The 57,671-nt window shown below is 45.4% G+C and carries 49 protein-coding genes and 2 pseudogenes (2 of these 51 cut by a window edge); 17 read left to right on the top strand and 34 right to left on the bottom strand.

The features are described from left to right. From odhB to ABDW33_RS03020, 3 genes and pseudogenes are all read right to left on the bottom strand, one after another. Positions 1-621, bottom strand: the 5' portion of a protein-coding gene (odhB, locus tag ABDW33_RS03030) for a 2-oxoglutarate dehydrogenase complex dihydrolipoyllysine-residue succinyltransferase (protein ID WP_343688713.1). 597 nt of this gene lie to the left of the window's left edge; the window shows 621 of its 1,218 coding nt (coding positions 1-621); its start codon is at positions 619-621; its stop codon lies beyond the left edge, outside the window. 141 nt (positions 622-762) lie between these two features. Next, positions 763-975 (bottom strand): annotated as a pseudogene (locus ABDW33_RS03025) (biotin/lipoyl-containing protein); the annotation flags it as partial. A gap of 60 nt (positions 976-1,035) precedes the next feature. Then, complete coding sequence (locus tag ABDW33_RS03020) at positions 1,036-3,771, bottom strand: 2-oxoglutarate dehydrogenase E1 component (RefSeq protein ID WP_343688587.1); 2,736 nt, start codon at positions 3,769-3,771, stop codon at positions 1,036-1,038. Positions 3,772-4,059: 288 nt separating this feature from the next. On the opposite strand from ABDW33_RS03020, the gene rpsT reads away from it, so the two are divergent. Continuing rightward, positions 4,060-4,314, top strand: coding sequence for a 30S ribosomal protein S20 (gene rpsT / locus ABDW33_RS03015; RefSeq protein ID WP_343688586.1), 255 nt, complete (start codon positions 4,060-4,062; stop codon positions 4,312-4,314). Between the two features lie 89 nt (positions 4,315-4,403). Beyond that, on the top strand, positions 4,404-6,134 hold the full coding sequence (locus ABDW33_RS03010; RefSeq protein ID WP_343688585.1) for a M14 family zinc carboxypeptidase: 1,731 nt from the start codon (positions 4,404-4,406) through the stop codon (positions 6,132-6,134). Here ABDW33_RS03010 and ABDW33_RS03005 read toward each other — a convergent pair. The 11 genes and pseudogenes from ABDW33_RS03005 to ABDW33_RS02955 form a co-directional block, all read right to left on the bottom strand. Further along, positions 6,095-7,135: a beta-ketoacyl synthase chain length factor gene (locus ABDW33_RS03005; RefSeq protein ID WP_343688584.1), complete on the bottom strand. Its 1,041-nt coding sequence runs from the start codon at positions 7,133-7,135 to the stop codon at positions 6,095-6,097. The two genes, ABDW33_RS03010 and ABDW33_RS03005, sit on opposite strands and share 40 nt — an antisense overlap. Continuing rightward, positions 7,125-8,339 (bottom strand): beta-ketoacyl-[acyl-carrier-protein] synthase family protein, encoded by a 1,215-nt coding sequence (locus tag ABDW33_RS03000; RefSeq protein ID WP_343688583.1) that lies wholly within the window; start codon positions 8,337-8,339, stop codon positions 7,125-7,127. The genes ABDW33_RS03005 and ABDW33_RS03000 overlap by 11 nt, the downstream gene beginning before the upstream one ends. An 8-nt stretch (positions 8,340-8,347) precedes the next feature. Beyond that, positions 8,348-8,608, bottom strand: a pseudogene (locus tag ABDW33_RS02995) (phosphopantetheine-binding protein); the annotation flags it as partial. Positions 8,609-8,713: 105 nt separating this feature from the next. Continuing rightward, positions 8,714-10,000 carry an ABC transporter permease gene (locus tag ABDW33_RS02990; RefSeq protein WP_343688582.1) on the bottom strand — a complete coding sequence of 429 codons (1,287 nt, stop codon included), beginning with the start codon at positions 9,998-10,000 and terminating at the stop codon, positions 8,714-8,716. 9 nt (positions 10,001-10,009) lie between these two features. Continuing rightward, positions 10,010-10,756, bottom strand: a complete 747-nt coding sequence (locus tag ABDW33_RS02985) for an ABC transporter ATP-binding protein (RefSeq protein WP_343688581.1) — start codon at positions 10,754-10,756, stop codon at positions 10,010-10,012. 8 nt (positions 10,757-10,764) lie between these two features. Further along, positions 10,765-11,769: a BtrH N-terminal domain-containing protein gene (locus tag ABDW33_RS02980; protein ID WP_343688580.1), complete on the bottom strand. Its 1,005-nt coding sequence runs from the start codon at positions 11,767-11,769 to the stop codon at positions 10,765-10,767. Positions 11,770-11,784: 15 nt separating this feature from the next. Next, a complete protein-coding gene (locus ABDW33_RS02975; RefSeq protein ID WP_343688579.1) occupies positions 11,785-12,186 on the bottom strand; it encodes a hypothetical protein in 402 nt (133 codons plus the stop codon). An 82-nt stretch (positions 12,187-12,268) separates the two neighbouring features. After that, positions 12,269-13,405 (bottom strand): beta-ketoacyl-ACP synthase III, encoded by a 1,137-nt coding sequence (locus ABDW33_RS02970; protein WP_343688578.1) that lies wholly within the window; start codon positions 13,403-13,405, stop codon positions 12,269-12,271. 280 nt (positions 13,406-13,685) lie between these two features. Next, entirely contained in the window at positions 13,686-14,606 is a 921-nt protein-coding gene (locus ABDW33_RS02965; protein WP_343688577.1) for a hypothetical protein, read from the bottom strand. Positions 14,607-14,834: 228 nt separating this feature from the next. Beyond that, positions 14,835-15,515 carry a class I SAM-dependent methyltransferase gene (locus ABDW33_RS02960; protein ID WP_343688576.1) on the bottom strand — a complete coding sequence of 227 codons (681 nt, stop codon included), beginning with the start codon at positions 15,513-15,515 and terminating at the stop codon, positions 14,835-14,837. Further along, a complete protein-coding gene (locus ABDW33_RS02955) occupies positions 15,515-16,234 on the bottom strand; it encodes a head GIN domain-containing protein (protein ID WP_343688575.1) in 720 nt (239 codons plus the stop codon). The genes ABDW33_RS02960 and ABDW33_RS02955 overlap by 1 nt, the downstream gene beginning before the upstream one ends. A gap of 106 nt (positions 16,235-16,340) precedes the next feature. On the opposite strand from ABDW33_RS02955, the gene guaA reads away from it, so the two are divergent. From guaA to ABDW33_RS02900, 11 genes are all read left to right on the top strand, one after another. Then, positions 16,341-17,879 (top strand): glutamine-hydrolyzing GMP synthase, encoded by a 1,539-nt coding sequence (gene guaA / locus ABDW33_RS02950; protein WP_343688574.1) that lies wholly within the window; start codon positions 16,341-16,343, stop codon positions 17,877-17,879. A 135-nt stretch (positions 17,880-18,014) separates the two neighbouring features. Next, positions 18,015-19,307 carry an ABC transporter substrate-binding protein gene (locus ABDW33_RS02945; RefSeq protein WP_343688573.1) on the top strand — a complete coding sequence of 431 codons (1,293 nt, stop codon included), beginning with the start codon at positions 18,015-18,017 and terminating at the stop codon, positions 19,305-19,307. 66 nt (positions 19,308-19,373) lie between these two features. Then, a complete protein-coding gene (locus ABDW33_RS02940; RefSeq protein WP_343688572.1) occupies positions 19,374-20,381 on the top strand; it encodes a ligase-associated DNA damage response exonuclease in 1,008 nt (335 codons plus the stop codon). Further along, positions 20,378-21,970, top strand: coding sequence for an ATP-dependent DNA ligase (locus ABDW33_RS02935; protein ID WP_343688571.1), 1,593 nt, complete (start codon positions 20,378-20,380; stop codon positions 21,968-21,970). Before ABDW33_RS02940 ends, ABDW33_RS02935 begins: the two co-directional genes overlap by 4 nt. Before the next feature lie 63 nt (positions 21,971-22,033). After that, on the top strand, positions 22,034-22,537 hold the full coding sequence (locus ABDW33_RS02930; protein ID WP_083726211.1) for an Lrp/AsnC family transcriptional regulator: 504 nt from the start codon (positions 22,034-22,036) through the stop codon (positions 22,535-22,537). Between the two features lie 8 nt (positions 22,538-22,545). Beyond that, positions 22,546-23,412: an AraC family transcriptional regulator gene (locus ABDW33_RS02925; protein ID WP_343688570.1), complete on the top strand. Its 867-nt coding sequence runs from the start codon at positions 22,546-22,548 to the stop codon at positions 23,410-23,412. Positions 23,413-23,473: 61 nt separating this feature from the next. Beyond that, the gene (locus tag ABDW33_RS02920; RefSeq protein WP_343688569.1) at positions 23,474-23,851 is read left to right on the top strand and encodes an ester cyclase; all 378 of its coding nucleotides are present in this window, start codon (positions 23,474-23,476) and stop codon (positions 23,849-23,851) included. A gap of 28 nt (positions 23,852-23,879) precedes the next feature. Then, positions 23,880-24,911, top strand: coding sequence for an LD-carboxypeptidase (locus tag ABDW33_RS02915; RefSeq protein ID WP_343688568.1), 1,032 nt, complete (start codon positions 23,880-23,882; stop codon positions 24,909-24,911). Positions 24,912-24,933: 22 nt separating this feature from the next. Further along, positions 24,934-27,396 (top strand): ligase-associated DNA damage response DEXH box helicase, encoded by a 2,463-nt coding sequence (locus tag ABDW33_RS02910; protein WP_343688567.1) that lies wholly within the window; start codon positions 24,934-24,936, stop codon positions 27,394-27,396. Positions 27,397-27,420: 24 nt separating this feature from the next. After that, positions 27,421-28,068 carry a ligase-associated DNA damage response endonuclease PdeM gene (gene pdeM / locus ABDW33_RS02905; protein WP_343688566.1) on the top strand — a complete coding sequence of 216 codons (648 nt, stop codon included), beginning with the start codon at positions 27,421-27,423 and terminating at the stop codon, positions 28,066-28,068. 4 nt (positions 28,069-28,072) lie between these two features. Beyond that, entirely contained in the window at positions 28,073-28,969 is an 897-nt protein-coding gene (locus ABDW33_RS02900) for a histone deacetylase (RefSeq protein ID WP_343688565.1), read from the top strand. Positions 28,970-29,070: 101 nt separating this feature from the next. On the opposite strand, the gene ABDW33_RS02895 is transcribed toward ABDW33_RS02900, so the two are convergent. Together ABDW33_RS02895 and ABDW33_RS02890 are read right to left on the bottom strand one after the other, a co-directional pair. Continuing rightward, positions 29,071-29,367, bottom strand: coding sequence for a cupin domain-containing protein (locus tag ABDW33_RS02895; RefSeq protein WP_343688564.1), 297 nt, complete (start codon positions 29,365-29,367; stop codon positions 29,071-29,073). Positions 29,368-29,736: 369 nt separating this feature from the next. Continuing rightward, positions 29,737-30,489, bottom strand: a complete 753-nt coding sequence (locus ABDW33_RS02890; protein WP_343688563.1) for a LexA family transcriptional regulator — start codon at positions 30,487-30,489, stop codon at positions 29,737-29,739. A gap of 113 nt (positions 30,490-30,602) precedes the next feature. On the opposite strand from ABDW33_RS02890, the gene ABDW33_RS02885 reads away from it, so the two are divergent. Next, positions 30,603-31,067 carry a hypothetical protein gene (locus tag ABDW33_RS02885; RefSeq protein ID WP_343688562.1) on the top strand — a complete coding sequence of 155 codons (465 nt, stop codon included), beginning with the start codon at positions 30,603-30,605 and terminating at the stop codon, positions 31,065-31,067. Positions 31,068-31,146: 79 nt separating this feature from the next. Here ABDW33_RS02885 and ABDW33_RS02880 read toward each other — a convergent pair whose 3' ends face one another. From ABDW33_RS02880 to trpS, 12 genes are all read right to left on the bottom strand, one after another. Further along, positions 31,147-31,821, bottom strand: coding sequence for an SdpI family protein (locus ABDW33_RS02880; RefSeq protein WP_343688561.1), 675 nt, complete (start codon positions 31,819-31,821; stop codon positions 31,147-31,149). Between the two features lie 317 nt (positions 31,822-32,138). Continuing rightward, a complete protein-coding gene (locus ABDW33_RS02875) occupies positions 32,139-33,461 on the bottom strand; it encodes an aspartate kinase (protein WP_343688560.1) in 1,323 nt (440 codons plus the stop codon). 69 nt (positions 33,462-33,530) lie between these two features. Then, complete coding sequence (locus tag ABDW33_RS02870) at positions 33,531-34,604, bottom strand: Ldh family oxidoreductase (protein WP_343688559.1); 1,074 nt, start codon at positions 34,602-34,604, stop codon at positions 33,531-33,533. A 48-nt stretch (positions 34,605-34,652) separates the two neighbouring features. Next, positions 34,653-34,967 (bottom strand): DUF3467 domain-containing protein, encoded by a 315-nt coding sequence (locus tag ABDW33_RS02865; protein WP_146965499.1) that lies wholly within the window; start codon positions 34,965-34,967, stop codon positions 34,653-34,655. Positions 34,968-35,076: 109 nt separating this feature from the next. Beyond that, entirely contained in the window at positions 35,077-36,420 is a 1,344-nt protein-coding gene (locus ABDW33_RS02860; protein ID WP_343688558.1) for a SusD/RagB family nutrient-binding outer membrane lipoprotein, read from the bottom strand. A gap of 19 nt (positions 36,421-36,439) precedes the next feature. After that, positions 36,440-39,670: a SusC/RagA family TonB-linked outer membrane protein gene (locus ABDW33_RS02855; RefSeq protein WP_343688557.1), complete on the bottom strand. Its 3,231-nt coding sequence runs from the start codon at positions 39,668-39,670 to the stop codon at positions 36,440-36,442. 356 nt (positions 39,671-40,026) lie between these two features. Continuing rightward, entirely contained in the window at positions 40,027-41,463 is a 1,437-nt protein-coding gene (locus tag ABDW33_RS02850; RefSeq protein ID WP_343688556.1) for a SusD/RagB family nutrient-binding outer membrane lipoprotein, read from the bottom strand. Between the two features lie 40 nt (positions 41,464-41,503). Further along, positions 41,504-44,701 carry a SusC/RagA family TonB-linked outer membrane protein gene (locus ABDW33_RS02845; protein WP_343688555.1) on the bottom strand — a complete coding sequence of 1,066 codons (3,198 nt, stop codon included), beginning with the start codon at positions 44,699-44,701 and terminating at the stop codon, positions 41,504-41,506. Between the two features lie 1,031 nt (positions 44,702-45,732). After that, positions 45,733-47,280, bottom strand: coding sequence for a helix-hairpin-helix domain-containing protein (locus ABDW33_RS02840; RefSeq protein WP_343688554.1), 1,548 nt, complete (start codon positions 47,278-47,280; stop codon positions 45,733-45,735). A gap of 8 nt (positions 47,281-47,288) precedes the next feature. Next, positions 47,289-48,050 carry a hypothetical protein gene (locus tag ABDW33_RS02835; RefSeq protein ID WP_343688553.1) on the bottom strand — a complete coding sequence of 254 codons (762 nt, stop codon included), beginning with the start codon at positions 48,048-48,050 and terminating at the stop codon, positions 47,289-47,291. Between the two features lie 102 nt (positions 48,051-48,152). After that, on the bottom strand, positions 48,153-48,788 hold the full coding sequence (locus ABDW33_RS02830) for a deoxynucleoside kinase (protein ID WP_343688552.1): 636 nt from the start codon (positions 48,786-48,788) through the stop codon (positions 48,153-48,155). Between the two features lie 126 nt (positions 48,789-48,914). Then, positions 48,915-49,913: a tryptophan--tRNA ligase gene (gene trpS / locus ABDW33_RS02825; protein ID WP_343688551.1), complete on the bottom strand. Its 999-nt coding sequence runs from the start codon at positions 49,911-49,913 to the stop codon at positions 48,915-48,917. A gap of 229 nt (positions 49,914-50,142) precedes the next feature. On the opposite strand from trpS, the gene gatC reads away from it, so the two are divergent. Beyond that, positions 50,143-50,433 carry an Asp-tRNA(Asn)/Glu-tRNA(Gln) amidotransferase subunit GatC gene (gene gatC / locus ABDW33_RS02820; protein WP_343688550.1) on the top strand — a complete coding sequence of 97 codons (291 nt, stop codon included), beginning with the start codon at positions 50,143-50,145 and terminating at the stop codon, positions 50,431-50,433. Positions 50,434-50,572: 139 nt separating this feature from the next. After that, a complete protein-coding gene (locus ABDW33_RS02815) occupies positions 50,573-51,286 on the top strand; it encodes an ABC transporter ATP-binding protein (protein WP_343688549.1) in 714 nt (237 codons plus the stop codon). Between the two features lie 50 nt (positions 51,287-51,336). On the opposite strand, the gene ABDW33_RS02810 is transcribed toward ABDW33_RS02815, so the two are convergent. Together ABDW33_RS02810 and ABDW33_RS02805 are read right to left on the bottom strand one after the other, a co-directional pair. Further along, the gene (locus ABDW33_RS02810) at positions 51,337-51,900 is read right to left on the bottom strand and encodes a cob(I)yrinic acid a,c-diamide adenosyltransferase (RefSeq protein WP_343688548.1); all 564 of its coding nucleotides are present in this window, start codon (positions 51,898-51,900) and stop codon (positions 51,337-51,339) included. Positions 51,901-51,910: 10 nt separating this feature from the next. Next, on the bottom strand, positions 51,911-52,561 hold the full coding sequence (locus ABDW33_RS02805) for an ABC transporter ATP-binding protein (RefSeq protein ID WP_343688547.1): 651 nt from the start codon (positions 52,559-52,561) through the stop codon (positions 51,911-51,913). 100 nt (positions 52,562-52,661) lie between these two features. Here ABDW33_RS02805 and ABDW33_RS02800 point away from each other — a divergent pair, with 100 nt between their 5' ends. After that, positions 52,662-52,883: a DUF2795 domain-containing protein gene (locus ABDW33_RS02800; protein ID WP_012794455.1), complete on the top strand. Its 222-nt coding sequence runs from the start codon at positions 52,662-52,664 to the stop codon at positions 52,881-52,883. 240 nt (positions 52,884-53,123) lie between these two features. Here the strand turns inward: ABDW33_RS02800 and ABDW33_RS02795 are convergent, their stop codons facing one another. From ABDW33_RS02795 to ABDW33_RS02780, 4 genes are all read right to left on the bottom strand, one after another. Then, complete coding sequence (locus tag ABDW33_RS02795; RefSeq protein WP_343688546.1) at positions 53,124-53,936, bottom strand: SDR family oxidoreductase; 813 nt, start codon at positions 53,934-53,936, stop codon at positions 53,124-53,126. Between the two features lie 80 nt (positions 53,937-54,016). Further along, positions 54,017-55,666 carry a DNA repair protein RecN gene (recN, locus tag ABDW33_RS02790; RefSeq protein ID WP_343688545.1) on the bottom strand — a complete coding sequence of 550 codons (1,650 nt, stop codon included), beginning with the start codon at positions 55,664-55,666 and terminating at the stop codon, positions 54,017-54,019. 61 nt (positions 55,667-55,727) lie between these two features. After that, the gene (locus ABDW33_RS02785) at positions 55,728-57,215 is read right to left on the bottom strand and encodes a hypothetical protein (RefSeq protein WP_343688544.1); all 1,488 of its coding nucleotides are present in this window, start codon (positions 57,213-57,215) and stop codon (positions 55,728-55,730) included. A gap of 124 nt (positions 57,216-57,339) precedes the next feature. Continuing rightward, positions 57,340-57,671 carry the final stretch of a C4-type zinc ribbon domain-containing protein gene (locus ABDW33_RS02780; protein WP_343688543.1) on the bottom strand. It continues 424 nt past the right edge of the window, so 332 of the gene's 756 nt are visible here — the last part of the coding sequence; the start codon falls outside the window, past its right edge; it ends in the stop codon at positions 57,340-57,342.

The following is a 57,671-nucleotide window of genomic DNA, read 5'->3' as shown; positions in this document are numbered from 1 at the left end:
CAGCTCCATGATGTTAGTCATGTCCACTTCGTTGAAGGTGGTGAGCATAGCGGTTGTATTCTTCGCTTCTACCAGACGGCGGGAAACTGTCTTACGCAGGTTGCTCATTTTCTCACGACGTTCGCCGCGGGTGAAGAGTTCCTGATCCAGTGCTACGCCTGGGTTTTGCAATGCAGCCAGTACATCGCCTTTCTTGATCTTGCCATGAGCGCCGGTACCTTTGATGGTAGACGGGTCGACATGTGAATCAGCGATAACAGCGGCAGCCACAGGGGTTGCTTTTACATCGTTTGGAATAGCGGTGACAGGCGCATTCTGTGCCTGTGGTGCAGCCTGGGTTTCAGCTTTAGGCGCGGCGGGTGCAGCAGCGGGTTGTGCTTTACCGGCGGGGCGGCCTACGCTTGTATCAATTTTAGCGATCGGATCGCCTATTTTCAGTACATCGCCTTCTTTGCCCAGGGTGATCAGTGCACCTGCTTCTTCTGCATTCAGTTCGAAAGTAGCTTTCTCTGATTCCAGTTCGCAGATCACTTCATCACGTTCTACGTATTCACCTTCTTTCTTTATCCATTTGATCAAAGTCACCTCACTGATAGATTCTCCCACAGTTGGCACCTTCATCTCAATCGTTCCTTTATTGACAGCCGGAGCAGCAGGTGCAGCTTCCGCTACAGGTGCCGCAGGGGCTTCAGGAGCTGGCGCTGCCGCAGCAGCTGGTGCAGTAGCCGCAGGGGCAGCTGCATCTGTATCAATTGTACAGGCCACATCTCCAATTTTCAATGTAGCACCTTCAGGAGCAGCTATCTTCAGGATACCTGCCTTCTCTGCGTTTAATTCAAAGGTGGCTTTTTCTGATTCCATTTCACAGATCACCTCATCCTGTTGCACATAATCACCGTCTTTCTTCAACCACTTTGCAATTGTTACCTCGCTAATAGATTCTCCTACCGTAGGAACTTTGATTTCGATAGCCATATTTCTAATTTCTGTGTGCGATTTGTATTAAGTGAATTGCTTCACTTGTTCTAAACTTCCCTATATGTTAAATGCTGTTTCAATTATCTCGAGCTGTTCGCGGGCATGCACTTTTGCATAACCTGTAGCAGTAGCAGCACTTGGATTACGGCTGATCACGCCATAATTCAGTTGCTTCATATTCATCTGCAGGTAAGAAGCGGCTCCCATGTTCAACGGCTCTTCCTGTACCCAGAACCAGGTAGCAGCTTTGTACTTCTGGTTCAGCGCTTCCAGTTGCACTGCAGGCAGCGGGTACAATTGCTCCAGACGTACGATTGCTACATCCTTACGGTTATCTTTGGCTTGCTTTTCGGCCAGCTCAAAGTAGATCTTACCGGTACACAGCAATACTTTCTTCACTTTTGATGCATCGTCTACATATTCATCGTCCAGTACTTCTTTAAATCCGCCTTCTGTAAATGCAGAGATCGGAGAGTAAGAACCTGCGTGCCTTAAGTTTGCTTTTGGTGAGAAGTTCACCAGTGGCTTACGGAACTCCCAAGTCAGCTGGCGGCGCAGGGCGTGGAAGAAGTTGGCAGCAGTAGTAATATTGGTAACGATGATGTTGTATTCAGCACATGATTGCAGGAAACGCTCAGGACGTGCATTGGAGTGGTCTGGTCCACCGCCTTCATAACCGTGTGGCAGTAACATGACCATACCATTCTGATTTGTCCATTTTTGCTCTGCACTGGTGATATACTGGTCGATCACGGTCTGTGCACCGTTGGCAAAGTCACCATATTGTGCTTCCCAGATCACCAGGGAATTTGGATTGGCCATTGCATAGCCATATTCAAAACCCAGTACAGCAAATTCACTCAGCAGGGAGTTATAGATACGGAATGCGCCTTGTTTTTCCTGTAATTCGCTCAGGCGGCTGTAGGTAGCGTTGGTATTTTCGTCGAACAGGATAGCGTGGCGGTGAGAGAAAGTACCTCTCTTCACGTCTTCGCCGCTCATGCGAACGTCTTTACCTTCACTCAGCAGCGAGGCGTAGGCCAGCAGTTCGCCGGTTGCCCAGTCTACCTTGCCTTCGTTTTCATACAGTTTGATCTTATCCTGCAGCAGTTTTTCCACTTTACGCAAAGGCACGAAGTCTTTTGGCCATGTCATAAGGCGGCCAATGAGCCTTCTTACTTCTTCTTCTTTTACTGCTGTTACCGGTGAATGATCGAAATCTTCCGGTCTGGATTTGCGGAGTGCCTGCCACCATTCTTCAGGTTTCTGGTAAGTGTAAGGCAGTGGATTCTGTCTTACCTCGTCCAGACGTTCCTGCAATTGTGCCCAGAAGCCTTTCTCCATTTCCTTTGCCAGGTCCTGTACTTCCGTTTCTCCGTTTTGCAGGAGGAACTGGGTGTACACTTCACGTGGGTTAGGGTGTTTATCGATCAGTGCATACAGGCTAGGCTGGGTGAACTTAGGCTCATCGCCTTCGTTATGGCCATGTCTGCGGTAGCACAACAAGTCAATGAATATATCGGAATTGAACTCCTGACGGTAGCGGGCAGCTATTTCTGCTACTTTTACTACGGCTTCTGCATCGTCGCCATTTACATGGAAAACGGGTGCCTGTACGGTGGAAGCGATAGAGGTACAATAGTCAGAAGAGCGGGCATCGTCGAAGTCGGTGGTGAAACCGATCTGGTTATTGATCACCAGGTGCATGGTACCACCGGTATAATATCCTTTCAGGTTGCTCATCTGGATGAGCTCATAAATTACGCCCTGACCAGCTACCGCAGCATCACCGTGGATGAGGATAGGCAGGATCTTGTCATAATCACTGTTATAAATTACATCGGCCTTACTGCGGGCGAAACCTGTTACCAGCGGGTCTACCACTTCCAGGTGGGAAGGGTTAGGCAGCAACTGCAGGTTTACTTTTTCACCACCGGTAGTATCAACGATGGAGTGGAAGCCCAGGTGGTACTTCACGTCACCGCTACCCATGGTCAGGTCAGGTACGGCATGACCTTCAAATTCATTGAAGATCTGCTCATATGTTTTGCCTAAGATATTTGCCAGTACGTTCAGACGTCCTCTGTGAGCCATACCAATCACTGCTTCCTGAACGCCTTCGCCGGCAGCGGTGTTAATGATAGCATCAAGTGCAGGAATGGTGTTTTCACCACCTTCGAGACCAAAACGCTTCTGACCTATATATTTTGTTTGGAGGAATTTTTCGAAGATAACGCCCTGGTTCAGCTTGTGGAGAATGCGTTTGCGCTGATCCAGTGTGAGGGTTCTCTGCAGGGTGGTTTCCATTTCGCGCTGCAGCCACTCTACTTTTTTTGCATCATTAACGTAAGCGTATTCCAGGCCTACTGCGGCAGTATAGACCTGTTTCAGCCGGCTGACAATATTTTCAAGGCTGGTTTTTCCTAATCCAAGTTCCTGCCCGATAAAGAATTCAGTCTTGAGGTCGGCTTCGGTGAGTCCGAAGAAAGAGATGTCTAAGTTGGCCTGCCGATCTTTACGTTCCCGGATTGGATTAGTTTTCGAGATAAGGTGACCTTTTTTGCGATACGCCTGTATCAGCCTGTAAACGTTCAGCTCTTTTGTTAACTGATCACTGCTAACCGATGCTCCCGCACCTGGCGCCTTACCATTTACATTGTTTACCGCGAAGTCAAACCCCTCAAAAAACTTGCCCCATTCCGGGTCAACAGCACCAGGGTCTTTTCGGTAATCCTGGTATAAAGATTCAATGTAGGCAGGATGTGAGTTGGTAACAAATGAGAAGTCCTTCATTTACAACGAGTTTTGCTAAAGCTTCGATTCAAATTGCTATTCTGTTGAATGCACCCATATATAATATATGGGTTTGCAAATATCGTTCTTCTTTTGTGGAAAAAAAATGGAAAAATGATATACGTAAGAAAGATTAACTATGCAGCGCCGGGGCCTACGGTGGAGAAGAGTTTTCAGGGACTTCAGACGGGCAGACGTGAATTAAAAATATTCACTTTCCTTTGAGTTATATTTTGTTTGTAAAAAAGTAATCCCTACCTTTGCAGTCCGAAACTTGAAATTAGAAAAATGGCAAACCATAAAGCAACGAAAAAAGACGTTCGTCAGAGCAAAGCAAGAAATGAGCGTAACCGTTACTACGGTAAAACTACCCGTAACGCGATCCGTGATCTGAAGAAATTGACTGAAAAGGCTGCTGCTGGCGAGAAACTGTCTGACGTGATCTCTATGATCGACAAGTTGGCTAAACGCAATGTTATTCACAAAAATAAAGCAGCCAACCTGAAGAGCAAACTTTCTAAGAAAGTGAATACACTGGCTTAAGCTCTTTCAGATAAAATATTTGTAAACAGCTCTTCCTGCAAACAGGAAGGGCTGTTTGTTTTGCATTCAAGTCAACCAAAGTCGTCCTTATGAGAATAATCCTTGCCCTGCTGGCTACTGTCTGGGCCTCCCCTCTCCTTGCCCAGGATCTTACTACCCGATACGAACGAACCCAGGGAAAAGAAACTGCCACTTACACTGAATGTATTGATTTCTATAAACAACTGGATAAGCGCTACCCACAGATCAGCATGCTCGAAATCGGGAATACGGATGCGGGCATTCCTCTTCACCTGGTGATCTATTCCGGCGATCATGACTTCAATTTTGCAAGGCTGCATCAAAAGAATAAACGGGTCATACTCATCAATAATGGCATTCATCCGGGGGAACCTGATGGTGTAGATGCCTGCATGATGCTGCTGAGAGACCTGGCACAGGGAAAAAAGAAGTTACCTGCCAATGTGGTATTGGCTGTCATCCCGCTTTATAACATTGGTGGCGCCCTGAACCGTAGTGCATACTTCCGGGTAGATCAGAATGGCCCCGATGCCTTCGGTTCGCGCGGCAATGCCCGTAACCTGGACCTGAACAGGGATTTTATCAAAACTGACTCCCGGAACAGCTTCACCTTCCAGACGATTTATCAAATGACAGATCCGGATGTGTTTATTGACAACCATGTCAGTAACGGGGCGGATTACCAGCACATCATGACACTGCTGAGCACTGAATATAATAAACTGGGCGGAAGCATGGGTGAGTTTCTGCACAATACCTTCGAACCGGGGCTATATACACTGATGAAGGAAAAGGGATATGACCTGGTGCCTTATGTAAATCACTTTGGGGAGACGCCGGAGAATGGCTGGATGACTTTTGCAGATGTGCCCCGTTTTTCAAGTGGCTATACAACCCTGTTTTCCACATTCGGGTTTGTACCGGAGACACATATGTTGAAACCTTACCCTCAAAGGGTGGCGGCGACTTATGCCCTGATGGAGTCATTTATCAGTTTTGTGAGCACACATAGTGAAGAGATAAAAACTTTGCGCGACAACACCAAAGCAGCTGTAAAAACGCAGCAGGCGTTTGCCCTGGAATGGAATGTGGATACTACCCGGTTTTCATATATCAATTTCAAAGGTTACGAGGCGGGGCATAAACCCAGCGGAGTTTCAGGTTTGCCGAGATTATATTACGATCGTACCAAGCCATTTGAGAAACAGGTGAAGTTCTACAACTATGTCACTGCCGGCAATTTTGTGCAAAAGCCTGCGGCGTATATCATACCACAGGGTTGGTGGAATGTGCTGAACATCTTAAAGAATAACAAAGTGGTGATGCATCCATTTGCTCATGACACTACTATTGCTGTGGAGGTATATCATATTGCGGATTACAAAACTGCCTTGCGACCTTTTGAGGGCCATTATCTGCACAATCATATAAAGGTGACCAGTTCACGGGACAGTATTCATTTCAGGAAAGGTGATTTCTATGTACCTATGAACCAGTCCGCCAATCGTTACCTGGTAGAAACACTGGAACCTGCGGGTGGAGATTCTTTCTTTGCGTGGAACTTCTTTGATGCGATACTGACACCGAAGGAGGGTTATTCTGCTTATGTATTTGAAGATACGGCGGCAGCATACCTGCAAAGACATGCTGAGGTGCGCGCAATGATGGAAGAAAAGAAAAGGACAGACAGCACATTTGCCAACAGTGCAGATGCGCAATTACATTTTGTATTTGATCATTCTATTTATGGAGAACCGGGTTATCTGAGGTATCCGGTATTCAGGGTTAGCAGCATGTAGACGTGTTGCTCTCCGAAGAAGTGATTGTAAATAAGAATATGCTTAAAAGGTCCGGTTGGTATTTTACACATGGGAAACCAACTGGCAGGTACCTGCCGGGCCTTTAATATCTGAGCGCCTAACCAGAGTGCAAATGCACCGGCGGTATCATATTCACCACACAGATGTTTGAAAGGTAATTCGTTTGGCAGCCCATCATAATAATGATCGAAATTGCTATCCCCGTTACGCCCGCTGATCACAAGATCGATATCTTCCAGGCGTAGGTTGTGCGCCGCCAGGAATGTATGTAAGTAAGACGTTTTGGGCTTGTACACCATCTTCAGTCCTGCCAGTTCTACATCGGTGGGAGTGTCGGACAATACAAAGAATGCAGCACCTTCGCCAGAGATGGTACCCGCGGTAGGATGTTCATACAATTTATCGCTGGCAATCTTTTCATGCTTCCAGCAACCGATACGGCTTTTGATATAAAAGTGTTCTGCTGTTATTTCTTCAAAGGCACCCACCAGTACATTCCTATTCCCTTCAGAGATTAATAACATACTATCCAGTAGTGCATTTTCGAATGAAAAGCCGCGATGTACAAAGGTGTTATTGTACTGTGTACATTTCTGCTGCAGCGCAATCAATCCGTTTACGGCATTGTAGGTAGACTGAATGAATGGGGTGGCATTCAAAGCAGTTTCTTTGTATTCTCTGATCTCTTTCAGAAAACGTTCGGTATCAGAAAGGCTGCCTTTTCCTGTACCTGTCACGATGGCGCCTGGAACAGTGATGCCTGCGTGCTGTATACATTGTAATGCAGTGGTCAATCCTACTTTCAATATACGCGTCATGCGGCGTATACTATTCGGCGGCATGTAAGCACGATAATCTGGTTCCACACAGGCAAATATATTCTCCTGCACTGTAACCAATGGCTGAGAGAACGGATCTTCAGCAAAAGAGTGTTGCGGCGAGATGGCCGACATGCCTTGTATGTAGTATTTATCCTTCATATTTGCTGATCAGCAGGGAAGCATTGTTGCCTCCGAAACCGAATGAATTGGAAATGACGTTGGATACGGGCACGCCTTCTTTCAGCTGCGTGGCCGGTGTAATATTTAGTTCCTCCATTTTTTCTGAGAAATGAAGGTTGGGAAAAATTGTTGCATGCTGAATAGCCAACACCGCGTAGATGGCCTCGATGCTGCCTGCCGCCGCCAAAGCGTGTCCTGTATAGGGTTTTGTACTACTAAACGGGGGGACTTTATCACCAAACAATCTTTGTAATGCGTGTCCTTCGGCGAGGTCATTGCTGAGTGTAGCGGTACCATGTACATTGACGTATTGTACATTTTCCGGTGCTACGCCACCTATGGCCAATGCCTGTTGCATTGCTGCAAATGCCCCATCTCCTTCCGGTGATGGAGCTGTAGGGTGAAAGGCTTCGTTGGTATTTGCATACCCTTTCAGTTCTGCCTTCACATGGGCGTTGCGTTCTTTGGCGAGTGATTCACTTTCAAGTACCAGGTAAGCAGCGCCTTCGCCCAGGTTCAGGCCATTGCGTGTCTGATCGAAAGGACGGCAATGCTGCTTATCAATATTTTTCAGTGAATTGAAACCATTCAGTGTAAAGCGTGTCAGGGCTTCTGTACCACCACAGATCACGCGACGAACGAGTCCTGCTTTGATGAGGCGTGCACCAAACATCAGTGCATTAGCAGAGGAAGAACATGCAGTGCTGATAGTAGCGATATACTCATTGATACCAACTGTATCTGCTATCCGCTGTGTACAATCAGCGCAATCCAGGGTATCGATATACTGTAAAAAATCTCCTTCTTTCTCAGGGTTGATCACATCGAAATAGACTTTCTCTGTATCACACATCCCACCTACGGTAGAGGCGTTGATGAAACCTGTCGGTTCATCAGTGGCATCGGCAATGCCCGCATCTGCCAGTGCTTCGCGCATAGCAATCAGGCCAAGCAGGGTAGTACGGGTATACCCGTCCTTACCTGCCACTCCTGCCATTTCCTGCAGGGTCACCGTTGAATGTTTGACCTCAGCGACCGGCAGTACGTCCTTGTAAATGGTATCTATGTGTTGAGAAAAACCAATGCCGGTCTGTTGCATGCGCAGGCTTTTTAAATTGCCTGCTACATCATCGCCAATGGCAGTTACCATTCCAAGGCCCGTTATCAGAACGCGTTCCGCCATATGCCTGCTTACGCCGGTTGTTTGGATTGAATGAATTCAGCCATAGACTGTACAGACTGCAGGATCTTTCTGCCTTCGCGGGGATCTTCCACTTTGATATGATAATGTCTTTCCAGCAATACCATTAATTCCAGTGAATCAATACTGTCCAAACCCAAACCATCTCCGAATAAAGGTGCATTATCATCAATATCTTCAGGACGAGTATCCTGCAGGTTCAGCGCCTCAATAATCTGTACTTTCAATTTCTGTTTTAAATCTTCCATAGTAGTCGTAGGTTTATACTCTCTGTTATATTTGGAAAGCTAAGCCTCTCAAGCAATTTTGTTGCCAAGTGGCCGTAAAAATACTGTTTTACATTTAATTTATTCCCATCAGCTGATCCTTCTCTGCTCCACACCTGCTGCTATACACAGCATGAGCACGGCGCAACCGATCAATTTTCCCACATGTAACCAGATGTGTTGTACACCGCGATTGCGCAGGTAGATATCATTGATGGCATCCAATCCCCAACTCAGTGGAGATAAATGCCCGATCAGCTGCATTTTTGCGGGCATGACTTCCAGTGGAATCCAGATACCACCTATTGCTGATAAGATGACAATAGAGATCGCTCCGAAGTTCAGTGCCTGGTTAGGTGTTTTAAAGACAGTGCCTACCAGAATACCATATGCAGTAGCGGTTAAACCTATGCTCACTGCAATGATAAAAGTAGCCAGGTGGCTATTGCCCATCATCAGTTTGGGTAACCCTAATAATGGAAGTAAATAAATACCTACCATCATCATGAGGTAAAACTGCACGACAGTGACTGCCATAAAGAACAGCATTTTGCCACCGAGGATATCCAGGAATGAGCCGGGTATAAGGCGCACGCGTACCAGGCTGCCTTCTTCCCGTTCACGGATCATATGGCCTCCGATTGGGATAGCGATAAAGAACATGGCGAAGATACTCCAGGCAGGTACATTGTGCTGCACAGAATTCGAGATCACATCCAGTTGTTGCGAAGGGCCGGTGAGTTGTTCTTTCAGGCCTACCGCCTTTAGCTGGATCACCATTGAATCCTGTTGTGCAATGTCTTTATTCTTCAGTTGTTGTTTGATCCTTTCCAGCAGCAGGTCTGTTTCTACCTGCGTAAGAAAGTTATCGATGGCCTGGTGAATGGCACTCTTAAAAGCTTTTTTGGAAGCCGGATCAAAATACACCAGTACATTGAGCGAATCTTTGCGCAGGCTCACCGGCAAGACAGCTGGTACACCCATTCTTTTGGACAGATCATTGACAATACGGTTTGCATTGCTTACAATAGCGCCGGTAGCACCTTGCGGTATGATGATGCAAATTTTATAATCGCCGGCATTCACTTTATCCAGCGCCTGTGCTTCCTGCACGGGTTTACCATCGAGTGTATCAATAATGTTGAACTGCCCGGTGTATTCCAGTCCTTCCCTGATATATTTTCCCAGGCGGCCATGATCGTTATCCACAGTCAGTACATCGAAGCGTAATTCCTGGTAGTCTCTGAAAGGCGCGTCTTCTATCAACGCCATGACGGTGATCAGCACGACAGGCATGGCAAAGAGCAGGCTTAAACCTGTTCTGTCGCGCAGTAGCAACAGCCATTCTTTCTTTATAGTAGCGAGTAGCCTTAACATTCGATTCTATTAATCTCTTACCGCATGTCCGGTATAATGCAAAAAAACATCTTCCAGGTGGTGACATTCCGCATGCTGTGCAATGAGGTTTGCAGGTGTACCTTGTACAATCAGTTTGCCTTCGTCGATGATGGCCACTTCCTGGCAAATGGTCTGCGCTTCATCGAGCAGGTGTGAGGTGTATACGATGCTGGCGCCCTGTGCATTGAAGTCGCGCAGGAACTGCAGGATCATGCTTCTTGACTGCACATCCACACCGGCTGTCGGTTCATCCAGTATCAGCAACTGTGGCTGATGCAGGATAGATGCGATGATATTCGCACGTCTTTTCATACCGCCGGAATAGCGGTGTACGGCTTTGTTACCGTTCTGTTCCAAACCGAAGAGCTGGAGATATTCGTCGATGCGGGTGCGCAGTGGTTTTCCTTTTAATCCATACAGGTTACCGAAGTATTCCAGGTTTTCAATAGCTGTCAGCTGGGGAAACAGTGCGATCTGTTGCGGGACAATACCCACCAGTTTTTTGATTTCTTCCCGGTTTGCAGCGATCTGGGGAAGGTCGAAGATCTTTACCAGACCGCTGTCGGCACTTACCAGTCCGCATATGATAGAGATGGTTGTCGTTTTACCGGCACCATTAGGTCCTAAGAGGCCGGTGATCATACCTTTTTCAAAGTTGAATGATAACCCTTTCAGTGATGGTTCCAACGCACCTTTGTAGGTTTTATGCAGATCCTGTACAAGTATGCTGGTCATAAATTCAATTAAAGTTTCAAGGCAGCCAGTTTCCTGAAAAACACATCTTCAGATGCCGCGCATTCCATCATCAGGTCACTAAGTTCGGCATATCCATTACCCGTGGTAGTTCTGCTTTTGCATACCCTACCCGCAGTAAAGGCGAAGTTTCTCCAGACGTCACCGATGGCAGTCAGTTCCTGTGCCATTCCCAGCAGGTCATCTCTTTTCAGTACACCGGCTGCTTCCTGCAGGAATGCGGCATACATAAAGCGGAAGCCTGCACCGCCGGTACCAATTTCCTCCTGCATACGAATGATGTTACCGAGGTAGAGTGTGGCTCTTCTATCGCCCACCTTCTCCGGGTAGTGGCGCAGTCGTTTTGCCAGGAAGCGGATACCTTTTACACCAAACCAGGGTAAAGGGATATTGAGCATATCGCTGCAGGTTTGTTTGATACCTGCTTTGATGGGAGCAGTGAAATCTACTTCCCGTGGTACGACTACCGGGTAGTACATTTTCCCTTTGGGTGCCGGGAAGCCTTTTGCAAAGCGGGCTTCTGCCAGGCTTTTCGGATCAATTTCCGTGACGTTTTCCATGATAGGATCGCTTACGAGATAGTTCCCGTTCTTCTTACCATAGATGACGAGGTTATGTGCATTGAAGTGAAAACGGTAGGATTCGGGAAAGTAGGGCAGGTAGTATACACTGCTCTGCAGGCCTACGGGCATGCCTTTTTCCAATACCTTGTCCAGTTCAGTCGTTGCTTTCTCCACGCTGGAAAAAGTATGTGATTCCATTTTCACCCCCAGTCGTTTGCATACCCTGCTAAAGATGGCGCCGGGTACTACGCGATAAGTAGTTCCGGGCACACCGTTTACCTTTACGAAAGGGAGGTGTCCGAAGAAGAGGCCGGCACCGATCCCCAGTGCCATTGGTTCACTGATATCGAGACCATAGAACCTGAAAATATTAGAAATCACCCCACACTCACAATGTGCAGTCTGCACGTGGTTGAACTGAATATCGCTCATAATGTTTGGTATATATTACTGACCAGCCTTTTTAAGTTCTTCCAGGCTGATTTTGAAAGCAGCAGCGTATTTTCTCAAGGTATCATCACTCAGTTTCCTGAATACATGCGGTTTCAGGTGACGTTTCACCTGCCATTGGAACTTGTTCACATAACTGGCTAGCAGGGGCAGATCCATGATGGTCTTTTCCATGTAGTACAAAATAGGGCTGACTTCACCGGCTTCCATACGCCTGCGTGCTGTTTCTATTTTGGTATTCACTTCTTCCCATGCCTGTTGCATGGCGATATTTTCGGGTTCCCAGCCTACGCTGTTCACCTTTACATAAGCGCCTGCATCGTCTGTTGCGTAAAAAAGCTGTTTGAATTTCCCTTCGTGCATGTTATCACCATCCTGGGGAACTTCTTCTTTTTTCATTTGACAGGTGTTTAATTATCGAAAAAAACGCTTCTGCCGCTGGCGGAAGCGTTTTTTCAATGGCTTTTATCAAGAATAAAAACTATACAACAGTCAGGTGTGCGTATGCATAAGAGAAACGCGCACTTTCGGGAACCATCATCACAATTGTCTGTCCTTTCTTCAGCATACCGGTATTCATCAGTTCTTCCAGCATGAAGTAAGGGGAAGCAGTCCCTACATTACCTACTTTTACCAGGTTGGTGAACCATTTCTCCTGTGGGATAGGTACGCCCAGGCGGGTGATTTCTTCATCTATTTTGAAGCGGAAGAATTCAGAAGACAGGTGAGGCAGGAAGAAATCCAACTTTTCCAGGTCTAAATTGTATTTTTCCACCAGTTCTTTCCACATCTGTGCACCTGAAGGTACGATGTTCTTACCGAGCAGACGGGTATCCTGTTTGAAGGAGAACACGCTATCCTGCGCCCATTCTTCGGGGGTCATATCGATCCAGCCTTTGGTGGTACCGTCTTCGTTCTTCACGGCGCCTGCATACATACAGGTTTCCAGTTCATTTGCGTAAGATGCGATTTCCACCCAGTCTACGCGCAGGGAGAGGCCATTTTCGTTCGGTTTGTTTTGGAACAGGGCAGCACTGGCACCATCGGAAAGCATCCAGCGGAGGAAGTCTTTTTCGAAGGCGATGATTGGATTATTTTCTATCAGTTTTACGCGGTCAGTTTCTGGTTCGAATTTTTCAGACAGCATCCAGCTGGAGAATTTTTCGGAACCTGTGCTTACAGCGTTTGCACTGTTACCACATTTAATAGACATCCAGGCATATTTGAAGGCCTGCATACCGGCAGCGCAGGCGCCAGTAGCAGCGATCAGTTCTACCGGCTGGCATTTCAGCAGGCCATGCACCATGGCAGCATGGTTAGGCAGCAGCTGGTCTGGCGAGGTAGTACCACAGGCTAATACCTGCATTTTATTGATCGGAAATTTATCATCAAAAAGGCCCTTTACCGCTTCGGCCGTCATTTCAGCATTAGAGTGGGTCGATTTACCATTCTTATCCAACGAATAGTAACGGGTCTTAATTTTATTATTCCCCAGGACTCTAAGTCTGGCACGGGATGGCTTACCATCAACCAGTCCTAGAATGCTTTCCATTTCGTCATTCCCAACAGGCTCATTCGGCAGAAATTTAGAGAGCCTTGTAATATAAACTTCGTTCATTTGAAATATGGTTCCTGTTTTTTGTTATAAGTTGATGACCTTCCGTTGGCAACGGCAGGAATTGAGTAGCACCTAGCTTAAAGTCATTGCTTTTTTTATTGTCCCTTTTTTCGTTCGCATCTCAATTACGTTTATCTCAAAGACAGATAAAAGCGCCGTAAATATAGAATTTAAAATGCTATGCTATTGATTATCCCTTTGACAAAAGCGTTCTCTTCTTCTCAAACACAATAACAATGCCTTTTATTCTGATTATCTGATATTTAGATGTAAATTTTTATTAATTGAGGTGAATACCTTTATAATATTCGACTCTTTCGGCCAGTTCTTTTTTCCTGAATGTCAGCTTGAAAAAAGACGATATTTTGGCTATAGGCGACAAAACGAAAATTCCTATTAATAACAATCCTCTGTACATGCTTACTCTACCCTGGCGTTCAGGGGCGCCGGGGCCACCTTTTGCGCTGATGAACTTAGACCAGTAGCGGAAGGCCCTGATTCCCCTGTCTTCCAGGAGGATAAGAGCGGGTAATAGTTCCACTGCCTTCAGGTTAATCAGTTCTGGCTGGAGTGCATCCCAGGAGCGGGTAGTCAATACTTTACGAATTGGGTTGGCGAATCTTGCAGATTCTACGATGTCTACTTCCTGTACGCCGGCTGGAGGCAGGATGGCTGTTGCTTCCTTTTTGCCTTTGAACTGCCAGCGTAGTACGGTGATCAGGGCCACCAGGTTAGGTGATTTGTCTACCAATACTATATTACCTACCAGGTGCGCACCGGCAGCCTGTAAATATCCTTTTACGGTTTCCTGCGCACTGAGCCACATGTTGCGGCAACCCATGAGGGTAATTACCGGTTTGCCGTTCAGCAGGCGTTTGCCCTGCTCACTTTGCAGGAATGCGGCTGTAGGTTGTGATGGAGAAAGGAACCAGGGTTGATAAGCCAGGATTACCAGGTCGAAATGCGCATTGGGATCCACATTCAGTGCCTGTATTGCTCTGGGCCTGCCTAAAACTGTTTCCGGCATTGTATCGTAGAAAGTTTGCTTCTTCCATGGAAATACAAATGGCTGCACAGGTTTCAATTCTTCGTATACTATATCTGCCATATCCTGCAATGGGCCAATTACAGTATCTACTATCCGCTTTAGTTGTCCTGTCTGTGTATAATATATAACCAGGATCTTAGGTCTTTCGTTCATATTCAGGAATAGGAGTTAGAACAATTGAAATCGTAAACTTACGAAAAACAACCGTAGAGTAAAGATATATTTTTATTATATGATACGAAAGCAGTAGAAGAGAGGGCACTTGTGCCTCAGCCAGGTACTGCCATAACCTCTGCATTTGTTTACAGCAGTACCGTGGCCAAAGGACTTAATGAGTTGTTATACAGGTGCAAATATGAGGTAAGTACTATAAAGAAAGTGTTAAAAACTATCTAAATTTTTAACTCCCCGCATGCAGACGTTCTCCAGTTGTACCAGCATACTCCCGTCGGCAGCGGCTTTTGGGGGCTCTACTGTTGTCTGGACGTCAGTCACCTGGAAACCAATATTTTGTAAAATTTTCCGGACCGTCTCCGGGTCGTACAAAGTAAAGTTGTGGTCTACGAATGCCAGTTTTTCCATGGTACGTTTGGTGCGAAAGGCCAGTACTACTTCGCCGCCGGGCTGCAGTACCCGGTATATTTCCTGTAGGGTGGCCGCTGGTGGTTGCCAGAAGTACAATACGTTTACAGCAAAGACTTTGGAGAAACGACCGGCTTCAAAAGGGATGGCATCGGCCGTGCCTTCGAGGATCTGTGCCCTGCCGGCACGGATGACATCTCTGTTTGAAGCTATGGCTTCCTGTACCATTACGTCGGAGAGATCCAGACCTGTATACTGTATGTTGTTTTCTTTTTCGAATAAAGCGGGAATAAAGTGGCCGTTGCCCATGCCGAGTTCCAGCACCTGATCACCTGCTTTCAGTTGCAGGAAACCGAGTGTCATTTCATATATAAGGCGGTTGGACTTGTTCATTTGAATGCCCATTGTCACACCATCTTCGCCTGAGGGGTGGCGTAATTGCTTTGCGGCTTCGGCAGCGGTCATCTTACGTTGCTCCATCAATCTCTTTTGTGTACGGAACCTGAACCTGAAGTACTGGAATTTACCTGTGGATTACCGTGGTAGTCTACGCTGCCAGATCCTGCAACATGCACATCGAGTTTTACGCTGGCATGTACTTTTGCGTCGCCGCTTCCACCTACGTGTACATCTGTATTTTCAGCCTTGAGGTCGTAGCCATCGAAGGAGCCACTGCCGGCGATATCTACAGCCAGGTCTCTGGTAGTTCCTTTCATTTTCACATCGCCGGATCCTGTTACGGCCACGCTTACCTGAGGGCTGTTGACACGACCAATGATATCACCGCTACCGGTAACAGATACTTTAATATGGTTATCCTGTTCCCATTCATTCATGAGGCGAATGGTACCGGAACCGGCCAGACTCAGTTCTTCTACATCAGGAGCGGTCACTTTTACAAGGATCTTCTTGTGGGTTCTGATAGAGGTATTGTCTTTTGTACCTACGATGAGCTGACCATCTTTCACTACGGTGGTGATGAGGGGCAGGATATTATCTTCTGCTTCAATCACGACATCTTCGGCGGGTCCGTCTGTATACTCGATATCCATGGATCCCCTTAAGGATACGGCGTAGAAATCTCCTACTTTGCGGGTTTCAGAACTGCTAACACCACTACCATTCACCCCGTGTTCGTCACAACCGGTGTGAAAGAGTGCTAACAATACAAGGATGGCGTAGCCGGAAATTTGTTTCATAAGGTAATTGTTTAAAATGGCGGAATTATCGATTGGGTTCCGAACGAAAATACAAAATACCATAATAACTTGGGATTTGCTCCAAGCCCTTTATCTTTGCACCACCATGACAGAAAAGATTCTTATCCTCGACTTCGGTTCCCAGTATACGCAACTGATCGCGCGCAGCATCAGGGAGCTGAATATTTATTGTGAAATCAAACCTTGTCTGCAACCAGTACAATGGGATGATACAGTTAAAGGCATTATTCTTTCAGGAAGCCCGTTCTCAGTGAACGAGCCGAATGCTCCATCCGTAGATATTGCTGCCATGGCGGCTAAGGTTCCAGTGCTCGGCGTATGCTATGGCGCACAGCTGATGGCCAAAAACTTCGGTGGTGAGGTAGCGAAAAGTAACATCCGGGAATATGGCCGTGCTTTTATGGTACACGATAATAAAGAAGAAAAGGCGCTCTTCGATATCTCTCCCCGTAGCCAGGTATGGATGAGCCACTCTGATACTATCGTACGTATGCCTGAAGGCTTTGAAATCATTGCCCAGACAGACAGTATTCCGGTAGCAGCTTTCAAATGTGATACCAGAACACCGTTCCCGTTGGTTGGGTTCCAGTTCCACCCCGAAGTTACCCATTCCCTGGAGGGTAAGACCATGCTCCGCAACTTCCTGGTACACATCTGTGGCTGTAAACAGGATTGGACGCCTGCAGCCTTTGTACAGGAAACTGTAGAAAAAATTAAGGCACAGGTAGGAGATAAAAAAGTGGTAATGGCGCTGAGTGGTGGTGTAGACTCCACAGTAGCTGCGGAGCTGATTCATAAAGCGATCGGCAGCAACCTCTACTGCATATTTGTTGATAACGGCCTGCTCCGCAAAGATGAGTTTGAGACTGTATTGGACTCTTATAAACATATGGGCCTGAACGTGAAAGGGGTGAATGCAAAAGACCTCTTCTACGGTGAACTGGCGGGTGTAAGCGATCCTGAAAAGAAACGTAAGATCATTGGTCGTCTCTTTATAGAAGTATTCCAGCAGGAAGCCAACCTGTTACAGAACATCTCTTTCCTCGGCCAGGGTACTATTTATCCTGATGTGATTGAGTCTGTATCAGTAAATGGTCCTTCTGTCACCATCAAATCGCACCATAACGTAGGTGGTTTGCCTGAGAAGATGAATATGGGTCTGGTAGAACCACTCCGTTTCCTCTTCAAAGACGAGGTAAGACGTGTAGGACGTGAAATTGGTATCAGTGATATCTTCCTGGGTCGTCATCCTTTCCCTGGTCCGGGTCTTGCTATCCGTATCCTGGGTGAGATCACCGCCGATAAGGTAGCCATGCTGCAGGAAGCAGACGCCATTTATATAGAGGGGCTGCGTGAACATGGACTCTACGACAAAGTATGGCAGGCAGGTACGATCCTCCTTCCGGTACAGAGCGTAGGTGTAATGGGTGATGAAAGAACGTATGAATTTACAGTTGCCCTGAGGGCGGTGACTTCTGTGGATGGTATGACTGCGGATTGGGCACATCTTCCTTACGAATTCCTGGCTCAGATGTCTAACGACATTATTAATAAGGTAAAAGGTATTAACCGCGTGGTCTACGACATTAGTTCCAAGCCGCCGGCTACCATCGAATGGGAATAGTTCCAGACAGGCTGTAAGTGTAATATTATTTTAACTTACAGCCTGTTCCTTTTTAAGGGGGCTGACCAACATCATTTGCGGCAGGAACCATATCTCCTTCTGCATTTGCATGATTTTTGTATTTTAACGATCGCTATGAGTAAATCCATTTCATGCAGGACATTGATTACTGCATCCGTCGTGGTTGTATTACTGTCTGCTTGTTCTTCTTCCAGGAAGACCACTACGACAGCCACACCACCGCCAACAACTGCGAAACCTGTAAAAGACGAAAAACCTAAAGAGGCTACAAAAACTTCCAAGGTCATTCCGTTTAATGTACCTGCGTTTGCCCGGGAGATAAAAAAGGACACCTATAATATAGCGTTGTATGCCCCACTTTACCTGGATTCCGTGAGTGCAGACATGCCTACCCGTTCCCTGCCCCGCTACATTCTGCCTGGTCTGGACTTTTACGAAGGTGCACAACTGGCTATGGACAGTCTGCAGCAGCAAGGTGTGAAGCTGAATGTAACGGTGTATGACAGTAAGAATAAGCAAAACCTTTCAGGTGCAAACCTGACCAATACAGACCTGATCATCGCGGCTGTAGGTACGCCGGAGATCAAGGAACTGAGTGATATAGCCAAAAAGAAACAGATTAACCTGGTATCGGCTACCTATCCAAATGATGCTGGTGTGAACGAAAACCCGTTCTTCCTCATTACCAACAGTTTGCTGAAAACACATAGCGAAGCCTTACAGCGCTATCTGCAGGATGGCTTTGCCACTAAGAATATCCTCGTTATTCACCGCGATACACCTTTCGAAAAGCGCATAGCTGCAGACATCAGGTCTGAGTATGAGAAGATGCAGAGTACGAAGAAGAGTAAGCCACGAGAAGTGGTTTGGGACGACAACATGTCCGACCTGGCCGTGTCTCAGTACCTGCTGGCCGACCGACCCAACCTGGTGATCGTCACTTCGCTGGAAGAAGCGAATGCCAAAGCGATTATCCGCAGACTGAGCACGCAGATGGCGACTTACCCTATCCAGGTATTTGGTATGCCTACATGGGATATCATGAAATTTAAAGAACCTGAATTCAAGGGTATGCCGATCTTTTATACTACCCCCTATTTCAATGATAAGACGGATGCTTATAGCCGTTATATTACTGACTACTGGAAACGTGTATATAAGTCCCGCCCGTCAGACATGGCGTTCAAAGGTTTTGAGCTAACCTGGTACTTTGTGAAACAACTTAGTACGAATGGGGTGTACTTCAATAAGGACATCAATGATCCAAACAAGAAAGTGTTCAGCAGCTTCAATTACCAGCCGATCTATCTGAAGGAGGGTGATAAGGAACCTGATTATTTTGAAAACAAGAACATTTATATCATACAGAAAGGAGATTCGAGTGATATAAAAATGAACTTCCAATAAGCTCTTAAAAGCCTTGCCTGCGTGCAAGGCTTTTTTTATGTGCATGATAATTGTACATTCCATTTCATGCAGTTACTTCAATTCACAGATAAGGGTATTTATTGCCCTGAAGGAGACTTCTATATAGACCCCTGGCAGCCTGTACAAAAGGCGGTTATTACACATGCACATTCTGACCACGCCCGTGGCGGCAGTCAATCTTACCTTTGTCATCATGATAGTGTTCCCATTCTGAAACTCCGGTTAGGACCAGAGATCAGTGTGCAGGGAGTGGGGTATGGAGAGCCAGTGCTGATAAATGGTGTAAAGATATCCCTGCACCCGGCGGGGCACGTAATCGGCTCTGCACAGATCAGGGTTGAGTATGGTGGAACTGTTTGGGTAGCGAGCGGGGATTACAAAACTGAAAATGATGGTATTTCGACGGCGTTTGAACCGGTACCTTGTCACACCTTTATTACTGAGTGTACTTTCGGTTTGCCTATTTATAACTGGCAACCCCAGCAAGTGGTATTCGATAGTATCCGGCAATGGGTACATGACAATCAGCAGGCAGGGAAAACCAGTGTACTGCTGGGTTATAGCCTGGGTAAGGCGCAACGGTTGTTATATCACCTGAGGGATATCAGTCCGGAGATCTGGGCACATGGTGCTATTTATATCACTAATCAGATGCTGCGTGAAAATGGCTGGGATCTGCCGGAACTGCATCGAATTACGCCGGATACGCCGCATAGTGTATTTAAAAATAACCTGGTGATAGGCCCTCCTTCTGCTGCAGATACGACATGGATGCGGCGTTTTAATCCTTATTCGTTAGGTGTGTGCAGTGGCTGGATGCAGGTTCGGGGAAACATGCGAAGAAGGAATGCAGATGCGGGTTTTATACTTTCAGACCATGCTGACTGGAATGGATTGTTATCGGCGGTAAAGGCTACCGGTGCTGAGAAAGTGTATACAACACATGGTTTCAGCAGTGCATTTGCGCGCTACCTGCAGGACAATGGAATTCCGGCAGAAGAGGTAAAAACTGAATATGGTGTTACAGAAGAAGAAGAAACGAATCCATCATGAAAGCATTTGCAGACCTTATCAAATTGCTGAGCAACAGCACGAAGACGAATGAAAAACTGGATGCGCTGAGTAATTATTTTGCCAGTGCAGATCCGAAGGATAGTATATGGGTGCTGGCATTGTTCACAGGCCGGCGGCCTAAGAGAACGGTGAACGCCACACAGCTGGGAACCTGGTGCCTGCAGATGACTCATTTACCGCCGTGGTTGTTTGAAGAGTGTTATCATACAGTGGGTGACCTGGCGGAGACCATTGCACTGTTATTACCACCTGGAAAGAGTACTGCTGCGCATCCGTTGCATTACTGGCTGGAACAGCTTATCTCGCTGGAAAAGGCGACTGAGGAGCAGAAGCAACAATTTATCCTGGGGGCGTGGGATGAATTGGATACCAGTGAACGATTTGTATTCAATAAGCTCATTACCGGAAGTTTCAGGATTGGGGTATCGCAGAAAATGATGGTCAATGCATTGGCCAATACACATGATATACCTGCCCCTACCCTCTCGCACATGATTAGTGGGAACTGGGATCCCAGGCAGACAACACTTGAGGCGTTACTGAATGAAGACGTCACGGGTGCTGATGCATCAAAGCCGTTTCCTTTTTACCTCGCGTATGCCCTGGAGACGGAGCCTGATGCACTGGGTTCTCCTGAAGAATGGCAGGCAGAGTGGAAATGGGATGGGATCCGGGGACAGATCATAAAAAGGCAGGGACAATTGTTTGTGTGGTCGAGGGGGGAGGAACTGATCACGGAGAAGTTTCCGGAGTACGAGCCATTGCTGGAACATTTGCCAGAGGGAACAGTGATTGACGGGGAGATATTGACTTATGCCAATGATTTTCCACTGCCTTTTCAGACTTTGCAAACGAGGATCGGGCGGAAGAATGTGACGAAGAAACAATTGCAGGAGGCGCCTGTGGTATTTCTGAGTTATGACCTGCTGGAGTGGGAAGGGAAGGATATTCGAACATCTCCTTTGTCAGAAAGGCGGGCGTTATTAGAGCAGGTAGTGGAACAGGTGAATCATCCTGCGTTGCGGTTGTCGCCGGTGATTACGTTTCATAACTGGGTCGCATTGATCGAATTCAGGATGCAGGCGCGGGAAATGGGGAGTGAGGGGTTGATGTTGAAGAGAAAAGATTCCCCCTACCAGGTAGGTAGAAAACGAGGTGACTGGTGGAAGTGGAAGATAGACCCGCTGACCATAGATGCAGTCATGATCTATGCCCAGAAGGGACATGGACGGCGCTCTAACCTGTACACGGATTACACATTTGCGGTGAGGGACGGGGATAAACTGGTCTCTTTTACGAAAGCATATTCGGGGTTGACAGATAAGGAGATCAATGAGGTGGATAACTGGGTGAAAAGGAACTCTATAGAGAAGTTTGGGCCTGTTCGTACAGTAAAGCCGGAACTGGTATTTGAGATTGCTTTTGAGGGCATTGCAGCCTCGAACAGGCATAAATCGGGGGTAGCTCTGCGGTTCCCCAGAATCAACCGCTGGCGGAAGGATAAGCCACCGGAAGAGATCAATACCCTGGAGGATCTGCAATTATTATTAAAAATGCACCAGCAATAACGGGAGAAAATTAGTATATTGTACTTATTTTCGCAGGCTAATTGGAACATTATTCTATACAATATGAACCCGGGTAACAACACAATTAAAAAAGATAACGCAACCGAAATTGCGCTGGACGAAAAAGACATCGCCATCCTCCAGTTATTGGAAGAAGATGCCAAGATGACCATCCGCGACCTGGCAGCACGTCTTAACCTGAGCGCTACCCCCGTTTACGAACGTATCCGGAAGATGGAACAGGCCGGCGTGATTCGTCAGTATGCGGCCATTGTAGACCCCAGCAAAATTGACAAAGGCCTTACCGTATTGTGCTATATTTCTCTGAAAGAGCATGGTAAGAAAGCCGGCAGTAAGTTCATCAAAGAAATCACGTCTTTCCCAGAAGTACTGGAGTGTCTGAATATTTCCGGCCAGTTCGACTTCATGTTGAAAGTGCAGGTAAAAGATATGATTGCCTATCATGACTTCAATGTCAATAAACTGGGTGAGCTGGATAATATCGGTCATATGGAAAGTGTATTCGTGATGTCTGTAATCAAGGCTACACATCGTGTAGTGTATTAATACCTGTCATGATTATCCGTTATCCGGAATATACCAGAGATTTTAACTGGACGGTTTTACAATCCGACACGTATACTTATGCTAAGTATAAAAAGGCGATAGGTGCCCATAAACGGGTCATTTTTCTAAAAGAACATACCATCTTGTTTGCCCTTGCGGGAAGTAAAAATATCTTCCTGGATGATGAGGTGCTGCAGGTAAATCCATCGAGTATTGTACTGTTGAAAAGGGGCATTTATGGTATGACAGAAATTGTACCTGAGGGTTTTGAGTATGAGGCGCTGCTGCTCTTTTTCCCGGATAGTGTATTGCAAAGTTTTCTCCGCCAGCATCAGCTTCAGTCAGATAAACTGATTCCCGATCCACGATCCTATGTGATGTTACCCACCGGCGATTTATTACATAGTTTCAGGGAGCAGTATATGTTGTTCTTTCAGCATCGTGCGGAGAATATGGAGGCGATATTACAACTGAAAATACAGGAAGCATTTTTATTGCTGTTAGCCGGTGGGCACAGGGATACCATTCTGAATTTCTTCCACAGTATCACGCATGCACAGCCTGCCAACATCGCCTACATCGTTAATACCCACTTACTACAGCCGCTTACGCTGGCAGAGCTGGCGCAGTTGTCAGGTCGTAGTCTTGCCTCTTTTAAACGCGACTTTCAGCAGTATTTCAATTGTTCTCCAAAGAAGTGGATCAATGAAAAAAGATTGGCTCATGCACGTATGTTATTGCTCAATAATGATATGAATGTATCGGAAGTAGCGCTGGCATGTGGCTTTGAGAATGTGCCTCATTTTATAAAGATCTTCAAACAGGAATTTGGAGACACCCCTTCTTCTCTGCGAGCTAAAAAAGCAACAATTTGAGCTTTTAACGTTATTCTTCCCATGACTTACCGGGTAATTTTGCTGATATAAATTATCATTTATGTCAAAAGCAGTTGTATTAAGATTCAATGAAGAAGTGTTGGTAAAAGGTGATCTACAGGTGTTTGAAGAAATCGTGTCCCCTTCATTTACCAATCATTCTGCTCCGGCGGGCACAGATAAAGGCAAAGCAGGTCTGCTTGCGTTCTATCACAATGTACTGAAGCCTGCATTTCCGGATCTGACGATTGAGATCCATGAGATGTTTGAAGACGGCGATACTGTGATTACCAGGAAGACGATCCGTGGTACACTTGGTATTCCTTTCATGGGATTTGAAGCGGGTAAAAAAGTAGAGATGCCAACAATTGATATTGTGAAAGTGAGGAATGGCCAATATGTGGATCACTGGGCAGAAAGGCATATTCAACCTGCATAATTTCCAGATTAATGCTTACATTAATAACATGAATCGTAAGCATTTTCTCTCTTCTCTCGCTATCACATCGCTAGGTCTTTCTGCATTTTCACATCTTCCTGCACCGACGGAGGAAGATGAAACGCTTTCTATACTTCCCCCCTATCTCAAAGCGGGTGATACAATTGGTATTACCTGTCCTGCAGGTCATATAACACAGCAGGAGATCATGCCTGCCATACAGCTTATGCAAAGCTGGGGATTCAGGGTACGTATAGGAAGTACTGTGGGCCAGCGTGATTTTAGTTTTGGTGGTACAGATGAAGAGCGATTGCAGGACCTGCAGGCGATGCTGGATGATCCGTCTGTACATGCGATCATGTGTGCAAGAGGTGGATATGGCAGTGCCCGCATTATAGATCAGGTGAATTTTGATACTTTCCGGCAGCATCCCAAATGGGTGATCGGGTTTAGTGATATTACGATATTGCATTGTCATATCAATCGTCTTTTTGGTATTGCGTCTTTGCATTCAAAAATGTGTAATAGTTTTCCTGATGATTTTGCAAAAGCGGAATCAGTGGTACAGGACACCATCCTTTCTATACAACAGGCATTGACGGGTAAGCCTATGCAGTATCTTACGCCGGGAGATGCCGGTAACAGAACAGGGAGTGGAAAAGGAGTATTGATAGGTGGCAATCTGTCTATGCTGGCGAGTGTGTTGGGCACTAATTCAGAGATCAATACTATTGGTAAAATTCTCTTTGTAGAAGAGGTAAGTGAATACCTGTATACGATTGATCGTTACTTTAACAGTCTGCAACGTGCGCATAAGCTGGATAACCTGGCGGGGCTGATCATTGGCGGGTTTAACAGGTTGAAAGCGGACGATCCGGGAGAGGAATTTGGAAGGACGGTGAATGACATTGTGATGGAGAAGGTGAAGGGGTTGCCCTATCCTGTTTGTTTTAATTTTCCTGTGGGGCATCAGAAGGGAAATTATGCATTGAAATGTGGTGTGGTGCACCACCTGGAAGTGCAAAATAACCGGGTATCGCTGCAGGAGATTGTTAGGTAATTTTCCTTAATTTCATACACTCATGAAAAATACCGCGAGTGGATGGAAAGTGATTACAACATGGCTTGCCGCCAGAGACCGGCAGCCATTTGCTTTCCAGGAAGAAGCCTGGACTCATTATTTGCAGGGCAAATCGGGCCTTGTCAACGCACCTACCGGTTATGGTAAAACCTTCTCTCTGTTTCTGGGTGTTGTGATCGACTGGATCAACCGCCACCCGAAGGACTACACCTCCAAAACTAAAAACGGTTTGCAATTACTATGGATCACGCCGCTCAGAGCGCTGGCCAAAGATATTGCCCGTGCTATGGAAGAAGTATTGCAGGAACTGGATATTCCCTGGCAGGTAGGCATTCGCAGTGGTGATACGCCGGTGTCCACTCGTGCTGCCCAGAAAAAAAATATGCCCGAAGTATTGCTCATTACACCTGAAAGTTTACATCTCCTCATCGGGCAAAAAGAATATCCAAAAGTCTTTTCCTATCTCACGACAGTTGTAGCCGATGAATGGCATGAATTACTGGGTACCAAGCGGGGAGTCATGATAGAATTAGGGCTTAGCCGCCTGAAAGGGTTAGCGAAGAAGGAAGGCCGCCCTCCTATTAAGATCTGGGGGATCTCGGCTACGATTGGTAACCTGGCGGAGGCCATGGATGTGCTGCTCGGCACACCGGACCCACAAGCGGTGATTGTGCGTGCGAAAATTGATAAGAAAATTGAGCTACAGAGTATTCTTCCTGATGAGATAGAAAAATATCCCTGGGCGGGGCATTTGGGTACCAGGTTACTATATAAGGCCTTGCCTATTGTAGATGAAAGCCGCACTACATTAATTTTCACAAACGTTCGTTCACAAACTGAGATATGGTACCAGGAGATACTACGGCAATGTCCTGATCTTGCAGGTGCGCTGGCACTTCATCATGGTTCTATTGATATGGAACTGCGCATATGGGTGGAAGAAGCCTTACATACAGGTACCCTGAAGGCGGTTGTATGTACTTCCAGTCTGGATCTGGGTGTGGATTTCAGGCCAGTGGATACTGTGATCCAGGTAGGTAGTCCCAAGGGAGTCGCCCGTTTTTTACAACGCGCAGGTCGTAGCGGGCACCAACCTGGTGCTACCAGTAAAATATGGTTCCTGCCTACGCATAGCCTGGAGCTGGTAGAAGCAGCTGCCCTGAAGGCAGCCATTGCACAACAGGTGGTAGAAAGCCGTATGCCGGTTATTCTTGCCTTCGATGTACTACTGCAATACCTGATGACATTGGCTATTTCTGATGGTTTCCATGCGGGAGAAATTTGGGTAGAAGTGAGGAATACATTCTGCTTCCGGGATATGACGGAAGATGAATGGCAATGGCTCCTGGCATTTCTCACTACAGGCGGAGATGCGTTGTATAGTTATGATGAGTTTAAAAAGGTGGAGCGGGAAGGAGATTTCTTTATCTGTCGTAGCCGGATGCAGGCCATGCGGCATCGTCTGCATATCGGAGTGATTGTGAGTGACGCTATGCTGAAAGTAAAGTTCATGGGGGGCGGATTTATCGGTATGATCGAAGAGTGGTTCATTGCACGATTGACAGCGGGTGATACCTTCAGTTTGGGTGGCCGTATTCTTGAATTTGTGATGATCAAGGATATGACGGTACTGGTGAGAAAATCCAATGCTAAAAAAGCGATCGTGCCCAGTTGGATGGGAGGACGATTACCGTTGTCGCCCAACCTCGGTAAGATCCTGCGCGAAACTTTTAATGAAGCACTCTCGGGCAATACGACAACACCTGAATTACAGGTATTACAGCCACTTTTCAATTTACAGGAGTATTTGTCTCATGTACCCAAGGCAGATGAATTGTTGATAGAGATGATTCATACGAGAGATGGGTATCATTTGTTTGCCTATCCATTTGAAGGCCGGTTGGTGAATGAAGTGATGGCGACATTACTGGCTTATCGTCTCAGCAAACGTACGCCGATTACCTTTTCCATTGCAATGAATGATTATGGTTTTGAATTACTGTCAGACCAACCTATTCCGCTGACGCCTGATGATGTGTATGAGTTGTTCTCTCTGGATCATCTGAACATCGATTTGCAGGCCAGTGTGAATTCTACAGAGATGGCCCGTCGTAAGTTCAGAGACATTGCTGTAATAGCCGGATTGATCTTCCAGGGATACCCGGGTAAGCATAAGCAAAGCCGTCACCTGCAATCGTCAGCCTCTTTGCTATTTAATGTATTTACAGAATATGATCCACAAAACCTGTTGCTAAGGCAGGCTTTTAATGAAGCCTTCTTTTACCAGATGGAAGAAGCGCGTTTGAGGGAAAGTCTCGACAGGATTTATCATAGTAAGATTGTGATCACTTATCCTGAACAGCTGACGCCTTTCTGTTTCCCTATCAAGGTAGATAGTTTACGTGAACAACTCACCAGTGAAAAGCTGGAAGACAGAATAAAAAAAATGCGCCCTGAGTTTTAATAAAATCGGAACTTGCAAGGATCTATGGAGGAAGTGATATATAATTTCAGGAATCAGACATGGCTGTTATCCGCCCATCGTGCTGTATTCTGGAAAGAAGAGCAGGCTTTGATCGTATCGGATATACACCTTGGCAAGTCTGCACATTTCAGAAAGGCAGGTATTGCTGTACCTGCAAATATCGGGCAGGATGACCTGTATCGTTTACAAAAGCTGATTACAGTCTATAATCCTGCACAGGTAATTATTGTGGGCGATATGTTTCATAGTAGTCATAACAACGATGTGCCGCTGTTTAAGTTGTGGAGGCAGCAGTTTCCGCACATCCGTTTTAAGCTGGTAAAGGGTAATCATGATATTATGCCGAAGCAGGTGTATATAGATATTGATGTAGAGGTATATGATGCATTGCAGATCCAGGAAATTCATTTTGCACATGAGCCCTGTGAAGAAGCTGATGATTCGAAATATACTTTTTCCGGTCATATACATCCGGGAGTAGCGGTGTCGGGGGCGGGCAGACAACGCTTACGTTTGCCTTGTTTTTATTTCGGGCGGAACTGCAGTATTTTGCCGGCATTCGGGCGGTTTACAGGGTTAGCAATGTTGGATGCGGAAGCAGCGGATGCTGTATTCGTGATTGCCAATAATAGTGTTTTAAAGATTAGTTAAGGTCATGTTGATTGCATACGATCCCATATTTGCACATCCATTACCAGCGGGGCATCGGTTTCCCATGGCGAAGTACGAGCTGATTCCGGAGCAATTGTTACGTGAAGGTGTTGTTACAGCAGATCAGTTTCATAGGCCGGCTCCTGTCGATGAGGAGACGATATTGTTAACCCATACACCGGATTATTGGAATAAGCTAAAAGCGCTGCGATTGAGTGAGCGGGAGGTACGTCGTATCGGATTGCCACAATCAGCGGAACTTGTGATGCGGGAGCGGGTGATTTGTCAGGGTACGATTGACTGTGCGCTGTATGCGCTGGAACATGGTATCGGATTGAATGTAGCTGGGGGCACGCATCATGCCTTTGCAGACCGTGGAGAGGGATTTTGCCTGATGAATGATTTTGCGATAGCGGCTAATTATTTATTACATCACCAGCTGGCAGGGAATGTGTTGATTATCGACCTGGATGTACACCAGGGGAATGGGACGGCTGCTATATTTAAGGGGCATCAACAGGTATTTACATTTAGCATGCATGGGGAGCACAACTATCCTTTTCATAAAGAGCAATCGACCTGGGATATAGGTTTGCCGGATGGTACTACAGATGAAGAATATCTGGGCCGGTTAGCTAATGGTCTGAAGACTTTATTTATCCGCAACCGGCCTGATTTTGTGTTTTATTTATCGGGGGTAGATATCCTTTCAACGGATCGTTATGGCAGGATGAAAATTACTGAAGATGGATGCCGCCGCAGAGATGAATTGGTCTTCAATACGATCAGGCAATATCATATTCCCTGTGCGGTAGCGATGGGGGGAGGATATTCTCCGCAGCTGAGGCATATTGTGAATGCGCATTGTAATACATTCAAAACAGCGGCAGCCATCTTCTGATTTTTCTCTAAGAACGGCAGTGTGTAGATGTGTGTTTTATCAGCAAGAAATAGTTATTTTCCCAAAGTGAATGATCTTATATCTTCTGCAGGATTCATTTTTCAGACAATAATCTTCCAGGCCATAAAGTCTTTCGTTGCATTGATCAACTTATGCCATGTTCCTGCGGGAACGAACAGATAGTCTCCGGCATCGATATCGATGGTGTAGTCTTTGTACTGTACTTCTGCACATCCTGACATGACGATGTACGTTTCATTTTGTGAGTCCGGCTCCTGAGTGTAGACATCGTCAGGAGCGAGCAATACTATCTTCATTGTGTTGTGTGCCCATAGGGTCACGGCTGCTTCTCCACTGTTTTCCAGCTGGCGCAATGCGTCAACGAATGCTATACGCATAGTTTCAAACTTTGAGATGATTAAAAAAGGGGTTGGAGTAAGTAGCTTTGATTATTTAATTGATGGATTATATTTTAACGACTGTTGTCATTGACGAGTTACTGATCTGGTTATTTTGAATTCTTTCTTAGCAGGTGTATTGGAAATAATGGAATAATAGGACCCGCATTGCCTGGGAGCATGTTATTATTTCGGGTGAAATGAGCCACATTTAATTTTTGTTCAGGGGCAATACGCATAACATTTAACCGGGTGGATCACGTTCTCGCTACTTCACGTTTTGATGGCATATGTTGCCCCTGCGCATAATCTTCCCAATGCTTAGAAGACTATGCATAATATCTTTCAGAAAGTAAATTGAGGTTGTAATTAATTCCGGGTCTTTTTCTTCAGCATATTTACCTGATCCTGGAGGTGGCTCACCATATCAGCCAGGTGGTTCACACTGAGTCTGCTTTGTGGAGCAGCTTTACTGATCACGGCATCTGACTGCCAGAGTTCCAGTACTTCATCCATACCTACGGAATAAGGTTCAAATTGAGGGTTATCTGAAACCAACGTCAGTTTGCCTTTATTGCGGTTACTTTTCAACAGGCGTTTGTATACGATCCCTTCTCTGCTTGTCACCACGACGTAGGCTTCATTGTTACGGATATCTTCCCAGCCATCTACTTTATGGCATACGATTACAGAACCGGAAGGCGTGGGTAACATGGAATCACCGGCGATTTCGAAAGCTCTGTAACTACCTGCGCCCATCATAGGGAGTGTGAAGGTGTTCAGTTCTTCAATGAATTCATCGTCATTATAACCTGCCAGGTAACCAGCGGCTGCTTTTACGGGTACGAACTCTATGTTTTGGCGGGTAGTACCCAGCTTTTGCTGGCGGCGCTTTTCGAGGAATGTATCTTTCTGGGAACCAACATCGCGGCGAAGGAGATCATCAATAGATACCCGGAACATATCACTTACCAGTTCCAGCACTTCTGTGCGGGGCTCTGCACGTTCTTCTTCATAAGCTCCCAGGAGGGAACGTTTGATCCCTAACTTATCAGCAAACTCCTGCTGCGTCCATCCTTTCTGCTTACGCAGAAACTTTAAATTGCGGCATACAACTGACATAATCTAAATTATTTAGTAGAATTACTAACAAATTTAGTATATAATTTTTGGAATAACCAAATAAATCCGGTGATTCTCACTTATTTTTGTCGGGAAATCCAACTCAAAGATTTATGTATACACCGTTGCTGATTATTCACTCCCTGTTAAGGTGGGCAATTTTACTAGCTGGCATTTGGGCCGTTTACCGTTCATGGAAGGGCGTTAGTGGCAAGACACCTTTCACTGGTGCTGACAACAAGGCTGGTTTATTCTTTATGATTTTCTTTGACCTGCAATTACTGGTGGGTCTGTTACTGTACTTCGTAGCCAGTCCGCTCGTGAAAACAGCGCTGTCTGATATGGGAGCTGCAATGAAAGATGGCGTTCTGCGCTTTTATGCTGTAGAACACATTACAATGGCGGTATTAGCATTTATACTGGTGCATATCGGCCGTGCAAAGGTTAAAAAGGCACCTACTGACGCGTTGAAGCACAAAAAGGGATTGATCTTTTTTGGTATTGTGTTGTTACTGGTACTGCTCCTTACTCCATGGCCATTCCGTGAAGCAGGTGCAATGAGGGGATGGTTGTATTAATCGACACGATGATCCAACATACAAAGGGGCTGATGTGATCACATCAGCCCCTTTTACTTTCGTCGTTTTTTTATCATTGTCACCCCTTGTCCGTGTGGTATAAACGGAAAGAATAGATATATGGCAATGCTGCCAGTATACCTCCTATAAAAATCAATACAAATACCCCGGTTACTACCGGTAAAAAGAAACCTGACAGGAATGTAACGATCCCCGTCCACATCCATAGATTGCCCGCCATGAGATGTGTTTGCTGCCATATTTCCGTACTTTGCAGTGTCCACGGCGTACGTACCCCTACAAAATAATTCGGTTGTAATTTGCGTAAATAGAGTCCGATTACGGCAATCAATATACCCACTCCCGTAAATGCCCAGCGCTCCATGATAAAAGATCTTCCCTGGCTAACCATCCAGATGATCACGCTGGTAAATACAGCAAGATAAATATGGATAGAGAAGCGGATCCGATAGTATTGCTGCCGCTGCAGCCGTTCATCTGCTTCAGGAAAATCCGCATGGTCCACATGGGGCAGATAGCGGAAAAGGAAGTATAACATGAGGTTAGTGAGGAAGAGGAAGGTCATCAATAATAAGAAATCGCTTTTGGTACCTACCCGTTCCGGTATACCTGTGATGCTGTAGTTGTTGGGGAATAAGTCAGGCATAGATGGCCAGATCACTCCCAGGTACGCCATTGGCATCAATAGCAAAAGCAACAATAACAGTTCTTGTCCTAAATCCGTCTTTTTCATACTACATGGATTTGGTGTAATTAATATGCGACAAATAGTATACCGTTAGCACACATATATATTACAATTGTAAAAGCGGTTTGTTTTAACTCCCTACCGGAAGTCAATTACCCCGGCGCCGACAATTTTAGGCAGACACTACATGAAAAGGTAAATATCACTTTTTGTTATCCGCTTGTCATTTTACTAAATTATTTAGTATTTACTAATAATATTAGTATTTTTACAACCCCAGCCTTTCCCTCATAATAACCCCAAAAGCAAACAGGTCGTCCCCATCCCCGGAGACGACCTGTTCTTTATTATTTGCTATAAGACTATTCCAGACCAAACAGCCCCTTGTTCAGCAGCTGCAGGGTTTTTTCCTTGTGTTGACCACCTATCAGGATGGAAATATTGTGACGGCTGCCACCATAAGAGATCATTCTCAATGGTACTTCGTTCAGCGCTTCAAACAGTTTCTTGAGGATAGAAGGCGTTGCTGCTACTTCATTACCCACGATAGAAACGATGGTTTGATGATGATCCAGCTCCACAGATCCGAATGGCTGCAGTTCCTTTAGTAACTGATCCAGCTGTGGTGTGCTTTCTATTGTCAGGGAAACCGCTACTTCCGAAGTGGTGATCATATCGATAGGCACGCGGTATTTTTCAAATACTTCGAAGATCTTACGGAGGAAACCATAGGCCAGCAGCATGCGGCTGGATTTGATTTTGATGGCGATGATACCGTCCTTGGCAGCTACTGCTTTCACACCATCTCCCTTTGGCAGTTCGGTAATGATGGTACCATGTGCTTCAGGCTGCATGGTGTTCAGCAACTTCACCGGAATGTTGAAATGCTGTGCAGGCCAGATGGAAGCAGGATGCAGGATCTTAGCGCCAAAGTATGCCAGCTCCGCAGCCTCATCGAATGACAGCTGGTCGATCGGAAAAGTTTTCTTTACAACGCGGGGATCGTTATTGTGCATACCGTCGATGTCTGTCCAGATCTGCACTTCTTCTGCCTGGATAGCTGCACCGATCAGCGATGCGGAATAGTCGCTACCACCCCGTTTCAGGTTGTCTACTTCACCTCGTGCATTGCGGCAGATGTATCCTTGTGTAACGAAGATCTTATTATCCTTATTTTTCTCCAACAGGTTGCCCAGGCGGATCTTAATCTTTGGAATTTCTGGTTCTTCGTACTCATCAATGCTCATGAAATCCAGCGCTGATATCAATTCAGCTTTGATACCTGCTTCTTCCAGATATACACTGAACAGTTTGGTGGACAACAATTCGCCCTGTGCCAGTATATCCTTGTTCAAAGCTTCATTAAAGCTGATCTTCAGGATGATGTTCAGGAACTCAAAATGTTCGTCAATAACAGCACCAGCCTTCGCACGTGCTTCAGGCTGCTTCACCAGGACCTCTATAAATGAGCGATAGTGCGCTTCCAGCGTATCTATCTGCCCTTTAGCCTGCTCCTTTTTGCCTTGAGATAAGGATGTTCCTATCTCAACCAGGGCATTGGTAGTACCGGATAATGCAGATAACACCACTATTTTGGGAGCATCATCTGCAGTCACCAGTTGGGCCACGGCATGCATACGTTCAGGTTTACCTACCGACGTGCCGCCAAATTTTAAGATCTTCATTACTGTTGTATTGTTATGTGTTTGACGTAACTGTTATAAAAAGCGCAAGTTCGCGCTTAATTCCTGACTTTAAAAGCTCAATTTAAATTTCTCCCCTACTTCTCTCAGATCTTTTACCACCGGGTCCAGTAATGGAATGCCTCCCTGACGTCGGTGAGATTCCATTTCCCGTTCAGGGTCACCAGGAATTAAGACCTGCTCTCCGGCTATGGGTGTTGCATTTCTGAAACGGGTGATCCATTTGTCCATATGCTCTTTAAATTCGTCTGCCGGGCGGAAGGCATCCACGCGCATAGCGCCCAGGAAATGACCCAGGCCCTCACCTACCGGATCGGGTGCCAAAGGCAGGAAGCTTACAAATGGTGGTGCCCAGGGGCCATAATTGGCACCTGACAGCACTGCCGAAAATATATCGACGATGGCTCCCAGGCAATACCCTTTATGACTACCGTGTTCCCGGTCGCCTCCCAGTGGCAGCAGTGCGCCACCATCTTTGAGTTCATGCGGGTTGGTGCTGGAATGGCCGTCTTTATCCTGGATCCATCCGGTTGGGGCCTCCTGACTTTTGCGCTGCAGTATCTCCAGTTTACCGTTGGCAGCAGTCGTTGTGGCAAAATCCGCTACGAAGGCTGGTTGGGTTTTGGCGGGAATGGCCACAGCGATAGGATTTGTGCCCAGCATACGCTCAGTGGCGAAGGTAGGCGCGACCAGTGGACTTGCATTGGTCATTGCCATACCGATCATATCTTTTTCCAGCGCCATCATGGCGTGCTGGCCGGCAATGCCGAAATGGTTGGAGTTCTTAACACTGACCCAGCCACTACCTACGTTCGCAGCCTTGGCAATGGCTACCTGCATGGCGTAAGGAGCGACCACCAGCCCCAGGCCACGGTCACCGTCTACAACAGCGGTACTGGGGGTCTCATGTACCACCCGGATATCCGGGGTAGCGTTCACACGACCAGTTTCCCAGAGGCGTACATAGCCTATCAGGCGTGCTACTCCATGAGAATCAATTCCTCTAAGATCTGCTGATAATAAAACTTCACTTGCTGTAGCTGCATGTTCGTCAGAACAGCCCATGCGTTTAAAAACTTCCTGTGTAAATTCCCTTAAATGAGGATAGGAGAAAATCTGGCTCATGATGGATTTCCGTGCTATTGATTGTTGTATCAGTTGATCCGGTGTTTATCAGGCCTGTGCGGTAGGTCCTCCGAAATTCATAGGGAGGGATACCGGCTCCTGGTCCTGGATAGGTCCATGAATCGATTCGTATTTCTTGATATTGTCCAACATCGCCTTCATAAAGCGCTTAGCATGCTGAGGAGTGAGGATAACGCGGGATTTTACCTTCGCTTTAGGCATTCCGGGCATTACATTCACAAAATCGACAACGAATTCTGCATTGGAGTGGGTAATGATCGCCAGGTTGGCGTAGGTACCTTCTGCAATTTCTTCGGTCAATTCTATATTAAGCTGGCTTTGTTCTTCCTGCTGATTTTCCATGTTAGATTTTAATTTTCGGTACAAATGTAAAAAAGAGACGCTAAAATTATTGCTAAAAAAGAAATGGCCGCCAAATGGCAGCCATTTCCTGTAGGTAAACTTTTTCCTGCTACTGGGCATCCCACCATACTCTTCTTGTGAGAGTCGTGTTTGAAGGGGTATTGGTATTGTACCTTACCTCACTGCTCGGATAATAAAGTGACCTTGGCAATGAACCATTCAGCACATTACCCGAAGGAGCCGTCAGCACCGGATAACCGGTTCTGCGCCAATCTGTCCAGGTTTCGGGGCTTAGGAACAACGCAATGTACTTCTGTACTATAATATCCTGCAACGTGATGTTCGCAGCTGTTTTTGATACGTTTGCCAGGTAGGCTGTATTATTCACAGTTCTCTTCAGGTTAGCCGATACAGCCTCATTATAGGCAGTAGCTGCTCCGGCTGTGTTGTTGCCATTCCGTAGCTGTGCCTCTGCCTCGATAAACTTCAGCTCATCGTAAGACATAAAGTACACCGGAGAATTGGCAGAACCGTACAGAGAACCCAGTAATGTACTGTCGGAAGGATCAAAGTAAACGCTGTACCTTGGATCACCTGCCGCATACATCAGATCGTTCAGGTAGCCATCGAAAGTGATATCTGCACGCTGGTCGTTGAACTGGAACCAGGGATTCTGGGTCGTTACCGCGGTACTACCCACAAAGTCGATAAAGGCGCCTTCACCTTCTTCGAACCCTTCTGCTACCTGAGCCAGACAGTTGGTCACTGCTGAAGAATTTACCTTTACTGTATGCAGATAGAATTTTGCTTTCAGGGAATGTGCAAATTTCAGCCACATAGTCAGGTCTCCCTTATACATCAGGTCATCCGTTTTACTGGGCTGAAACGCGGCACCGTCATCTGTACTTAAATAAGTGATCGCTCTATCCAGCAATGCATGAATTGTGTCATACAAAGCCTGTTGTTTATCGTATTTGGGAGATGTATTATTCAATCCCTTAAAGGCTTCTGAATAAGGCACATCGCCCCAGAAATCTGTTACCTGGCCGAGATTGGTTGCCATCAGGACCATTCCGATGGCTGCATAGTGCAGCTGGCCATCAGCAAGGGCGATTTTAATCAGTGTATCACAATTGGACATGATTCCTGCATAGAATCCACCATTCCACATGTTATCCACGTCGTCGGGTGTCAGATTGTAGAGACTATAGTTTGCAGACTGGTTGGCGGCACCGGTTGTCTGCTGCATAAAAAGTGAAGGGAAACGGGAAGCATCGCCACCCCAGTTGTAAGCTGAAGTGAGCTCCACCCCTGCTAACATGGAAGAAGGTGTTGGATTGTGCAGCTTTGAAGGATCTTCGTTGATACCGTCATAAAAATATGCCCGTTTACAACCTCCTGCCGCTATCACTAATATCAGGACCGGTATTAAATATTTTATTGTTCGTAACATGATCTTACTTTTTAACGATTTAGAAATGGAACTTCAAATTCAGACCAAAACTGGCTGTACCAGGCATATTGAAGTAGTCAATACCCTGTGCATTTGTAGCACCTGTCAAACTTGTTTCCGGGTCGATCCCTTTGTAGGGTGTCCATAAAATAATGTTACGTGCAAACGTACTTACCGTGATACCCCTGATAAATTTAGATTCTTTGAATCCTTTGAAATCGTAGGATAAGGTTACTTCACGCAGTTTTACATAAGAACCATCATCGATGAAGCTCTCTGTCTGCGCACCGAATCCACCACCATTCCCCTGATACCATGCCTGATCCAGGGCTACAGCGGTAGTATTGGTAGCACCAGCACCAGCTACTTCTGCACCACCTGCGTTGTGTACCAGTTCTCCGGCGTCATTCAGATGGCCCAGCACACCTGCGAATGTGTGTTGGGAACCTCTGTCCAAAGTATATTTGGAAGTACCAATCGCCATGAGTGAACCACGGGTACCATTCCAGATATCTCCTTTATGTTTCCAGTCAATCAGTGTATACAGTGAAAATCCTTTGTAGCTGAAGGTGTTACCAAATCCCATCAGGAATTTAGGGTTAGGATTACCTACGGCTCTTTGTTCTGTGGATACAACCGGGTAACCGTAGTCATCGCTTTTATCGCTGATTACGATATTGCCTTTATTATCTCTCAGCCATCCATATGCATAGATGATACCTGCTGGTTCGTTAGGCAGGTGTGCGATGACTGTACCGGTAAAACCATTTACAGTGATCTGGCTGATACCAGGCGCCAATTTCAGTACTTTACTCCTGTTCATGGAGTAGTTAATGTTCATATCCCAGGTAAATGGTCTGTCTGCGATAATCTTTCCTGTCAGGGTTACTTCCACACCATTGTTCCGGATACTACCTGCATTGAGGGTCACGAACTGGAAGCCTGAAGTACCTGCTATTGGTGATTGAACGATCAGATCAGTACCTTTTGAATAGTAATAGGTCGCATCCAATCCTATTCTATTGTGTAAGAACTGGAGTTGCAAACCGGCTTCGTATGAAGTTGTTTTTTCTGGTTTCAGACCTGGGTTCCCCAATACGTTGTCAAGGAAGAAGCTACCTTTACTGTCATAAGGGAAAGATACCCCTGAGGTGTAGCCATCCGCAAATGTAGTTGGTGCGAAGAAGGAGCGGGTACGGAATTCACCGGGGTCCTTACCTACCTGTGCTACTGATAAACGGATCTTACCAAAACTCAGCACGTCATTATCCTTCAGACCTTCCAGCTCTGTAAATGCCCAACCTAAGCTGGCAGATGGATAGAAGAAGGAGTTGCTGTTTTTAGGTAAAGTAGAAGACCAGTCATTACGGCCGGTTATTTCCAGGAACAACATTGATTTGTAATCCAGGTTGATATCAAAATATCCGGATACCCTTCTATAGGGTGTAATAAAATTATAGGACTTCTGTACAGTGGCATTACTGATATTGTCATATCCTGCAGCTGTCAGACCATCACCCTGGGTATACAATTCATCCAGCTTACGGGAATAATAGTTGTTACCCAACTTGATATCCATTCTGAAATCTTTGGAGAGTTGTTTTGCCCAGGTCAGGATCGCATCTGAGTTCACACTTCTATAAGTATACCTGTCGTCAAATACACGACCACCGGAATAGGCACCAGATTGTATTTCGTAATACTGGTGGCGGTTATCCTGGTAGACGTCCGTACCCAACCTGTAAGTGAGGGAAAAGTCTTTCCAGATATTCCAGTCCAGTTGTGCGCTACCGATCAGGCGGTTCACATTTGTTGTATATGGGTTTTTATTGATCGTCCAGTAAGGGTTGTCATAGATACCATTTCTGTAAGATCTTACCAACCCATTTGATAACAGATAGGTTTTAGGATTATCTGCTTTGAGTCCTCCATTTGAGTTATCAAAAGAGATAGGGGTTCTTGTTAGACCCAGCATGATACCTGACGTATTACTACCGTTCTGAGGCATATTACCACCATCATTGGTATAGCTCATATTTGCAGAGACTTTCACCCTTTCGGAGACTTTCAATGTCCCTGCCATGGAGATGGTGGTGCGGGCATAAGTTTGCAGTGGTACGATAGAGTTCTGGTACATGTGGGAAACAGACATGCGGTAAGTAGCTGCATCTGTACCTCCTGTAAAGGAGAGCGAGTTATTGTAAGTGGCTCCTGTACGCCAGAAATCTTTGGTGTTATCATAAGGAACAAACTTGGTTTTTGCAGAAGGGTTAGAGGCACCCACCACATTACCATGTTTATCAAATTCATTCGCATTGCCATCCCAGAAAAGGGTATCAATATTAGCACCCCAGGAATACCTGTTGCTGGAACTGAATGGTGCAATAGTACCGCCGGATCCTTTTACATATTGTTTCTGGATACCAGGCAGGCGGTTCACGACATCGAAGGAAACACCGGTACTGAAATCGACCTGCATTCTACCCGCTTTACCTTTTTTGGTGGTAATAATGATGGCACCATTTGCCGCGTCGATACCATACAATGCCGCAGCGGCAGGGCCTTTTAAGACGGAGATACTTTCAATGTCTTCAGGATTGATATCAGCGCCACGGTTGGTGTTGGTGGCCCCTTGCAGCAGGTTGTTACTACCATCTGAAGGGTCCCCGGAATAGTTTTGTCCGTTGTCCACAGGTATACCATCTACTACAAACAGTGGCTGGTTATTTCCTGTGAGGGAATTTGTACCTCTCAATTTAATGAAAGTTGCGGCGCCGGGTGTACCTCCGGAACCGATGACCTGCATACCGGCCACCTTTCCTGACATGGCCCTGAGCGCATCGCCCTGACTGGCTTTGGTGAGTTCGTCACCTTTTACGTCTTGTACGGCATAACCCAGTGCTTTCTTTTCACGTTTGATACCGAGACCTGTAACAACGACTTCCTGGAGATTTTGGTTGTCTTGGGTAAGGGAGATGTTGACCACTCCTCCGCTACTTGCAGGCACTTCTTTCATGGTGTAGCCGACGCTTCGGATCTGAAGGGTTACATTGTCGGCGTCCAGGGCTAACTTAAAATTTCCGGATTGGTCTGCGGTAGTACCTCTGGTAGTTCCTTTGACCTGAACTGTAGCAAACGGAACGGGTGCACCATCAGGGCCGGTGATCTTACCGGTAACCATACGCTGTTGCGCATGTAACCCTGTGATGAGACTAACAATAATGAACAAGGTAAGTAAGTGCTTAAACATAGATGTGCTGATTTATTATTATTTACCATGTGGCACGAAACAGGTATATACCGCTAAGCAGTACAGTTCCATGTGGCACGGCATAGAATAAAAACTTACTACTAAATGTATCCTGACGGTTTGGGATTAGGACATGGTTGTTCGTTTAGATTTTAGTTTCCGTAAAGTAGTATAACATACAATTGTTACAAATGGTTCATTCGCGCCGGAAGGTATGAAGATTTGGTGCGGTAGTAAGGACAGCGAGGCGTTGGGGAGTTACTTTTTTTAACCTGATAAGATAATGGATCACAGCACATTAAAAAAGGTTACCGGTAAAAACCGGCAACCTTTTTCTATAATTAGGGTATTGCTTATTAAAATTTATCCCAGAATAATTTTGTTTCTACCTTATCACCACCAATGGCTGAAGCTGCTTCATTATAATTCGCGGTATTCAGGTTCTGCTCTGCTATTGGATAGGTGAAACGTACGGGGTATCCGGACTGTGCCTTTGGCGGAGGAACCAGCTGTGGATAGTCCAGGTGACGCTGTGCTGTCCAGGCATCAAAACCGCGATTATACAGTGCGATCCACTCCTGCATACCGATTTTTTGTTTCCAGTCGCCTGCTGCGGTCAGGTAGTTGACATCGGTTCTGGCGAGATAAGCCACTGCATCTTCTTCGGTACCACCCCAATATAATATGGAGTTGGTAATTGCATTGCTATAATGGGTAGCCGCAGTACCACCTACTGCCCAGCCTCTCTCTATTGCTTCCGCCCTGATGAACTCGACTTCTGAATAATCGATGAACACACCTGGCAGGTCTTTCTTTTCTAACAGGGGACCCGGATGGGAGTAGTTTGCGTATGGGCTCTTCACACCATTTGTACCACCTTTATAGATACCGCCTATTGTTGTGAAATAGAAAGGTCTTCTCGGATCTTCTACTGAGTTGATGTAATCAACAAATGTGTTGGAACCTACGAAGTCCTGACGACCGCTTTGAACCAGGTCTTCCCACAGTGGGTTTGTATTTGGCGGAATAGTTGAGTAGGGGAATTTTGCATATTCGCCCTGTGCATCAAATGCACCGGCAGAGGCCTCAGTAACAATGGTTTTTGCAGTTGCAGGATCAACATCTGCCAGCAAAATACCCAGGCGTAACTTCAGGGAGTTGGTAAACTTCTTCCAGTTTACAATTTCATCGCTGCTGAACAGCATGTTGGAAGACCCCATACCTGCTGCACTTTCGTCGAAGTTAGCGAGGTCTGCATCCAGACGTTTAATCAGATCGGTATAAATAGTATGAGCATCATCATATTTATTGAACAGGTTGTCTGCAGTCAGTGAAGAGGAATAAGGTACATTGCCGAATGTGTTCACCAATACAGAGGTACCATATACTGACATTACATCAATTTGTGCCAGCATATTTTTCTTCACGGTTGCGTCTGTATTGACATCTGCTTCCAGTACCTTTTTGGCTTCCTGCAGGTCCATCAGTGCATCTGTGTAGAAAGCATCCCAGAAGTTGTCAGGAATTGTTCTGGTTACGAGGTTATAATTACTTTCATCGATGTAAGTCGTCTCTGTCCATTGCTGTACAATGAGCCTGAAGATACCCAGGTTTACATTGGTACTGGTGATTGCATCTGCCATTTCTTTTGTGGCACTTGCATACAATGCAGCCGGACTAACGGCCGCTGGTTTATTTGGATCTGTATTTAAGTCGGTAATATTTTTTGTACAGGATACTGTAGACAGTATACCCATAGCAGCAAAGGAACCGTATATGATATATTTTTTCATTTTTGCTTTTTTACTTTTTTAAAACATCTGATCGCACAGATTAGAAACGTAATCTCAGGTTAGCACCGAAAGTTCTTACTGCAGGATAAGCACCTACTGTGAAGCCCTGTGAGTTACCGGAGCTGAGTGCATCATCAGGATCTGCATAAGGCAGATTCTTGTGGATGATCCACAGGTTGCGACCTGTCAGAGAGAAATCTACTCCTTTGAATGGATTGATATGTCTGATAACGGATGTTGGTAAAGAGTATGTCAGCGATAATTCGCGCAGTTTGATATAGCTTGCATCGTATACGAATGCTTTGTCAGGATTGTAGTAGTAACCATAGGTACCGTATTCGTTCGCAATACGTGTAGTGTTTGGTTTACCGTCTTCAGTTACACCAGGCATAATAACGCCACCGCCTTCGCTGAGTGGTGCTCTCGACTCATTGCCCAGATCATTGAGTTGTGCGGTTTCCGGCAAGATACCTGTAGCCAGACCATAGTACATATCCAGTGAGAACATGTCTCCACCATGACGTACGTCGACCAGGAAGCTCAGGGCCAGGTTTTTATATTTCAGTGTGTTGGAAATACTACCAATCCAATCAGGATTTACATTGCCAATTGTGTGGTTTGAAGTGTTGGTGATTTCATAATAACCATCTGCATCTACTACTTTCTGACCATCTTTGTAAATGAAATCAGATCCGGTGATAGTTCCATAAGGCTGTCCTAATACTGCATTCACAGTAATACCACCCTGGTAGTCACGCAGCTGCAGCTTGTCGATGCCAGGCAGTGATACCACCTTGTTACGGTTACGTGACCAATTCACATTGATGGTCCAGGAGAAGTCTTTTGTTTTGATTGGTGTACCGAATACAGACAATTCAATACCCTGGTTCCGGATGTCACCGGCGTTGATCACTTTATAATCATAACCGGTACTAGTTGATACAGGCAGAGGAACGATCTGGTCAACAGTATTCTGTCTGTAATAGGTTGCATCAAAACCTAAACGGTTGCCGAAGAAAGACATTTCAAGACCTGTCTCGAAGCTCTTTGTTTTTTCAGGTTTCAGGTCAGGATTATACTTGGTACCACCTACTGAAGCCAATGGAACACCATCGATACCGGTTGGTACATCGTAGTAGTTCATAGTATACAATGCAGGTGCTGTATTACCCACCTGTGCCCAGTTTACTCTCAGTTTACCATTAGATAACCAGGTAGCTTGTGGCAAGAGTTTGGAGAATACAAAACCGAGAGAGGCAGAGGGATAATAGTAACTATTATTGCCTTTAGGCAGTGTAGATGACTGATCTCTTCTCAGGGTCAGATCAAGGAATAATAATTCTTTGAAACCAAAATTAGCTGCACCATACACACCATCCACTTCTTCTCTTGTAGTAATTTGTGTGGGTGCTTCCATTGGGTTAGCTGTGTTCAGCAGGGCATACAGACGTGGGATGAGGAGACCGCCGTTAGTAGACGATAAGATAGAGTTCACATTCGTCTGTCTTACGTTACCACCCAGGATACCTTTGAAGGTCAGGTCTTGTGTGATGTTCTTGTTGAAGTTCAGCATCAGGTCGTAGTTATACTCACTGAAAGTACGTTTGAACTCACTGTATTTTGAAGGATCGATAGAGCCGATAGCGGTTCTTTCTTCCTGATGTTCATTGTAAGTATCCAGTGACACACGACCGATTACGTCTAACCAGTCAGCTGCTTTATAGTTCAGGTTGATATTGCCGAAGTGACGGGTACGACCATCTGTTTCGTAGTTCTCATACCTGGTCCAGTAAGGGTTATCCCAGAAAATTGGTTTCAGTGATCCTACATCTGCCTGGTTCCAGGTGATGTTACGTTTTTCAACGAAGTACATGTCTTTTTGTTCCTTTACATCTACGTTGGTTTCCCACCACTGCCGCATATTTGTCATCAGGTTTTTGGAATCATAACCTGTACCATAACGACCAAGACCATCGATCATCGTAGTGTTTACGGAAGCACTTGCGGTTAACTTGCTGGAGAGATTGTAAGATGCGCCAAAGTTGATCAGGTCCTTTGCAATACGGCTATTAGGCATGATACCTTTGTCGATGAATTTTGAGTAACCCAGTTTGAAATAACCTTTATCGCTGGAGCCATCTACAGAGATACTGTTGCTCGTACCTACAGCTGTTTCAAATATCGCACTTGGATTGTTCGAAGCGGCAACCCAGGGGCGGGTTTTCATATAGTAAGGAGACTTGTCATAGAAAGCATCCCAGTGGTATACCTGTAAGTTTGGATCAAATTTACCACCATAGGAAGCGTCTTCTGTAACCGGTACTACGCGGTCATCCACGCCATCGCCGTTCACATCGGTGTAGTAGAAATAACCGTCTGGAGAACCATATCCAGAGCCATACCCAGCACCATATTTATTCTGATATTTTGCAAAGGTAGAAGGATCGTATTTACCTACATTCACACCTGTATTGAAGGTAACTCCTAATCCTCTTGAGCCTTTTTTAGTAGTGATCATCACCACACCGTTGGAAGCGCGGGAACCATACAACGCGGTAGCAGCTGCACCTTTCAGTACGCTCACAGATTCAACATCGTCGGGATTGATATCGGCTGCGGCATTACCGTAGTCATAACCACCCCTACCTCTCAACTGATCGTCGGTGTTGGTGTTAGAGTTATCGATAGGTACACCATCTACCACGAAGAGTGCCTGGTTGTTGCCAGTGAGGGATTTTGCACCACGCAGCACGATGTTGGTAGAACCGCCGAGTGTATTATTCTTACGAATTTCAAGACCAGAAACTTTACCTGCCAGAGAAGTGGTAATGTTTACATCTCTTGTTCTGTTCAGTTCTTCGGGTGTAACTGTCTGAGCAGAGTAAGGCAGTTCATTTTTATTTCTCTTTACGTTGAGAGCTGTTACTACTACTTCCTGCAGGTTCTGGTCATCAGATTTCAATGCGACAGTAACCGTACCGGATGCACCTACCGGAATATTCTGAGATATATAACCCACGCTACGCACGATCAATACGGCATCTGGTTTTGCATTCAGTTTGAAAAATCCATCCTGATCTGTAGTTGTCCCAGTGTTTGTTCCTTTGATTTGTACAGTGGCAAAAGGTACAGGTGAACCGTCCGGACCGGTAACTTTCCCTGTAACCTGGCGCTGTTGCGCATACGTCAGGGTTACACTCACCATGAGTATGGTGAAAAAGAGTAACGCTCTTTTCATAAACGATTTAAATTTTTAGTTGACAATAAAAAATATATAGGTTCCCCTGGTGTTGACTATGAGTTAAATAGGTTCCCCTAGACCAATAAGTTTATTAGCACACAGTTAACTGTTATTACGATTTAGACTGTACGATTTAGTTTGTTGAATTCTTATTAGCACACAGTTAACTGTAATTGAGATTCAGATTTTTACGATTTAGTTGTTGACTGTTAGTCAGCACGCAGTTCGATAGTATTACGATTTAGTTAATTGAATTTTTATAACTCCCTTAGCTGTAAGGGTGATTTAGGTTTTACGATTTAGTTGTTGACTATTAATCAGCACGCAGTTTAGTTAGTATTTCGATTTAGTTGTTGAATTTTGTTACACACTTAACTATTGCAGTGATCTAGGTTTTACGATTTAGTTGTTGACTATTAATCAGCATACAGTTTAGTTAGTATTTCGATTTAGTTATTGAATTTTTGTTACGCACTTAACTGTAGTTGTGATTTAGGTTTTACGATTAAGTTGTTGACATATTAATCATCACACAGTTAGTTACGATTCAGGTTTTACGATTTAGTTTTTATTGTTAAAAAGGTACCATCCGGGATGAAGGCGGCAAGAACCTGGATGGTAATTTGAAACTCAGAATGACTTTTATCCTAGTTCATAAGCAAAACGTACTGCTATACTGCCGTACACAGGTTGACAAAGTATTCGTAAAATGTAAACAGGATAAAGAGCTACTGGCCTCTTTCATAATTACGATTTAGATTTTGGTTGAGGAGCACAATTTAGAGAAAAATATTACTCACCACCAAGAAAAATTTAACCTTTTTTTAAGAGTGCATTTTTTTTGCATATGTATAGAAATTATTTGCAATATCCTATATGAGAAAATTTAACATTCGATAACACTTCAGTTTATGCGCTATTTTAGCATTTTTGAGGTGTTTTATTGAATATGTTATCAGATTTAGTGCATTTTTTAAGATATTATGAAACATTTACCTTGATAGAAGGATGGTAGTATTTTGTGTTGGTCAGATGACATATGTCACTTGTAATGTGATGGGTCCTCCTGCTTCTATCCTTGCCCATGCCTGCAGATGTTTGCCTTTTTTCCATCTCAGCGTGCAGCTTTGTTTGGTTCCATTGCCATAAAGTTGGGATAAATTGTAATCGTATAATACACTTCGGTCAGGAATATAAAATCTTGTCTCTGTACCTCCGGTACTATACCAGATATAGTTGAGTGTACAGCGCAAAGGCCATTGCGGTAATTGCCAGGTCAGCTCCTGCTGGTACAGGCCGCCGAACTGTTTTCCTCCTTCATCCTGCCAGCTATTTGCTTCAACGCGTGTTTTCCAGGTCCACCCTTTGGCGGGTGATAGTGACAGCTGGCACCTGTAATCCTGGTGAATGGTTTGGATCATGGGGGGAAGGAAAACGTCTGTTTTAGATTGTTGAAATTTTTGTTTGTATTGATACCGGAAGTAGAGACGTGTTTCTTTATCTGGTGTGTAAGTGACTGCTGCAAATAATTCCTGTCCATCTGAGGGGGCGTTGGTTTTATATTGTAACCAGGGGAAGTGAAAGATATCTGCATAGACGTCCAGTTGCCAGTGTTTGATACTATGAATACTCATCCCGGTATATATTCCTTCTTCATTGACTGGCCGTGAATTTTCTGCCATGGCGTTGGCATGAATGGGTTGGTAGTGTGTATCGTAATTGCGGTAAAACATGGCGAGATCGGCTATCTTTCCGATGCCGGCTAGCATGCCTATGATCATCGCTTTTCCATTATTAAAAGCAAATTCGCCAAACAAATGATAGTTGCGTACAGAGATGGCGTAATCCATTCCTATGTTAGGATTGAGCCAGTTAATACCAATATGGGCCTGTGGTAGGTTGTACGAGATATTTCCGCCTATTTGCTGCATTGAAAGGATAGCGGTCGTCTGCCACCTGCCCTGTTGCAATGTGATCGCCGCGCCCCTGTTTACACCGGCTGAATTGGAGCCTCTGATAAGGCTGCCTTCTCTTTTGATATGTGTGATCATTCCATTTTTACCCAGTGCATATCCCTGCCAGTTTATTAGACCTTGTCCCATATTTACCGTGAAGTCACCGATAGCAAGAGATTTAATTTTGCGGTGGTTACTGATGGAATAATAGGCGCTGTTATTGTTCTTTTTTAACTGTATGCCTGTTGTGGATGAGCGGTATCTGAAGAGATTATTTCTCAACAAAATAGTGTGTTCTCCTTTTTCTGTTGCAGGCATTTCTGATACGGTAACGTAAGGTAAGATCAGCTGGATGGTGGTTTCATCAAACCCGGGAACAGCCTGCAATTCGTAGATGCTTAACAACTTTCCGAATTGCTTTTTATAACTGATCAATTCATCGATTTGTAAGGTTGTTAACAAACCTAAGGAAGTTAGTTCAGCCACATCTGCTTTGTTCAGTGACAAAGGATGTTTTCTGTACGATTCCAATTGCTGCCATTGCATATCATCATTGACGATATCGTCTTCCTGTCTTGCACAGGCTATTAATGGAATAGAGATACAGATCCATATCAACATGGATAATTTTACACCTGCCATATGATAGTTGTTCCGGGTGAGAAACCTAATTGTGGGTGATGTGCCGTATAGATCTTTATAAAGAGCTTTTTAAGCTCAAAAGACACGGTCATGTTTCTTTGTAAAGGATCATTACACCAATCCAGTTCCATGAGGAATTGGGGGATGAATGCGTATTCACACATTACTTTCAGTACGGGAGGGCTTCCCTGTTGTTGAATGAGGGCAGTGCTGAAAAGAAAACTTTCGCTGGCTTCATAGCCTAATCCTGCTGACAAAATCACTGGCAGGTTGGGTGTATTAACAGGATTGAATGCGTGGATGCCGGCAAAGAGCTGAGGTGTGATTTGTAGCAGGGTACCTGCTTCTGCGGTAAGTGCATGGATGCTGCCATATCCCCTGGTTGTGGTATTGAGGTAATTTATTTGAATACCTGCCGTACACTTCTCTCCCATGTTGTGGCTATAGGCAAAGCCGAATAATTGTTCGTGCCAGGCGCGAAACCCTGTTTGTTTCAGCATGCCTGCGAAGGTGCCGGATGGGGTGGGCCAGGCGATGGCAAGGGTATGTATACTGAGGGCGCTTAATGAAAAACGTCGTTCGGTATTGACCCCGATAACAGGTTTTTTCAGCCAGGTGAGTGCTGCCTGATTCTGCAATGCTGCAAAGAGTTGCTGATGATGCCTGGAATAAGTGCCCGCTGTGGGTTGTGCACAAATAGAACATATGCACCAGGAGGCGCATAGAATGGTAACAACAATGGATTTCATATCATAGAAGTTACAAAAAAAAATGTCTCATACCTTGCGGTATGAGACATTTTTTTTCTGTGCCTGCGGCGCTGAAAATAAAATCAGGCTTTGGGTGTTGTATTAAAACAGCCCGTGCAGCTGCGAGTCTATCTTAGAAATGATCTCTCCCAGATCCTCATCACTCTCCGGAAATTTATTTTTATCAATATCAATGATCAGCAATGGCCCTTCGGTATATCTCTCTATCCAATTATTGTAATATTCATTCAGGCGCTTCAGGTAGTCCAGCCGGATGTTTTCTTCATATTCTCTTCCTCTCTTCTGGATCTGTGCTACGAGGGTAGGTACAGAAGCTTTCAGATAGATGAGCAGGTCTGGTGGCTTTACCATCGACTTCAATGTTTCGAAGAAATTGAAATAGTTATCAAAGTCGCGTTTTGTCATCAGTCCCATCTCATAGAGGTTAGGTGCAAAGATGTGTGCATCTTCATATATGGTACGATCCTGAATTACAATGTCATTGCCATTTTGAATATCCAGCAGTTGTTTCAATCTTCCGTGAAGGAAATATACCTGCAGGTTGAATGACCAGCGGGGCATATCTTCGTAGAAGTCATTAAGATATGGATTGTGCTCTACATCTTCGAACTGTGGGTCCCATTTATAATGCTTTGCCAGCATTTCAGTAAGAGTGGTCTTACCGGCACCAATGTTCCCGGCTATCGCGATGTGTTTGAGCTTGTTATTTTTTGCCATGTTGTATCGAGGTCACTAATCATTTATTTGGAAGCCAGTGAGCAGCAACTATCATTAGGTGACAACCTATAATTTACAATTTTATCTGATTATCACCCTAAAAAATGTTGCGGTCCCTTCTTATGATCAGTAGTAGTTAATTCCGATGAGTTTTCTCGCTTGCTGCAAAGTCTGTGCCGCACTTTCCCTCGCCTTTTCAGCTCCGTGTTTCATGATCTTGTTCAGGTAAGCTGGATCTTCCTGTAAAGATTTAGCTTTTTCGCGTATAGGCGCGATAAATTTCACCATGTCCTCACCTAATTGCTTTTTCATGTCGCCGTAACGAATGCTGCCATCCTCGAATGTTTTCTTAAAGTGAGTGATAACATCTTGTGTAGATACCTGTTCCATGAGGCTGAAGAGGTTTTTCACTGCTTCTGGCATACTACCATCCTCTTCCTTACCTGTAGCTGATTTAGCTCCCTTCAATTTCTTCATAATCAGTTCATCGCTATCAGAGAGGTATAATGTAGCCATCTGGTTCTCACTCTTACTCATTTTACCTTCGCCATCCAGGCTTGGTATTTTAATCAGGTCATCACCGAAGTTAAATGGCACTGGCTCGGGGAATAAATGGCCATAACGGTTGTTAAAACGCTGCGCATAATTGCGGGCCATTTCCAGGTGCTGTTCCTGGTCCTTACCTACAGGTACTTTTACACCACGATGTACGAGGATATCGGCACTCATGAGTACAGGATAAGTAAGGAGGCCGGCATTGACATTGTCCGGACTCAGACGTACTTTATCTTTGAATGTAGGCACTTTTTCCAATTCGCCCTTATAAGCCAACATATTAAGCAGCAGGTATAATTCTGCAATTTCAGGGATATCGCTCTGTACATAAAGCGATACTTTTTCGGGATCGAGGCCCGAAGCTATATTTTCAGCCAGTACGCGGTAAACATTGCCACGCAGGTCTTTTGGATCAGGATGGGTTGTCAGCGAATGCCAATCTGCTACGAAAAAATAACAGTTATAGGCCTCCTGCATCTTTACATAATTGCGGATTGCCCCGAAATAATTGCCTAAGTGTAAAAAACCGGTAGAGCGGATCCCGCTTACTACTATCTCTTTGTTTGCCATAATGGGGTGCAATTTAGGAAATTCTTAGGAGCTACCCTGCCGGAGCGTGGCATTTCTTTCTGGCGAAAGCCCTCTTCTGCCCTACTCAGAAAGCCTGTTTTAGCCTTCAAATTGCCTGCGGAGGGTATAAAGTGAGACATGGCAACGAATAATGATACTCTCTGTGGGATTTAGTAACTTTAACGCCGGTATAATAAATATTTCATTATCTTTTCATTTAATTTGACTTATGGAAGTGAACGAACAACTGGTAGATCAGTTAGCAGACCTGGCAAGATTAGAATTCACCCCGGAGGAAAAAACATCCATCCAGGGAGATCTCCAGCGAATGATCACCTTCGTGGAAAAACTAAATGAGCTCGACACTAGTGATGTTCAGCCCATATTGCACATGACTACCGACCGTAATGTGTACCGTGAGGATAAAGTAGTTCCTTCCATCAGCAGGGAAGAAGGTTTACAGAACGCGCCCGCTGCCAATGATCAATACTTTAAAGTTCCTAAAGTGATCAAGAAGTAATCCTTATATCGAAAGAGAGGGATTCATCCGATTTTAGTAACAAAGGGATACACCCTTCCCTGGTTATAAAGATTGAAATTGAGTCCATATCCAGAAAAGGCACACATCAGGGAAATCATCTTTTTTTAATACTGTAAGTATGCACCCACATTCCGTCATCCATTTAGAAGAAATCCGTAAAAGCTATTTCATTGGTTCCAATGAACTGCCTGTACTGAAAGGTATTAACATGGACATTTTTAAAAATGAATATGTTGCCCTCATGGGGCCTTCCGGCTCCGGAAAGTCCACACTCATGAATATGCTGGGTGCACTCGATACCCCTACCAGCGGGAAATATATCTTAAATGGTCATGATGTGAGCAAAATGGAAGATGACGACCTGGCCCGGGTACGGAATAAGGAAATAGGCTTCGTATTTCAGCAGTTCAACCTGATGCCCCGGCTGACGGCTTATGAAAATGTGGCTGTGCCGCTGATCTACGCTGGCATCAGCAAAAAAGAAAGAGAAGAAAAGGCGATCCATATGCTGGAGAAAGTAGGTTTGGGGCAGCGTTATAAACATAAACCCAACGAACTCTCCGGTGGACAGTGCCAGCGCGTGGCCATTGCCCGTGCCCTGGTGAACGATCCGTCCCTTATACTGGCAGATGAGCCTACTGGTAACCTCGATACCAAGACCTCTGTGGAGATCATGGAGATCTTTGGGCAGATTCATGCCTCCGGCAATACGGTTGTACTTGTTACCCATGAGGAGGATATCGCTGCGCACGCTAAAAGGATTATCCGTCTCAGGGATGGGCTGATTGAATCAGATAAGTCTGTAGAGGATAGTTTCCTGGTAAAAGCTTAAATCTTAGCAATTCTTCGCATCCGGGAAGAATTAGGATAATTCGCCCGAAACTATACTCTTGGCGTCCACTTAATCTCCTCCACATTCAGCCGGTGCCCGATCCATCTTGCAAGCACGAACAGATGATCACTCAGCCGGTTCAGGTACTGCAGCACCAATGGTGCTATAAACTCTTCATTTTCCTGCAATCCCACACATAACCGTTCTGCCCTCCGGCATACGCATCGTGCTACATGTGCCGTGGACACGGCTACATGGCCCCCTGGCAATATGAAACTCTTCATTTCCGGCAACTCTTCATTCATTCCATCAATGCTGGCCTCCAGCATCTGCACATCCTTTTCATAAAGGTCCGGAATACGCATTTTTATATCCTTTTCAGGATCACAGGCCAGTGAAGCACCTACTGTAAACAAGCGATCCTGTATTTCGCGCAGAAAAGCGACCATTTCAGGTTCAGTAGTCAGGTAGTCACTTACCAGACCGATATAAGAATTGAGCTCGTCTACAGTACCATAAGCATCAATGCGCAGACTGCTTTTGGAAACTTTAGTTCCCCCGATCAGTGAAGTCTGTCCTTTATCTCCCGTTTTGGTATAAATCTTAAATGACATAAGATAGTTTTTAGAGCATCTTCCCGTCTTTCATGACAAGCTGCCGGTCGCTCAATGGGGCCAGCTCCTCGTTGTGAGTCACAATGATGAATGTCTGCTGAAACTGATCCCTCAACTGGAAAAACAGCTGATGCAGCTCCCGGGCATTGTGTGAATCCAGGTTACCGGTTGGTTCGTCGGCCATCACGATATCCGGGTTATTGATCAGCGCCCTGGCTACTGCCACCCTTTGCTGCTCACCACCTGACAGTTCATTCGGTTTATGATCCATCCTGTGCCCCAGGCCTAACGTTTCCAGTAAAAAAGCGGCCCTTTTTTTGACCTCATTTTTACTGTGCCCGGCTATAAAACCCGGTACACAAACATTTTCTATCGCGGTAAATTCCGGCAAAAGGTGGTGGAACTGGAAAATAAAGCCCATGTGCCGGTTACGGAAATCAGCCAATGCATTGCCTTTGAGTGCTGTCAGATTCACATCATTCAGCCACACCTCTCCGGAGGTAGGCATGTCCAGGGTACCCAATATGTGCAGCAGGGTGCTTTTCCCGGCTCCGGAAGATCCTACGATTGTAACGATCTCCCCTTTATTCACAGTTACATCCACTCCCTTCAATACGGGTAAGTTGGAATAATTTTTGGTAAGATTGCGTGCGGTCAGCATACTTGAATAAAAGTAATTCACCGTTAAGATAGTAATAGTTGTTTATTTCAAATTAAATAATACTTTTGCCAAAATTTAAGACAGTAAAAATTTCAATAACATGTACTGGACCTTAGAATTAGCTTCATACCTGGAGGATGCTCCATGGCCAGCTACTAAAGACGAATTAATTGATTACGCCATCCGTTCCGGTGCACCGATTGAAGTGATAGAAAATCTTCAGGAACTGGAAGACGAAGGTGAAATTTATGAGGGAATAGAAGATATTTGGTCTGATTATCCGTCACAGGATGACTTCTTCTTTAATGAAGACGAATATTAGCGCATAGATATTCCATTTATTGTTGCCTCAGCAAATTTGCCTATGCTAAAAAATTTCAAGCCGCTCCTTCATTGAAGGACCGGCTTTTTTTGTAGTAAACGGTCCGGCAAAAATCAGCGCAAATCCGCGCCAGATAAAGCAACTGCCATTTTTGTGGGATAGCATGCTACTAAATGGAAAGCCGTGAAAATGAATACTTAGTATTCACTTTCACGGCTATTATTTTTGGATTGTACCTTCTTATTTTTCCATTTGCAGCATCACCTCCATGGTAACACCGGTAGAAGAGAAACCACCGTCATGGAACAGGTTCTGCATGGTTACCATTCTTGTCAGATCAGAGAACAGCGATACTGTATAGTCAGCACATTGCTTTGCAGATGCATTCCCTAACGGACTCATTTGCTCTGCATAGTTGATGAAACCATCAAAACCTTTCACGCCACTGCCAGCTGTAGTACGGGTAGGGGACTGAGAGATGGTGTTGATACGTACTTTCTTGCTGATACCGTAGTGGTAGCCAAAGCTACGTGCTACAGATTCCAGTAATGCTTTTGCATCTGCCATTTCGCTATAGTCCGGAAATACACGCTGTGCAGCGATATAAGTCAGTGCCACTACAGAAGCCCACTCATTCAGTGCATCCAGCTTATAAGCTGTTTGCAGCACACGGTGAAGGGACATTGCTGATATATCGAATGTTTTATGGGAGAAGTCGTAGTCGAGGTCAGTATAGGGCTTTCCTTTACGCACGTTGAGGCTCATACCTACAGAGTGCAGTACGAAATCAATTTTACCGCCAAAATGCTCCATGGATTTAGTGAACAGATTGTTCAGGTCTTCAAGGCTGGTCACATCTGCTGGTATTACAGGGGCGTTCGTAATTTCCGCCAGTTTCTTGATCTCCCCCATACGTAAAGCGATAGGTGCATTTGTCAACACGATTTCAGCGCCCTCTTCTACACAACGAAGTGCAGTTGCCCAGGCAATGGAATTTTCATCCAATGCACCAAATATGATACCCTTCTTTCCTTTTAATAAGTTATAAGCCATTGGGTTGATAATTATTTTGGGCAAAAATAGGCGTTATAGTTGAAAAAAAAAGATTAATTGAGACTACCACCTTGCCGCCTTTATTTCACCAGCTCCCTCGCATTCTCTAACGCTGCCGCCGTTGGCTTTTCCCCACTCATCATCTGTGCGATATGATTAATCCGCTCTTCTCTCGTGAGTAATCTTACATTCGTCGTCACCTTGCCTGACTTCATATCTTTAAACACAAAGTAATGTGCATCTGCCTTTCCTGCTATCTGCGGCTGGTGTGTGATGCAAATGATCTGATGCCCTTTGGCCATTCCCTCCATAATAAAGCTTACCTGGCGTGCAGCCTCCCCGGAGATCCCAGTATCTATTTCATCAAAGATCAATGTTGGCAAGGCTACCGACTGTGCTACCAGCGATTTGATACACAGCATCAGCCTGCTCAGTTCACCACCGGAAGCCACTTTGCGAATGGGAGCAAAGTGCCCGCTCTTATTGGCATCAAATAAAAATTCGATTGTATCCTGTCCGAACTGATTCAAAGCACCTTTTACGATTGATGCCTTTAGCCGGGCATTTGGCATACCTACCTGGGCCAGTAATGCGTTTACAGATTTCTCAAACGGTACAGCTGCTTTCTCACGTGCTGCAGTGATACTGTTTGCCTGGGTTTGCAACTTCCCTTGTAGTGTTTCCAGTTCTTTTTCCAGTCCTTCAAGTTTTTCATCCAGGTTCAATACGCCCTCTACCTTACCTGTCAGTTCTTCCTGTATAGCCAGTAGTTCAGTCGTTGTTTGTACGGCATGCTTTTTCAGCAACCTGTAGCCAAGAGATAGGCGTTCATTCAGTTGTTCCAGCCGGGCTCCATCTGTCTGTACCTGGTCATTCATGTGACCGATCTCCCCTGTTATGTCCTGTAGCTCTACATATGCCGATTGCAAACGTGCAGCAATAGACGGTGCATCTTTATGAAAATTAGCCAGCCCCTGTACAGAAGACTGAATCTGTTTCAGCTGCTGCAATAAAGGCTGTTCATCTTCCTTTAACTGGAAGTATACCCTGCTCAGGGTATTCCTGATTTCCTCTGCATGACTCAATACCTTCAACTCCGCATCCAGCTCCTCTATTTCGTTATTCACGAAGTTGGCATCTGTCAGTTCATCCAGCAGGAATTTATTATAATCCAGTTCTTTGTTGGCATTATTTCGCTGGTCATGTAGCTGTTTCAGCTCCCGCTGCACGGCCACGTAGCGGCTATACCCCTGCTGGTATTGCTGTAAGGGCGCCGGCTGGTTCACCAGTGCATCCAGTACTTCTCTCTGGAAATCAGACTTTTCGAGTTCCAGGGTATCGAACTGCTGATGCAGGTCTACCAGGTACTGGCTTAGTTCATTTAGCTGTGACAGGTTCACCGGGGTATCATTGATAAATGCACGGGATTTACCGGCCGTACTGATCTCCCTGCGAATGATCAGCTGGTCATCCAGATCCAGTTCATGCTCCTGGAAAAACGCTGCTACCTGCGACTTTTTCACCTTAAAATTCCCCTCTATCACACACTTATTATCTTTATTGTGTAATACCCCCGGATCTGCACGTTCGCCAAGTATCAATGACAATGCGCCCAGCAGGATAGATTTACCAGCACCTGTTTCTCCCGTGATGACGTTCAGGCTCCCGGAAAAATCTACTTCCAGCTGTTCAATAATAGCGTAGTTCTTAATTGTTAGTTTTTGTAGCATATGGGAAAATATTCCGCAAATTAAATTTCACGTTACGAACTGTATCTGCGTAGTGACTACCTCAACCTCCGTTCAATCGCTGCATGCCGGCCTTCGCACGCTGATCCAGTGAGTTCTTATAATCATGTCCTTTCATATCCAGACAAGTCTGATAACATTGTTGTGCTTTTGCCTTGTCTTTCCTCCTTTCATAAATATAACCCATTTGCAGGGATGCTCTGGCAGCAAAATATTCAGGCCTGTTTGCGCCTGATTTTACGGTCACTTCGTACATAGCGATTGCACTATCATCCATGCCCATTTCATCATAAATTCTTCCCAGCCGATAGGCATATTCCAGTTTATCTTCTATGCGGGAAAAGTCTGCTGCCTTCCTGGTCTGCAACATTTTCAGGGCTTCGGCAAAGAAGCCGCCATCACTTAGCAAACGGGCTTTCAGTAATACAGCATCCGGCCACTTACCACTTTTGGCATCTTTAAGGGCTTGCTTATCTGCATCGGTTTCTGTATTTCCCCTGGTCAGGATCTGTGTCCGGTACCTATTGGCAGCATCCATATTGCCATGCAGGTAATAATACCAGCTAAGGCGCTGAAGGCATTCCTTCAGGTAGAATTTACCCCTGAAGTTATCTGTAAAGCGCTGAAGGTATACATTTGCATCTTCATCCTGCCTGTCCAGTTTCAGTACTCCCAACAGATAGTTGTTGTATTTGATATCCAGGTATCCCCCACTATCATTTCTTTCCGAAAGCGTTTTGATGCCCAGTGCCGCCTTCTGGTTGTTCATGGCAATGTTTGCCACCATGAGTGCAAAGAGATAATTATTCTTCGTGTCCAGCTGATGTTTCTGAATGAATGTCCAGACATCTTCCGGTTTGTTTTCAATGAACAGTTTCAGGTAGCAAAAGTAATAAGAAGCTTCGGGCCGGAATATTAACGCTACATCATTATTACTTTCGGCCGCCTGCTGTACCTGCCGCATCCCTTCCCGGATATTTCCTTTCATACCCAGGATATTGGAAATCCAGCGATAACCTTCGGGAATAGTGCCGAATACAGCCTGTAAAGCTCCGATCATCATCGTATTGGGCTGGAACTGTGGAAACTTTCGCTGGTTATCTTTAAACTGTACAAAAGCTTTCCGCACTTCCCACACTGCATCCCATTTTTCACTGAACTTGATACGGATCATTGCCCACTGAAAACGGACAACAGCCTGGGTATAGAGGTAGTATGGACTGTCTTCAGGGCCTGCTGTCAACAAATCCAGGCGTTGCTCCCGCAGCTCTTTCCTTTTGGCATAAACAGCGGGATCCTCATTGAAAAAGAGATTAAAGAAGTCGATATAGTTTTCGAGAAAGTAAGGTATCAGGTTATCGGGATGCTCTTTTTTCTCCGCCTCCAGCAGGGCAGTGCCTGCGGTGACTTTCAATTGCATAATGGCATCATAGGCTTGCTGGCAGCGGGGATTAAAGTCATATACTTTTTGCCGGCCCACAGCAGGGAACATAAAAGCGAGGAACAATCCCAACAGGAATACGGTACGCATGGAAACAAATATATTTACAACTGCCGGCTTTACGTCAAATTCCAAACCAAAAACGCCTGCAATGCAAAAAGGTTGTACCTGACGATACAACCCTTTCACAAAATTATTTCTGGTAATCTAATTATCAGATAGTCACAGTTGCTTCCAAATCATTGTCTACCAGCACGCGACCGCAATGCTCACAGATAATGATCTTCTTGCGCTGACGGATTTCCGCCTGACGCTGAGGAGGAATTGCGTTAAAGCAACCACCGCAGGAGTCACGTACCACGGTAGCAACTGCCAGACCGTTACGGTAATTCTTACGGATTTTTTCGTAAGCTGCCAGCAGGCGAGGCTCCACTTTTGCACGTGCTTCATCGCTCTGTTTGCGATAAGCTTTCTCTTCTTTCTCAGTTTCACCGATGATCTTTTCCAGTTCACCTTTCTTGTGCTTCAGGTTAGCTTCCTTATCAG

This window comes from Chitinophaga sp. (genome assembly GCF_039596155.1).
GTDB lineage: Bacteria > Bacteroidota > Bacteroidia > Chitinophagales > Chitinophagaceae > Chitinophaga.
The sequence above is the reverse complement of the archived record's forward strand: the minus strand, read 5'-3'. Positions and strand labels throughout refer to the sequence as shown.

Excerpts from the sequence above, each read along its gene's own strand:
- rpsT (WP_343688586.1), top strand. The coding sequence starts at position 4,060 with ATGGCAAACCATAAAGCAACGAAAAAAGACGTTCGTCAGAGCAAAGCA.
- ABDW33_RS02915 (WP_343688568.1), top strand. The coding sequence starts at position 23,880 with ATGAATCGTAAGCATTTTCTCTCTTCTCTCGCTATCACATCGCTAGGT.
- ABDW33_RS02910 (WP_343688567.1), top strand. The coding sequence starts at position 24,934 with ATGAAAAATACCGCGAGTGGATGGAAAGTGATTACAACATGGCTTGCC.
- ABDW33_RS02785 (WP_343688544.1), bottom strand. The coding sequence starts at position 57,215 with ATGCGTACCGTATTCCTGTTGGGATTGTTCCTCGCTTTTATGTTCCCT.
- ABDW33_RS02800 (WP_012794455.1), top strand. The coding sequence starts at position 52,662 with ATGTACTGGACCTTAGAATTAGCTTCATACCTGGAGGATGCTCCATGG.
- ABDW33_RS02870 (WP_343688559.1), bottom strand. The coding sequence starts at position 34,604 with ATGAGCCAGATTTTCTCCTATCCTCATTTAAGGGAATTTACACAGGAA.
- ABDW33_RS02880 (WP_343688561.1), bottom strand. The coding sequence starts at position 31,821 with ATGAAAAAGACGGATTTAGGACAAGAACTGTTATTGTTGCTTTTGCTA.
- guaA (WP_343688574.1), top strand. The coding sequence starts at position 16,341 with ATGACAGAAAAGATTCTTATCCTCGACTTCGGTTCCCAGTATACGCAA.
- ABDW33_RS03020 (WP_343688587.1), bottom strand. The coding sequence starts at position 3,771 with ATGAAGGACTTCTCATTTGTTACCAACTCACATCCTGCCTACATTGAA.
- ABDW33_RS02970 (WP_343688578.1), bottom strand. The coding sequence starts at position 13,405 with ATGAACGAAGTTTATATTACAAGGCTCTCTAAATTTCTGCCGAATGAG.
- ABDW33_RS02835 (WP_343688553.1), bottom strand. The coding sequence starts at position 48,050 with ATGAAATCCATTGTTGTTACCATTCTATGCGCCTCCTGGTGCATATGT.
- ABDW33_RS02795 (WP_343688546.1), bottom strand. The coding sequence starts at position 53,936 with ATGGCTTATAACTTATTAAAAGGAAAGAAGGGTATCATATTTGGTGCA.
- ABDW33_RS03000 (WP_343688583.1), bottom strand. The coding sequence starts at position 8,339 with ATGGCGGAACGCGTTCTGATAACGGGCCTTGGAATGGTAACTGCCATT.
- pdeM (WP_343688566.1), top strand. The coding sequence starts at position 27,421 with ATGGAGGAAGTGATATATAATTTCAGGAATCAGACATGGCTGTTATCC.
- ABDW33_RS02805 (WP_343688547.1), bottom strand. The coding sequence starts at position 52,561 with ATGCTGACCGCACGCAATCTTACCAAAAATTATTCCAACTTACCCGTA.
- ABDW33_RS03005 (WP_343688584.1), bottom strand. The coding sequence starts at position 7,135 with ATGAAGGATAAATACTACATACAAGGCATGTCGGCCATCTCGCCGCAA.
- ABDW33_RS02810 (WP_343688548.1), bottom strand. The coding sequence starts at position 51,900 with ATGTCATTTAAGATTTATACCAAAACGGGAGATAAAGGACAGACTTCA.
- ABDW33_RS03010 (WP_343688585.1), top strand. The coding sequence starts at position 4,404 with ATGAGAATAATCCTTGCCCTGCTGGCTACTGTCTGGGCCTCCCCTCTC.
- ABDW33_RS02985 (WP_343688581.1), bottom strand. The coding sequence starts at position 10,756 with ATGACCAGCATACTTGTACAGGATCTGCATAAAACCTACAAAGGTGCG.
- ABDW33_RS02965 (WP_343688577.1), bottom strand. The coding sequence starts at position 14,606 with ATGAACGAAAGACCTAAGATCCTGGTTATATATTATACACAGACAGGA.
- ABDW33_RS02980 (WP_343688580.1), bottom strand. The coding sequence starts at position 11,769 with ATGAGCGATATTCAGTTCAACCACGTGCAGACTGCACATTGTGAGTGT.
- ABDW33_RS02925 (WP_343688570.1), top strand. The coding sequence starts at position 22,546 with ATGATTATCCGTTATCCGGAATATACCAGAGATTTTAACTGGACGGTT.
- trpS (WP_343688551.1), bottom strand. The coding sequence starts at position 49,913 with ATGGCAAACAAAGAGATAGTAGTAAGCGGGATCCGCTCTACCGGTTTT.
- ABDW33_RS02855 (WP_343688557.1), bottom strand. The coding sequence starts at position 39,670 with ATGTTTAAGCACTTACTTACCTTGTTCATTATTGTTAGTCTCATCACA.
- ABDW33_RS02815 (WP_343688549.1), top strand. The coding sequence starts at position 50,573 with ATGCACCCACATTCCGTCATCCATTTAGAAGAAATCCGTAAAAGCTAT.
- recN (WP_343688545.1), bottom strand. The coding sequence starts at position 55,666 with ATGCTACAAAAACTAACAATTAAGAACTACGCTATTATTGAACAGCTG.
- ABDW33_RS02875 (WP_343688560.1), bottom strand. The coding sequence starts at position 33,461 with ATGAAGATCTTAAAATTTGGCGGCACGTCGGTAGGTAAACCTGAACGT.
- ABDW33_RS02840 (WP_343688554.1), bottom strand. The coding sequence starts at position 47,280 with ATGTTGATATGGATCTGTATCTCTATTCCATTAATAGCCTGTGCAAGA.
- ABDW33_RS02975 (WP_343688579.1), bottom strand. The coding sequence starts at position 12,186 with ATGAAAAAAGAAGAAGTTCCCCAGGATGGTGATAACATGCACGAAGGG.
- ABDW33_RS02860 (WP_343688558.1), bottom strand. The coding sequence starts at position 36,420 with ATGTTACGAACAATAAAATATTTAATACCGGTCCTGATATTAGTGATA.
- ABDW33_RS02960 (WP_343688576.1), bottom strand. The coding sequence starts at position 15,515 with ATGGAGCAACGTAAGATGACCGCTGCCGAAGCCGCAAAGCAATTACGC.
- ABDW33_RS02955 (WP_343688575.1), bottom strand. The coding sequence starts at position 16,234 with ATGAAACAAATTTCCGGCTACGCCATCCTTGTATTGTTAGCACTCTTT.
- ABDW33_RS02890 (WP_343688563.1), bottom strand. The coding sequence starts at position 30,489 with ATGTCAGTTGTATGCCGCAATTTAAAGTTTCTGCGTAAGCAGAAAGGA.
- ABDW33_RS02850 (WP_343688556.1), bottom strand. The coding sequence starts at position 41,463 with ATGAAAAAATATATCATATACGGTTCCTTTGCTGCTATGGGTATACTG.
- ABDW33_RS02990 (WP_343688582.1), bottom strand. The coding sequence starts at position 10,000 with ATGTTAAGGCTACTCGCTACTATAAAGAAAGAATGGCTGTTGCTACTG.
- ABDW33_RS02935 (WP_343688571.1), top strand. The coding sequence starts at position 20,378 with ATGAAAGCATTTGCAGACCTTATCAAATTGCTGAGCAACAGCACGAAG.
- ABDW33_RS02865 (WP_146965499.1), bottom strand. The coding sequence starts at position 34,967 with ATGGAAAATCAGCAGGAAGAACAAAGCCAGCTTAATATAGAATTGACC.
- ABDW33_RS02895 (WP_343688564.1), bottom strand. The coding sequence starts at position 29,367 with ATGCGTATAGCATTCGTTGACGCATTGCGCCAGCTGGAAAACAGTGGA.
- ABDW33_RS02845 (WP_343688555.1), bottom strand. The coding sequence starts at position 44,701 with ATGAAAAGAGCGTTACTCTTTTTCACCATACTCATGGTGAGTGTAACC.
- ABDW33_RS02945 (WP_343688573.1), top strand. The coding sequence starts at position 18,015 with ATGAGTAAATCCATTTCATGCAGGACATTGATTACTGCATCCGTCGTG.
- ABDW33_RS02920 (WP_343688569.1), top strand. The coding sequence starts at position 23,474 with ATGTCAAAAGCAGTTGTATTAAGATTCAATGAAGAAGTGTTGGTAAAA.
- ABDW33_RS02900 (WP_343688565.1), top strand. The coding sequence starts at position 28,073 with ATGTTGATTGCATACGATCCCATATTTGCACATCCATTACCAGCGGGG.
- ABDW33_RS02940 (WP_343688572.1), top strand. The coding sequence starts at position 19,374 with ATGCAGTTACTTCAATTCACAGATAAGGGTATTTATTGCCCTGAAGGA.
- ABDW33_RS02830 (WP_343688552.1), bottom strand. The coding sequence starts at position 48,788 with ATGGCAAAAAATAACAAGCTCAAACACATCGCGATAGCCGGGAACATT.
- ABDW33_RS02930 (WP_083726211.1), top strand. The coding sequence starts at position 22,034 with ATGAACCCGGGTAACAACACAATTAAAAAAGATAACGCAACCGAAATT.
- gatC (WP_343688550.1), top strand. The coding sequence starts at position 50,143 with ATGGAAGTGAACGAACAACTGGTAGATCAGTTAGCAGACCTGGCAAGA.
- ABDW33_RS02885 (WP_343688562.1), top strand. The coding sequence starts at position 30,603 with ATGTATACACCGTTGCTGATTATTCACTCCCTGTTAAGGTGGGCAATT.